Source organism: Nostoc sp. (assembly GCF_054880495.1).
Genome location: NZ_JBTYKD010000016.1, coordinates 1 through 57,671, shown reverse-complemented (window position 1 = coordinate 57,671; position 57,671 = coordinate 1). Strand labels below are relative to the sequence as shown.

Below are 57,671 nucleotides of genomic sequence, written 5' to 3'. Positions count from 1 at the left end.
TATAGAAACTGAACGGCTTTTGCGGCGGCAGAGCAGTATTCAACTTTCAATAAGTTATGCTCTGTTAATCAGTGGTTTCACACTTTCAGCTACGATCTTAGTGGTTAGCAATCATGCATGGTGGGCACTAGTCCCTGGTTTAATTGCAGCAGGGCTTTCAGTGATCCTAATCCGACTACTTTTCCGCCTCGACCGTTACGATCGTATGTATTAATTGTTACTCTCAAAAAAAAATTTATGAAACTTAATTTCACGGGTTTTAGTGATCCGGGACTTATTCGTTCTAATAATCAGGATGCTTACTATATTGACCCAGATGGGCGGTTTTTCGTTGTCGCCGATGGCATGGGTGGTCATGCCGGAGGCGAGGAGGCAAGTCGGATTGCTACTAAGGAAATTCAAGCGTATTTAGTGGCAAATTGGCAATCTCCTAAGTCTTCCCAAGAATTGCTAGAGCAGGCTTTATGGGGTGCCAACCAAGCAATTTTGCACGATCAGCAAAATCATCCCGAACGCGCCGACATGGGTACAACGGTTGTAGCGGTAATTTTTCGCTCCCCAGAGTCGCCCTGGTGCGGTCATGTTGGCGATTCGCGCCTCTATCGCTTCCGAGAGTCGCAATTAGAACAGGTAACGGAAGACCACACTTGGGTAGCACGGGCAATCAAAATCGGTGATATCACCTTAGATGAAGCACGGTTACATCCTTTTCGTCATGTATTATCTCGCTGTTTGGGGCGTGAAGACTTGCATCAGATTGATCTGCAACCACTGGATGTAAAAGTTGGCGATCGCTTATTGCTATGTAGTGATGGTCTCACGGAAGAACTTGTGGAACAGAAGATTGCTAGCTGCCTCCAAGGCACCCCTTGGGTTGATAAAGCCGCCATTTCTTTAGTTGAGGCTGCCAAAGAACACGGAGGGCACGATAACATCACAGTTGTCATCGTCTCACTCGAAGAAAATAGTCATTAGTTATTAGTCATTGGTCATTAGTCATTGCTTATTGTCCAAGGCAAAGGACAATAAGCAATGACTAATCAAGTAAATATACTCAGCAATTTGTTCAGCGTGAGCATTTTTCCTTTTTACAATTTGATACAAATACTTTTAGCATGCAAAGTGACCTAATGAGGCTAAATTTGCATAAATGGGTAAATTGACTTCTTGCACGTAATAAGGTAAAGCGGCTATAATTCACGCTTATTACCATTAATTCCCCAACCTGCTTAAAATCCGAATCCTGCGAAGTTTCATCGATATTGGGGCAGACAGCATATTAGTTTTTCTGTTTAAGAAAAACTAATCGAGGGCTAAGGATAGCATATGCTCTTCTCCTCAAAGAAGGTTATGCAAAGCAGGAAGTAGTCAAAGAGGTAGTTATACCTATCTGAGTCCAAATAGAGCCTATTTTCTGGAATATGGTTCGCCTGACTTGGGTGGTATATCAATAGGATTAGGTGCAAAATATCAGAGCAGAAAAATTCCGCATTTAGAATGTGGGCAAACCTGTCAAACAATTGTTATCTTTCTTAATACAGAGGAACAAATGTTGGACAGTTACAAGTCCAACTATTATCTCATTTGGACTTCTGTGAGCGATATCACCTTTACGCTTTGTTTTTTCGGAGTTAAGTTATGAACCAACCAATGAAACTATCCTTGGAACAGCAATTCAGTATCTGCTCGTTTTCTACTCAGGTGCAAAATATGAGTCACGATCAAGCTAAAGACTTTTTGGTGAAGCTTTATGAGCAAATGGTAGTGCGCGAGGCAACTTATCAAGAGCTTCTTAAGCACCAGTGGGGCTTAGATTCCGGTTCCACTATGGCATAGAGTCGTTCTGATGTCGCAGTGGACGACCTCCTTCTCTTGCTTGGTTCCAAAGAGGAAAAGAGCTGGGGCTGTCGGGGCGTCAACTTCGATAAACAATTCCACAAAAGCGGCGCAAAATTTCAATTACCGAAATTAACTAAGAATAAGTAAACATTGTCTACCGCACATCTGCTGAAGTCTAGACCTAAGTTTAGATTTATCGGCTAAATTTATTGTTTGCTTTAGCCAAACTTATTTTTGTTTCGTCTAGTCTGAGAATCACACCTGCGTAAATTTATAATCATCTAGAATATGTACACACGAATAGCCAGAGAGAATTTAGATAGCACTGCTTTGGCAGCTATTTATTTCGCTCTTTATACATATAACCGGAACTTACATATTTATATATATTTTGTTTATAAAAGTTTACATTCTTGGAGTGTCTACACCTTAGTTGCATCTCAAATATGTAACATTAGGAAATTATGCCTAGCTGCAAAGATCGTGTGGAGAATCTGTATCAATACCTTCCAGTTTTGCCAGAATTTGAGGCTTGATCTTTTCGTACTCGCTTTTGAGTAATCTTTTACTAAGTTGCGGGTCGGCAGAGGATATCAATGTATTGCTGATTGCGACCCACTCTTGCAGTCGTTGACACTGGGCAGAAGCAATGCTGGAAGATAAGATATGGGTACAGTGATTTGGTGCTTCTCGTCCAAAGAACAACAGGCGATAATAACCTGTATGGTGTAGTAACCGGGCAATTTCTTGACCAATACTGGTTTTGAGATCAAGGTAATAAGGTAACCATTTAGCGCCATGTTTGCGGTTGTAGATCACAGTAATCCATAGCAGCATGGGATAAGGAATAGAAATGAAAAGAAATTGGTTATAGCGGGTACAGAGTAAGCGCTTTTGAATTTCCTCTTGCGGTAGCATCACCCACAGAGCTGGTAAAACCTCCCCATTGGTATGAATGGGCTGGGGAAACACAATATCGGCAATCGGTTTATTTTCAGGCCAGGAAATAGCCCGAGCTATTTCATCGTTTGACCCGGATGCGTGCAAATCGGCTTTTGTCTTTTGTTCAACAAGCTTAGGGCTAACTGTAATAGCAGGAACTAGGGTATCGCTGTCTTGCTTAAGCATGGGTGTATGCTCAGGCTTTTCTAGAGATGCTAAAACTCCGAGGATTTCAGCGATATTCTGGGGGCGATCGCGTGGTATTTTAGCTAGACAACTCATCACCAAATTTTCGATTTCTTTTGGTAGTTCTAATCCCGGCGCAATCTCAGCAAAAGAACGTGGTTTTTGATAATGATGTATTTTATACCACGCTCCAAAAGAGTGAGTTGATGCCACCAGTGGCATTTTGCCTGTGAGCATCTCAAACATCATCACGCCCAAACTATAAATATCAGCACGGTTGTCTAATTCTTTACCCTCCATCTGTTCGGGAGAAGAATAAGCCAATGTCCCCAAATAAAATTTTGTCTGGTCGCCATCTGAGTGTAATAACTTAGCAATACCAAAATCTAGAACCTTGACCAATTCTCCGAAACTCTGATCTTGAATCACCAGTATATTACTTGGCTTGACATCACGATGGATAATTGGGCAAATTGTACCATCAACTGGGATACCATCATGAGCGCACTGTAACCCCAGGCTAAGTTGACGCGCCATACTCAGGAATCTTGGTAAAGGCACTCGTTGCTTGCGAATAATATTGTTCAGGCTTTGTCCTTGTAAGTATTCCATCACGTAGAACGGCGTATTATTGTCATCTACGCCATAGTCCATAACTCGGACAATGTGGATGCTTTTTTGCCCTAGTAAAGCACAGGTTTTTGCTTCTCGCTCAAACCGATCTTCCAATCGCAGCTTTTCATTTTGGATTGATATGGCGAGAAACTTAACGGCAACGGGTACACCTCCCAACAAAGTATCTTTAGCACGATAAACCCGACCCATTGCTCCAGTACCGATTAACTCCTGGAGTTGGTAGCGTTTGCTGAGTAAGCGACCAATGTTGGGGTCTGACATAGAGAATTTAAATCTAAAAGCAGATTGTAAGTGTTTGGGAGGAAAAGTGCATTCAAACTGATATCTGAATTATTGCGCCTATAAATAAATGACTTTTTCGGCTTGTACCGCCAGGCAGAAATGGAAGTTAAATAATTCGTAATTCGTAATTCGTAATTCGTAATGACGCTCTCTGCGAGAGGCTACGCCAACGCGGACTTGCTAACGCCACCTTCGCGGAGCGTCTCGTAGAGAAGACAGTAATTAAGTTTTGTAACGGGGATTTAGAACAAGACTTACATACTTGCCGATTATAGAACCGGGGGACTTAAACCCACGATACTCGTTAAAAAGCTTATAGGATAGGCTTTTGTGCGATTTCCAATCATTGCTCTATTTAGGCAGTGCTGTACTAGCTTTTTTCAGTCTTCTTTTAGAGGATTGAAACCATTATCTGGCAGTTTGCAACCGAGACGGTTATTACAACTGGTGCAACATCCTAGTTCAAACAAGCAGAAAGGGTAGATTTATAATGAGGCTTTGTACCATTTTGCACTTTAATTGTCGTATAGTTTTAGTCTGCCCAATTTTGACTAAATAGATAACTCTAGGATCTGCCAAAAACCCTAATTAGGTAGTACCACAGTCACTACAGAGTTCTAATAGCTGAGTAATGAGTGCGGAGTCTTGAATATCAATAAAGCCTGAGGGGGCAATATGAAGGCGTGCTGGGAAGATTTTATCAGATCCAAGCCCTCATACCTCATAAATAATCCTCTAGCTTCTTAGAATTTCTAACTGTTATTTTAGTGGTCTATGACCCACAATTAAAGTTTTGCTTGATTAGGATTTTCCTTTTACCTCCAGCAAGACTGTCCTCTGCCTTTGTTTTGTAAGTAAGGATAATCATAGATACTTATTGGCTGACTAGGTTTTTAATCTTCGGGATCATTCTGACTACGTAAGCAGGTGTTATTTCTTAATAAAACTGTGATAATACTGATTGGTCGTTTTTCGTTTTCTCTGTAGGTTATAAGACATGTCAAAAACTAATTTATTACCCATTGCATAGTATTGAATTCGACGTTGGATAATCTTGTTAAATCGGGGAATAAAATCAGAAAAAAAGTATGGATTTTTGCTCAATTCTGTGAATGCTGTTACCCATTTTCCTTGCTTTATAGGGACTACAACTTGAAAGTAAGCTAGATTTTTCTTAAAGACTGCAAGATTATAAGAGATAGCACGCATTAAAGCTGGATTTTTTTTCACAACTTCTTGTTGCATGAAAGAATTAGTCGCTATGCAGCATTGATTTAGACGTGATAATATGCCTTGATGTACAATAGAATTGGGGCGTGATCGATAGAAATAATAGGGTTTTGGCACCAGAAAAAAGCGAGCGCCATTGATTAAGCATTTCATATAAAGCCAAAAGTCCTCAGTTATTCTTATGGTTTCATCGTACTGAATGCCGTGCTTAACCAGAAATTCTCGTTTGAATATAGGCTTGCTTAAACCAAGATGCAACCCTGGTTGTCCATAGACATCAGTTTCTACAAAATTAACGATATCAATTTGGAGAACTTTATCTATCTCTACATCTTCTCCACTTTCTTGAATCAATGTACTCCAAGGAGATGTTGCACCATCTTTGATTAAATAAAGATCGTCAGCAATCATATCGGCATTTGTTTCCTCTGCCAGCACCACAAGCTTTTCTAATCTTTCAGGAGCATACCAGTCATCTGAATCAAGAACAGCAACCCATTCTCCTTGAGCTGCTGTGATGGCTCGATTACGCGCAGCAGAAACCCCAAGATTTTGTTGATTAACTATCACTTTAAGACGTTGGTCAGTAAAACTTTTAGCGACTTCTACAGTTTTATCACTTGAACCATCATCGACCATGATAACTTCAATATCAGTGAGCGTTTGCTTTAAGGCTGACTCTATTGCCTTGGCAATATAAGCTTCAGTATTGTAAGCAGGGATAATCACTGACACTTTAGGATTCATGAAACTGAACTCCAGACTACTGACTACATGGTTAGAGCAAAATGCTAGAACCCTGATGATAAGTTGAAATTTATTTTTTTACAATAAGTACGTAGATATAAATAATTCCAGGTTTGTAGTCAGGACTTTAACGCTATTTTGAGGACTGGAACCCTTTACTAAGAGTCTATTTCATGAATTTTACATTGCGTAACATAGTTTGATCTATTCTTGCCTACTTAGTTAAAACTTAGTAGTTAGGTGAGAATAAACGATTACTCGTTAAGGTGAGGCATGAGATGATTCCATAGATCACAAACTTTTCTCCAAAGGATACCTTTTGCCAGGCAGCACTTAACCCCTTAAAAGCGTCATATCAAGATAAAGCTTTTTTCGCGGAATTTTTAGAGGAGCGAGAATAATTCTTTAATCCAAAAGCGTTCGACTGAGCGCTCACGCCGAAGTCTAAAATTAAATAAGCTAATCGGCATTTAAGTTGCATAATAACAGGGCTGTTCGCGAAGCGTTCCCGTAGGGTAGCCTTTACTACAAGCGAATCATTCTGGAAAAATGAATGACGATTAGCTTAACAGAGCTAGTGACTTGATTGTTAGGGTCAATCTAAAATCCTTGCATTGTGTGACTCTAGTAATTGCCTTGCTCAATTTCGCAGTGCTGTACTAGCTACTTACTGCTTTTAGGTTGACTGACGCTCTAGGCTAGCTTCCATTGTGTTAGTTAAAAAATGACCAGCCAAGACACCACTACTGAGGTAGTATGTATCTTGCGAAATTCGGTGTAGGGTTTCAAACCCACTACGACGCTGACGATCGCCTAGTACCTGGTAATGCTGTACAATAGTATCTAGACCAATCCAGCCTTCGCCTTCAACCTGCCCCAAAAGATTATGTTGGAGTAAAAAAGTATACTGACGTTCTCCATCATGCAACCGCCCCTTGTATTGCAAAGAGATTTCCGAGCGATCGCTACCAGGAAATATTAGTTTTGTGGCCATAGTGAACCAGTTATCTCGATTCCAAGCTATTAAGGTCATACCCTTGACGCTGATTGGCATCCCATTACGTTCCAGCCAATTTCCTTGTATTGCCCAGCGTCCTGGTTCCAATAAAAAAGTATGAGCCACCTTTTATATTCCCTGCCTTGATCGAGTGCCGCCAAGACTACAGTTATAGCAGTACTGAGTAATGAAGTGAAGAATAAAAAACTCCACCCACAAGGGGATGGAGTTTTTGGGCATGGCGAAGAAGTTGCTTTCTTCCCAATGCTCTGAAAATGTATTTAATTTTGAATTGTTAATTGTTTTTCCTGTCTCAGCACGGGCTAAACCTTAGCTATCCGCTAACAGCACTCAGCACTGAATCATGACCTTGGTAAATTTCTCCTAAAAGCACTTCTTGAGGTGCCCCAGTCGCAGTAGGTAGGTTGCCAGGAATACCCCAATTTCGCCAGTAGGCTAAAACTGCGAAGGCGATCGCTTCTTTAAAATCTGCGCTCAAGCCAACTTCATCTGTAGTCCAGACTGGTATTGATGTCAACAACAACTGTAATCTTTGTTTCAAATAGAGATTGCGACTACCACCGCCACATAATAATACCCGTTGGGGCATTGACGGCAAAAAAGTGCGGTAACTATGAACAATTGAAGCAGCTGTAAGTTCGGTGAGAGTTGCCAATATGTCGGCAGGATTAAGTTGGTATGCTTGGGCATCTTTTAAACACTGATGCATATAAGTCACACCAAATAACTCTCGACCAGTGGATTTGGGCGGCGGTAGATAAAAGTAGTCTTGGTTGAGCCATTGTTCTACCAAGAGATGGCAAGGAGTACCACTCGCTGCCCAATTTCCATCTTCATCGTAAGTTTTAGCACCAGCGCTTAAATGTTCCACCGCTAGATCCAATAGACTATTTCCTGGGCCAGTATCCCAAGCGCGAATTTTTGAAAGCCAGTCGCCATGCCGAGGTGGAATATAAGTAACATTACCAATACCACCAATGTTTTGAATACAACGACCCTCCTGGGGATGACTGAGTAAATAGGCATCTACTCTCGGCACGAGGGGCGCACCATGACCACCAATAGCGATATCAGCAACGCGGAAGTTGCTCACAGTTGTAATACCCGTAAGATGGGCAATTAATGCACCGCGCCCTAGTTGCAGACTATAACCTAGTGGGGAGTGGGGAGAGACGCGATTAATCGCGTCTGTACTAGGGAGTGGGCTTGCCGTGAGCGTAGCCGAATGGGAGTGGGGAGTGGTTTTCTTCCCGATTCCCCTATTCGCAGGTGGTCGATGATAAACCGTCTGACCGTGGGAGCCAATGAGAGTGGCTGGCTGATGAGCAATTTGAATATTTTGGGCGGCTTGGGCAAACACAATGGCGATCGCATCATCTATTTCTGCCAATTCTGCCATTGAGATCGCAACGCCTGCACCAACTGCCAATATTCTTTCTCTAAGTTCGGCTGGATAGGGATATGTTACCCCAGCTAGCAACTCAACTTTCAGATCCAATTCTGTACCGGAAATTTCTACCAAGGCAGCGTCTATGCCATCTACGGATGTGCCACTAATTAAACCGATAACGCGAGTAAAGACAGCAGCTGTTTCAGTCGGATGCATTTATGCACCTTTTATAAAAAAAAGTTTGTTTACAATTTAGCACTGATAACTTTGCGCTTTCTATATAAAGCTATTGACATCAGAGAACATAATATCAGTAATTTTCCTCTAAATGAAATGTAATAAATTACATTTTTCTCTACGCGGAGTCAAATCGCAAAAGTAGTAATTATTCTGATGTTGAAATCTCGAAGCACCTCGGACAATGAGTGTTGCACGAGAAAAATTTTAAATTCGAGCAGAATTGTCAAATGAAAAGTCTTTTAATTAAGTTCGCGATCGCTTCTGGTGTCGTTTTGTCCTTAGCTACTCTTACCCGTCCTGTAATGGCTTCGTCTTTTACGGTATCAATAGAAAATGCAGGCGTACAAAATGCACAATCATCAAATCTTGTGAATTATCATGTACAAACTTTTGATGCACAAACAGCAGGTTACAGTACAGCAGGCTTTCAATCGAATGATGGAACGACAAATGTTGGTAGCTACACGAATACTCTGATCCAGAATGCAGATCAATATGGCGGTGCTGGTGGAACAGGCAAATATTTTGATGTAAACGCCAACATATCTGGTCAAACGGTTTCTACCCTAAATTTGACAACCCCAGAAAGTTACTTTGGACTTTGGTGGTCTGCGGGAGACGCTAATAACGTACTGACATTTCTTTCACAAGGTAAGGTTATAGAAACTATAACTACTGCTGATGTGGTTAATTATATCGCAGGGTTAGCAAATAAAAGCAGCTACTACGGTAATCCTAATTCGACATTCAAAAATCAGGATTCTGGAGAACCCTTTGCGTTCATCAACTTCTACGATGTTGCCGGAACTTTTGATCAGGTTCAATTCAGCAATGTTGGCGGAACTGGTTTTGAATCAGATAATCACACAGTCGCCACTGGCTACAAGAGTATTACCGGTAATATAGTTATCACAGCAGTTCCTGAGTCTTCTTCTGTATTAGGAGTTTTTGTGATTGGTTTTGTGGGTGCTACTTCAGTTCTGACTCGTCGAGTCAACAAAAAGTCAGTTTTGCAATTGTCATAAGTGGATGCCTAAGCCAGGAAGTCACCCTCCTGACTTGGGGTTGACAAACTGTGCATGAGAGGTTATAGTCTTATGTTTTATCAATGATTTTGTAAATTCTCCTGATTTTCTCTACACCCTAACCCAGGCTTCACGTTGGCGTAACGTGCCGTAAACAGGATTTCAAAACTTTCAACGACAATTCAACATTAAATACAAGTTAGGGCGAGCTTACTGACGGTAGGTTCGCCCTAATCCTTATGATCACCCTTCTCTTACACTCAAAGCATAGCAAGCTTTCAGAGTAGCAATACGTCTAAGGCGTCTTGCTGGAAGAAAGAAAAGCAGTTAAGAAAGTCTTAAAGAATACTTAAAAAAGAAATAAGTAAGTGGGCAAGAATAAATCAAACTATCTTAGGCAATATAAAATTAATGAAATTGGCTCTTACTCAGGACTTCAGCGCTATTTTCCGGGCTGAAGCCCTGACTACAAACCTTTAATTATTCACACTCACTTACTTAAAAGGAGACAGCTTACAGAAAACCCACATCTGAAGAATCGATATGATAGAAAAGTAAATAAAATTTAAAAAATATTTATCAAATGGTGGTTCAATCATCTGGCTTGTCCAAGGTCAAAGACTCATTAACACAAAAAATCTTCTTGGGTAATGAACCTAATGCAGAGTTAATTGCAATTCTCACGGTTTACTTTGTCCAAGGAATTTTAGGGTTATCGCGTCTAGCTGTTAGCTTTTTCCTCAAAGATGAACTGCTACTGAGTCCAGTTCAAGTGTCGGCGCTATTGGGAATTGTCTTTCTACCTTGGATGATCAAGCCGGTGTTTGGTTTTATCTCTGATGGCTTGCCGATATTTGGCTATCGTCGGCGTCCTTACTTGATTTTATCCGGGATACTGGGATCTGTTTCTTGGGTGAGTCTGGCGACAATAGTTCATACTACCTGGGCAGCGACGTTAGCGATCGCCCTTAGTTCTCTCTCTGTAGCCATGAGTGATGTTATAGTTGACTCGCTGGTTGTGGAACGAGCTAGAGGCGAATCACAAGCGAAAGCAGGTTCACTACAATCTCTGTGCTGGGGTGCTGCTGCGATCGGAGGTTTAATAACAGCATACTTTAGCGGTCTGCTGCTGCAATACTTTACTACCCGTACTGTCTTTGGGATTACCGCCTTATTCCCTCTGATCGTTTCAGGGGTAGCTTGGTTAATTGCTGAATCCCCCGTTAACAAAGATGCTAAAGACAGTAATCATCCTAACTCTCTATCAATCAAACATCAATTGGGGCAGCTACGCCAAGCCATTACCCAAAAATCAATTTGGCTACCAACGGCATTTATTTTCATCTGGCAAGCTACGCCAAATGCAGACTCAGCCTTTTTCTTCTTCTCTACCAACGAACTACACTTTGAACCAGAGTTTTTAGGACGGGTGCATTTGGTAACAAGTTTCGCTTCTTTAGCAGGTGTTTTGATTTTTCAACGTTACCTCAAAAGCATCCCTTTTCGCGTGATTTTTGCTTGGAGTACTGTCCTTTCCTCAATTTTGGGGATGACGATGCTGTTGTTAGTGACTCACACAAACAGGCTGTTAAATATAGATGACCACTGGTTTAGTTTGGGTGATAGTCTTATTCTCTCTGTGATGGGCAAAATTGCCTTTATGCAAGTGATGGTGTTAGCAGCAAGGCTTTGTCCCTCTGGTGTGGAAGCGACATTATTTGCTTTGTTAATGTCGGTGTTTAATTCAGCAGCAACGGTTTCCCAGGCATTGGGGGCATTAATCACCTATTGGCTGGGGATCACTGCAACAAACTTTGAGTCACTTTGGATATTGGTGGTAATTACTAATCTCAGCACACTGTTACCCCTACCATTCATCAAGTGGCTACCTGCGGCTGAGGAGCAAACTGAGATACCCAAAGATGGGGAACAATCGTTTTTGCCTGATTTGATGTCTGAATTGGTACTGAGAGAATCAGAGTCAAAAATCGTTGAATAGCGTAATAAATATTACACAAGATTGAGTAAGTGCGGTCTTCTGCCAAGGGAAAGGAGGCGCTAGCAAAGTCATAAAGAAATTCTTTTCTAGCGGCTATATATTTTCGTGCAAAGTAACAGTAAAAAAGAAAGTATATGCAGAGTTTTAAAAGTCAAGAAAGCCCAGTTACAGAAAAATCCTATACTCGTGGAGACTGGCAAGGAGGATATCAATCGCTCACGCAAGAGTTTGATTATTGGATTGATGATATAGAAGGAGAAATTCCCAGAGAATTACAAGGTACGCTGTTTAGAAATGGCCCCGGTTTGTTGGATGTGAATGGGCAACTTCTTCATCACCCATTTGATGGGGATGGGATGATTAGCAAAATTACCTTTACCAACGGCCGCGCTCATTTTCGCAACCGCTTTGTCCGCACAACTGGCTATTTGGCAGAGCAAAAAGCGGGGAAAATTCTCTATCGCGGTACTTTTGGGACTGAAAAACCCGGCGGTTGGCTAGCTAATATCTTTGACTTCAAACTCAAAAATATCGCCAATACAAATGTTATCTATTGGGGTGGTAAACTGCTAGCACTGTGGGAAGCGTCTGAAGCATATCGCCTCGATCCCTATACTCTTGAAACCTTGGGGAATGAATATTTTAATGGTGCTTTGTCAGCAGGTGAAGCTTTCGCTGCACATCCCCGCTTGGAAAAGAATTGTGATCAAGATGGCGGCGCACCTTGCCTGGTAAATTTCTCGATTAAGCCGGGATTATCTACCACAATTACTATTTTTGAGCTAAACCCAGCAGGTGAAATTGTCAGACAGCACGCTCATAAGGTTCCAGGTTTCTCTTTCATCCACGATTTTGTCATTACTCGCAATTACTGTATCTTCTTTCAAAATCCTGTCACCTTTAATCCTATACCTTTGGCCTTGGGAATACGTGCGGCGGGAGAATGTATCAAATTTCAGCCAAATCAGCCAACTCAAATTTTAATTATTCCCCGCTTCCCCAAAGAAGGGCAAGAAAAGATAAAAATTCTAGAAACTCAGTCGGGTTTCGTCTTCCATCATGTCAATGCTTTTGAGGTAGGAGACGAAGTTTTAATTGACTCCATTTCTTACCAAGATTTATCAAAAATCGAACCTAAAAGCGATTTTCGACAAGTTGATTTTGAGGCGCTCTCACCTGGGCAACTCTGGCGATTTTATTTGAATCTAAAGGATGGGACAGTACGGGGGGAATTGATTGATGGCCGTTGTTGTGAATTTCCCAGCATACATCCGGCGAATGTGGGACACCCTTATCGATATCTATATATAGGTGCGGCTCATGCAGAGACTGGTAATGCTCCCTTACAAGCATTGCTGAAAATTGATTTAGAGTCTGGTAAAAGACAACTTTGGAGTGCTGCACCCCGTGGTTTTGTGGGTGAGCCAATTTTTGTGCCGCGTCCAGGTTCCGAAAAGGAAGATGATGGTTGGGTATTAGCTTTGGTTTATGATGCTGCCCATCACCGCTCAGATTTGGTAATTTTGGATGCTAGTGATTTTTCTGCATGTGCGATGGCGCGGCTACATCTTAAACATCATATCCCCTACGGTCTGCATGGGAGCTTTACTTACGAGGTTTTTGGAGAAATTTGATCCCCTCTTTGGGTGAAACCATTTTTTCGCTAGAAATGATATGCAAATCGATATTTTTGAGCAAGCGGACTAATTTTTGCGTCAAAGATCCTTTAAGGAGCATTTGCCAGCGCGATCGCTGACTTTCACCAATTACAATTTGGGTGATCCGATATTTCTCGGCGACTTCAGCGATCGCATTGGCGACGTTACTGTTGGTAACATGAAGAAAAGTACCTTCAAATTCTTTACAAAGTTTCTCACAAGTGTCAATATGTAGGCTTTCCCCTTTGGTGAGGAAGCGTTCTGGATTGGCAACGAACAAGCTATAAAGTGGGGCGCTCATATAATTAGCCAACCTTGCACCCCGACGTAACAACTGCACTGAGTTGGGATAAGTGGATATACATACCAAAACTCGCTCGTGAATATTACAGGATTGGCTGTTACGGATAGTGGCGATCGCATCTTCTTCCACGTTGTCTGCTACTTCGCGCAAAGCCAACTCCCGCAAAGCAATCAGGTTACGGCGGTGGAAAAAATTATCCAGGGATTGTTGGATTTTGTCGGGTGCATAAATCTTCCCTTCTAATAATCGTTCTTGTAGCGTTTCGGGTGTGACATCTACTAGTACTATTTCATCTGCATCATCCAGAATCCTGTCAGGAACTCGCTCACGAACTACTACACCTGTAATTCGGGCTACTAGGTCATTGAGACTTTCCAAGTGTTGCACATTCATTGTAGAGTAGACATCAATACCTGCTGCTAAAACTACTTCTACATCTTCGTAGCGTTTTTCGTGTGGTGAACCAGGGACATTAGTATGGGCAAGTTCATCGATTAAGACTAATTGGGGCGATCGCTTTAAAATAGCATCTGTATCCATATCCGTTAGCATCAACCCATCCTGAAGATATTGCTTGCGGGGTAAAATGTCCAGTCCCTTTGCCTTCTCAGTTGTGTCCTTGCGTCCGTGGGTTTCCAAAAGCCCAACGACGACATGAATTCCTTCATGTTTGAGTGCATGTCCCTCTTCCAGCATCCGGTAAGTTTTACCTACTCCAGGAGCCATGCCAATAAAGATTTTATGCTTGCCCCGTCGTCGTGGCGGATAAAGCGAGTAACTTGCAGAATTTAAAGGAGTGCCAGCCGAACCAGTATTAGTATTATCTGACATTAGACCTGCCTTGAAAATAGGGAATGGGGAGTAGGGAAAAGAAATTTTTATGACTTTTTGTCTTGCACGAATATTTTAAAACAAAAATCTTATGGTTCACGCAGAAGCCTAGAGAGTAACGAAAAAGTGATCTATTTATTCCTAACGCCCCACTCCCCATTTCTTAATTTTGCTGACGATTAATATCTTGCAAGTCAAGAGCATAATTCAATCGGAGAACATTGACTCCCGGTTCGCCAAAAATCCCTAAAAATCTTTCATCAGTATACTTATTAATTAAAGGTAGGATCTCATTGTCTTTTATTCCCCGCGCACCAGCAACCCGCGTCAATTGCTGCCGTGCTGCTTTGAAGGAAATATGGGGGTCTAAACCGGAGCCAGAAGTATAAATTATATCAGCGATCGGGTTAAGATTTTCGTCTCGCAATTGATTTGCCTGTTCTAAAATCCGCTTTAGTAGCTCTGGATTGCTAGCAGCGAGATTGCTGGCTCCAGATATGCCAGTTGGCTTGGCTTTTTTTCCTTGGCTATATCTAACAGTACTGGGACGAGGATGGAAATATCGCTCAGATGTGAACACCTGACCAATTAAAGCCGAACCAATTGGTTGATTATTTAGATTCAGCATGATGCTGCCGTTGGCTTGATAGGGTAAAAAAACTTGACCCACTACAAGGATTATCAAAGGATAGATGATTGCAGTCAACAACCAAAGCATCAGAGTTATGAAAATTGCTCTGATGGTTTCTCGAATAATAGCCATAAAAATTTTCCAATTGCTGCTAATATTTTATTTTTAACTTAAGCCAAGCCCACAACTGTAATTAGTATATCGAGCAACTTAATGGCGATAAACGGCGCAATCATCCCACCTAAGCCATAAATTAAGAGATTGCGTTGGACTAGCTGATTAGCTGTCAGGGGTCTAAATCGCACACCCTTCAATGCCAAGGGAATCAAAGCTGGAATAATTAAAGCATTATAAATCAGCGCTGATAGTACAGCAGACTTAGGGCTAGTCAAATTCATAATATTCAGGGTTTGCAGGTTAGCAGCGACAAATATCACTGGGATAATTGCAAAGTATTTAGCAATATCATTAGCGATCGAAAATGTCGTCAATGCGCCGCGAGTAATCAACAATTGTTTGCCGATGCTAATGATCTCAAGCAGCTTTGTGGGATCGGAGTCCAAATCGACCATGTTGGCGGCTTCTTTTGCAGCTTGCGTCCCTGTATTCATGGCAATGCCGACGTTAGCTTGAGCTAAAGCTGGAGCATCGTTAGTCCCATCTCCGGTCATGGCAACCAGTTTACCTGCTACTTGTTCCTTTTTAATGACGCTGATTTTGTCTTCTGGTGTGGCTTCGGCAATGAAGTCATCCACCCCAACTTCTTTGGCAATGACAGAAGTTGTAATTCGGTTGTCTCCAGTTAGCATGATGGTACGCACTCCCATCCGTCGCAGTTGCTCAAAGCGATCACGGATACCAGGTTTGACAATATCTTTAAGATAAACAATCCCATAGATTTCGTTATCTAGGCTGACTGCTAGGGGTGTACCTCCTAGACGAGAAACTCGTTCGTAGGCAACATCCAATTCTGGGGTATCGCGTCCGTTGCGGGAACGGACAAATCCTTTAATGGCTCCTACTGCCCCCTTCCTGGCCTCATGTCCACCAGCTAAGTTTGTGCCACTCATGCGTGTTTTGGCAGAAAAATCAACTGCTTCGGCCTGAGTGGAGTCAAAATCAAACCGTGCTACTAAATTTTCTGCCAGTCTTACAATGGATTTACCTTCTGGTGTATTATCAAAGAGACTAGCGGCCCACGCAACATTAGCAATTTCCGAGATTGAATAACCGTTGATGGGAATAAACTCTTCCGCTTGGCGGTTGCCGAGGGTAATTGTACCTGTCTTGTCGAGAATTAAAGTGTTGATATCACCACAGGCTTCGACTGCTTGTCCTGAGGTGGCAATGACGTTAAATTGGGCAACTCGATCCATACCAGCAATGCCGATAGTAGTTAATAAGCCGCCAATGGTCGTCGGAATTAATGCCACTAACAGGGCAATCAAAATTGGGATGCTGACTGGACTGTTGACATAGTAAGCAAGTGCGGGTAGAGTTACCACGACAAACAAAAACATTAAGCTGAGAACTGCCAACAATACCGTTAGGGCAATTTCATTGGGTGTTTTGCTGCGTTCTGCCCCTTCTAAGGAGGCAATCATCCGGTCAATGAAACCTTTGCCTGGGTCAGATGTGATGTAGATAATTAGTTCATCTGAAATAATCCGCGTCCCCCCAGTGACAGAACTGGCAACGTCTGAGCCTGATTCTTTTAATACTGGTGCAGATTCCCCAGTAATTGCCGCTTCATCCACGGAGGCGACACCCATGATTACTTCGCCGTCGGCGGGGATGATATCGCCAGCAACGACGTAGATGGTATCGCCTTGTTTGAGGCTGGTGGAGGAAACTTCGCTAATTGTGCCGTCGGAAGCAAGTTTTTTAGCGATCGCCTCTGCCACAGTTGAACGCAAGGCATGGGCTTGGGCTTTACCCCTTCCTTGTGCCAATGCTTCAGCAAAATTGGCAAACCAAACTGTAAAGAATAAAATCCCGGACAACAAGCCGTTAAAAACTTGCGGGTTCTTTTGCAGGGCTGGGCCAAATAGATCGGGATCAATTGTTAGCAATAGGGTGATGATTGTCGCCACCCAAACCACAAACATCACTGGATTTTGAATTGCATACTTAGGGTTTAGCTTGACAAAAGCCTCTCTAATTGCCCTGAAGTACAGCCACTTATTACTTGCCCTAGCCTTTTTACGTGCTTGGCGGCGATCGCCAGGACGATAATTTGGGCGTCTAGCTTTGAAGTTAGTTGCCACTTGATTTATAAATAAAGTTAGGAGTTAGGAGAGACGCGATTAATCGCGTCTGTACAGGAGGAGAGACGCGATTAATCGCGTCTGTACAGGGGTTAGAGGCGCGATTAATCGCGTCTGTACAGGAGTTAGAGACGCGATTAATCGCGTCTGTACAGGAGTTAGGAGTTATTAGGAACTTACAATAAAAAATAGATCCAACCTGTAGGGTGCGTTACTAAGTCACCTTCATCGGATGGTGCGTTACGTGATCGTTAACATACCCTACGAAACTACGAAACCGGATAATTTATTTATTTTTTGGTATTCTCTTAATTCCAAACTCATAATTCATAACTCATAACTCATAACTTTTCTAACCGCCAGATGCTAGTTTCAAACCCTCTGCTATGGGGCCTAAAGCCAGAACGGGAAAGAAAGTCAACACTCCTAAAACCAGTGTGACTCCAGCCGTGATACTAGTAAATATCAGAGAATCAGTTCTGAGGGTACCACGGGTTTCTTGTACTTGTTGTTTGCTAGACATACCGTCAGCTAACAACAAGATGGCAATCATCGGAATGTAGCGTCCTCCTATTAAGCTAAGTAAAGTACTCAAGTTCCACCACAGGGTGTTATCCCTCAACCCCTCTAAGCCGGAGCCATTATTTGCTGCTGCTGAGGCGTATTCATAAACTACTTGCGAAACACCGTGATAGCCAGCGTTGCTAATTCCAGATAGGGAGATGGGATAAGCCAAGGCGATCGCACTGGGAATCAAAACTAGAATTGGGTGAATCAACAGCACTACGCCGATGAGGACGATTTCCCGCTTTTCAATTTTGCGTCCTAAAAACTCTGGGGTGCGTCCTGCCATTAGTCCAGTTAGGAATACTGTGAGAATTAAGTAAATAAATAAGTAAGCTGTTCCAGTTCCCTGACCACCCCAAATAACGCGGATAAACAAGTTGAATAGAGTCGAAAATATTCCTTGCGGCATCAAAGAATCGTGCATCCCATTCACAGCACCAGACATAGTAGCAGTAGTCATCACTGCCCAAAATGCCGTTTGTGCCCAGCCAAATCGAACTTCTTTACCCTCTAAATTAGGCTGTTCTAATCCCAAGGCGTTATTAACAAGGGAATTACCTTGCAGTTCTCCCACGGCTGTTACTCCCACTAGAACTACAAAAATTACAAACACCATCCAAAAAAGTAGCCAAGCTTGTTTGATATTGTTAGCAAATATACCGTAAGTGTAAATCAAGGCTGCTGGTATAGAAATCATAGCGATCATTTCTATCAAGTTAGAAGCGCCATTGGGATTTTCAAAGGGATGAGCTGAGTTTACGCCAAAAAAGCCTCCGCCGTTGTCGCCTAAAAGTTTAATCATTTCAAAGGATGCCACTGGCCCTCTGGCAAGATATTGTGTCCCGCCATCCAAGGTTTTTAAATCCAGAGTCCCAGCTAATGTTTGTGGTACACCTGCTAGAAGTAAGGCGATCGCACCAATAATCGAAATCGGCAGCAATATTCGCGTAATTCCACGGACGAGATCGACGTAAAAGTTTCCCAATCCTCTACCCGTCAACCCGCGAATAAAGGCAATTCCCACAGATAACCCCGTGGCTGCGGAGGTGAACATCAAAAAGCCTAAAGCCGCTACCTGGCTAAAATAACTTAAGGTTGTCTCACCAGCATAGTGTTGCTGATCGGTATTCGTCACAAAGGAAATAGTTGTGTGCAATAATACATCCCAGGTGGTAGCACCGAAGCCGTTAGGATTCCACGGTAAGAGTCTCTGAAAATATATCAGTAAATACACTGAAACCCCCATAAGGAAGTTGCTGCATATTACAGCCCGGATATATTGCCAACCCGTCATATCATCCTTTCTCCGAACACCCGCTAGTATGAACATACTTCGCTCTATGGGGTTCATTAAAAAATCAAGCAGTGTCTTTTCTCCCAAGAAGACACGCGCTATATATCTTCCGAATAGCGGAGTGATTGCTATGACAATACACAGCGTTAAGCCAATTTGCAAAAAACCTTGTTCCATAGATTTTGCGCTCAATTAAATTTAAGTTAAGTCCTAGCAAGCGAATTCTTAGAAATAACAGATTAACTGTTGGAGTATTTGATTTCGAGGGATTTACTATTTTCAGTTCTGACTATTTTCCAGATACTTGCTAAAGTTTTTGTTAAGAATATTTAATTTTTACTCTTAATTCATCTATTTCACTAGTTAGGATTATTTGTTTATACAATACATTTTCCAAGTTTGCAGAACTTACGCACTCAGATTCTCCATCGCATTACTCCCTGACAATATCGGCAACGCGGTTGCCGCCCCCAATACCTGATTGTCAGACACTTGCAAGTATCTCTGGAACTGCTCTAAATTCCGATGCCCTGAGATTTCCTGAATTACTCACAGTGGGATAAGCTAAACCACATCTAGTTTACATATCTAAAATTTATATAACTCTTGTGAGGTGGGCAGCGTTCGACTGACTTGTACTGAGCTTGCCCTTCGACAGGTGTTACCCTGAGCTTGTCGAAGGGTTCAGGCTAACACCTGTCGAAGGATCGAAGTAGCGCTCACGCCCAAGTCTTGCCCGCCCTAATGGGAGCAAGTTAAATGTGTAACAGCTTACCAGCGTTACTCATCTGGGTTAAGGCAGTACGCCGAAAGCTGTGGGTACTGACTCCAAAAATATTTTCATCTGAGTTGTCAAAGCCGTTAACATTATTGTCGAGGTCGTTTAGGAACGTAACTGTATTTTTGTTGAAGATAGTGCTTTGGGTGGAGTTGGCATTGAAGACATCAAAGCTGTCCGTGATGCTAGTTTGCCCATCAAACAAAATATTGCCCAAATTTACAGTAGCTCCTGTAGATTTAGTGAGGTTATCTAGGTTTTCCAAGGCAAAGTTTTGCAGGATAAGTGGGGGAGTATATACCTCTGCAAAGCTGATTTCCACATTGTTGCCATTCTAGGTCAGCAGCAGATTTCGGGCAGTCAAGCCATAACCCCGGAATATTAGGGTGTCCACTTCGGCAATGACTGCTGCTGTGGGGTTTGTACCTTTACCTACTCCACCGAAATCAGTGATAGTATCACCCTCGTCGCTGATGTATGTGGTCGTAAACAAATTTATCCTTGCCCCCTCCACCGGTCAAGGTGTCGTCGCCATCAGAAGATGTAATGGTATCATTACCCTTGGTTCCAATGATATGTGCCATTATTTTTACCTACCTTAATAAATCGATTTTTTCAGTAACTTCAGTTGTGAATTTGCTGTTTGTGCTGTTTCAAGGCACAAATAACTTGCTTCAAAATTGATATTTTCGGCAAACTTCATCCGTTCCCCTTAAGGAAAAGTAATATTTCTCGAAGATTCACCTTTGGACTGACTTCTAGGTAGCAGAGAATTTAACCTGTTAATATTTCTGTAATTTGGTTACAAAAAGTCCAACCACAAGGTTAAGTGCTGCATATTACAGCAACACATTACCATTTACTTGTTCGTGCAAGAACGCCTTTACAACAAATTTATATTTCCTCCATCGAAATAAAATATTTTAATGCGACTCAACAGAGTTCAAATTAATCTGATTAATACCTATTTATTGAGAGGTTAAGGTGATGAACATTTTGTCAATAAGCAATAGCGCTTAAAATCAAGCTGAGAATTGGGTTAGAAAACATAATTTTTCAGATGGCGATGCCTACACCGGGCTGTGCCTACGCGCCACATTTCAAACCATCATTCGTTCTTACCTCCAAATTCAATACAAAGCTTAATTAGATACTAATTAATTGACGATAATTCCAGTATGATTACTAATAGACAAAAATGATTTTGTCTTAACCGATCACGAATGCCTTAATCCCTATTTATTCAGCGTAGGCACGATCGTTTTCAGCGAAGATTAGTTATTTCAACTTTCAAAAAGCCCAAAATCTGAGCGGAGGATTCAAGATGGTAGCGCTGAAACAATGTATCTTCGTTAGTCACCTTGAAAGGGCTAGTCCTATAGTTATACAGATTTTTAGTAAATCATAAATGACGATATTAAGTCGATTAGTGACTATGAAAGAAGCTATAACTGAGCGTGGGGAGACATACGGGCTAATAGCGATCGCCTTTGCTATCGTAATCAGCTTGGAATATTTGACACCACCTGAGTACGTATTTGGCTACCTCTACACAGGGACGATTTTGTTAGCTGATTATCGATTGAATCGGGGAGCAGTATTAGGAGTCACTCTTGCAGCTACAGGATTAACATTATTGAATTTGTTTGTTCCCGGAGGAGAAATAATTCATCCCCCAACGTTAGCAAATAGGTTGATTGCAGTGTTGGCTTTGGTGGTAACGGGTTGGTTAAGCGATCGCAACCACCGCAATGAAGAAGCGATCGCTTATACGCAAGCACAATTACGCTCCCAAGAACAACTAGCTATCATGCGTGAAGATTTTGTTTCTACCCTAACGCATGATTTGAAAACACCCCTATTAGGAGCAATTGAAACGCTGAAATATTTTCAAAATGAGCAATTTGGTGAAATCACGCCAATGCAGGCAAAAGTTCTCCTAACAATGGCTCGTAGTCATCGCAGTACACTACAATTAGTCCAAACTCTTTTAGATGTATACCGCAATGATGCCGAAGGGCTGAAACTACAGATATCACCCGTTAATTTGGTGACAGTGGCGGAGGAGATCATCGCTACCCTGGCGGAACTAGCAAGAACACGTCAGGTTTATATTTCTCTACACTATGGCGAATCAGATTTTCGGAGCTTTCTCTGGGTAAATGGCGATTCTTTGCAACTTGGGCGAGTGTTCACCAATCTTTTGAGTAATGGCATTAATCATACCCCTCGTGGCGGTAAAGTGGAAGTAGTACTTGAAGGTTATTCTAGCGATCAAGTAGTAAAAATACTCGATACTGGTTCCGGTATTACCGAAGAAGAGTTACCCCACTTATTTGAAAGGTTTTATCAAGGACATAGCGATCGCCACGTCTCAGGATCTGGACTGGGGCTTTATTTGACTAGGCAAATTATTGCTGCTCATGGGGGTACAATTTGGGCAGAGAATCGCTCACCACGAGGCGCACTGTTTGGTTTCAGACTCCCTGTTTGTCCACCGCCGGGGAGTTGAGAGGGAGATAAGGGAGATAAGGGAGACAATGTAGATAAGGAATACCCTATGCCCAATGACCAATGACAAATGACCAATGACAAAAATCTTGCTGGTTGAAGATGATGAATTATTTCGGCTTGGTCTGCGGATGCGGTTGCAACAAGAAACTAGTTTGGAGATTGTCGCAGAGGCAGAAGATGGGGAACAAGCTGTAGAGTTAGCAAATCGCTATCCCCTGGATTTGGTCTTGCTGGATATAGGTTTACCGGGGATTGGCGGGATTGAGGCTTGTCGCCAAATCAAGCAAAAGCACCCAACTTTACCAATTCTGGTTTTAACGTCTCGTTCTGAAAAACCCTTGATTTCACGGTTAATTGCTGTCGGGGCGCAAGGTTACTGTCTCAAAGGTATTCCAGCTGAGTCTTTAATATTAGCAGTGCGATCGGTTGCAGCAGGCGCTTCTTGGTGGGATCAAACGGCAACAACAGAAATTAGAGCCGCTTTTGAGGGCAATCCTACTGTGTTGCTGCCTGCAAAAACTGAGGAATCCTTAGAAAATCCCTTAACGAAGCGGGAACAAGAAATTTTGGCATTGGTAGCAACTGGCAAAAGCAATCAAGAAATTGCTGAGATTCTCTACATTGCCCCTGGTACAGTGCGGGTTCATGTTCATGCTATTTTACAGAAACTAGAAGTACGCGATCGCACTCAAGCCGCAGTTTTAGCTATCCAAAAAGGATTAGTAGCACCAGAATTATTAATTAATTAGATTCATTCATATCGGGCTAAGTGCCAGAGCGATCGCATCTAAATTAGTTTAGACCAAAACCAAGGTTAAGAACCAACGAAAAAATTAGCATTTATCATTCGTGGCTAGATATAGCAGCCGCCATAACGGTTAGGACGCTAGATGTAAGATATGCTCCATCGCATCCCGTAGACACTCATATTGGTCAAGTTGCTTGCGAATGCGACTTTTAAGCCAAGACCAGCATCGCTCAATCTTATTGAGATCCGGTGAATAGGGGGGTAAGTAAAGCAGTTTACAACCTGCTTGCTGAATTAGTTGCTCAATGCGACCGCCTTTATGGAACGTGGCATTATCAATTACTACCACCTGTCCTGGTTCCAGCAAAGGGATTAAGCACGTTTCCAACCAAATCTCAAACACAATCCGGTTGCAGGAACCTTCGATTGTAAAAGGAGCCATCAGTTGGTGGTTACGCAAGGCCGCAATCATATTCACTCGCCCTTGCCTTCGTCCTGATTTGAGAGCATGAAACCTTTCTCCTTTCTCATTCCAGCCATAACCGTAGTCTTCTCGATTGTCCATACCCGCTTCATCGACATAAACAATTGTTTCATCTGCTTGGGTTGTCAACTGTTCTATGAATGCTTGCCGTTTAATTTCATCCCGCTCTTGATAGCCATAGGTCTTTTTTTTCGCGTGAACCCAATTTTCTTTAACGCTCTTGCGATTGTGCGATGGTCGCAAGCGAACCGGCGTAGCCATCGCTGATGTCGCCCTCCCACAGTTGAGCCATCTCCACCTGGGTTTTATCACCATGAGATTTAGCAAAAGCCCGAAATTGATCCCAGTCTGTGATTTTATGGTTGTTTCCAGGCGGGTGGTTGGGCAACGGCAGAACATCTCCAGTTTCGGCTTTACGCTGCAACCATAGGTTGATCGTGTTGCGGCTGATGTTGAAAAGTTCACTGGCTTCGCTTTTCTTCAATCCATCTAACTCAATGGATTGGATCACCTTCTGGCGGAAATCGTAACTGTAGGGTCTAGCCATAGCAAATCAGACGATAGCAGCTCATGATAATACTTTTAGTCTACGTCCTAATAGACTAGACGGTTGCTATATTACCAATTACTACAGAGTAAACTACAAACTAAATTCTGCTGCGCCATGCTCATCAACTTCTGCATCCTTACCCATAGCAGTAGGTTTAAATTTAGAGCCATGAATTAATTCAGCAAACGCAATTCCTGAATTTTGGTGAAGAATATTCAGCACAGTCATAAAATCTCGCACAATTTCCCCTGGTGTAAGTAATGCTTCTGCACCCAAGCGATTAATAATTTCTTGGACAAATTCCTTCAACTCACGATTTGTCAAAGTCTGTTCATATCCAAAATTGAGTGCATGAATCTCAGCTAAACGTTGCAAAAGCGTCAAGATTTCTGCTTCACTTAACGGGTTCAATCGAATTACTGGTCCCAAATACTCCTGAACGCTAGATTGTGCAACAAAACGGCTTTCTTTTGTGCGTCTTTGCCAAGCTTGGTCTGCAAAAAGTCCCCGTTTAGGGTCTTCTAAAAACTTAGTTGTTCCACCAACGACAATACCAAGATGTTCTGCTTTGCACTGCATGGTATCGTTAAACATTGCCAGGAGTCGATTATAATTCTTTTCCCGCGTAATCGTAGTAGATATTTGATATAAATGTACGGCTTCATCAACTAAAATTAACAGTCCTTTATAGCCAATGTCAGCGACAAATTTAGCAAACAGTTTGATATAGTCATACCAACTATCATCATCAATAATGACGCGCACTCCTAAAGCTGCTTTCGCTTCAACTTTAGTAGTAAATTCTCCACGTAACCAGCGCATTGCTGCACTTTTTAAATTATCATCATCCAATCGGTAGCCACGCCAATAAGCGATAATCACGCTCCCAAAATCAAAACCGTGAACTAAGTCTTCAATATATTGAACTACTTCTCTAATTTTCGATTCAACTTGGTCATCAAAACCATCCTCATTCGGACGCATTCCACTTTCTTTAACCACTTCTTGTTGAATTTTATTAATCCATCCTTCTAAAATAGAGACTAAAGCACCACCATCAGGACGAGTTTTTGTAGCTAGGTGGCTCATTAATTCTCGATAGGTGGCTACACCTTCATTGTTGCTTCCTGCTAATCGGCGTTCCGGGGAGAAATCAGCATCAGCTACTACAAAACCTTGTTCCATAGCGCGGTTGCGAATTAGTTGCAGTAAAAAACTTTTCCCGGAACCGTAGTTACCAATTATAAAGCGAAATGCTGCTACACCCTCTGCAATATCATCGAGATTTTGTAATAGGCTTTTTAGTTCTTTTTCTCGACCTACTGCTATATATTCAACTCCTACTCTTGGTACTACCCCCGCACCAAGGGAATTGATTAAAGCAGTGGAGATTTTTTTTGAGATTTTGAGCTTTGCCATGAATTACATTTGACTTTATTTTAAACGCAGAAGCACGCAGTAAGTAGGTACTTAGCCTTAGCGACTTCCAACAAATAAATTATCCAATCTTGTGGGGTGGGCGTCTCGCCCACCCGTAGACCAAGGCGGGCAAGATGCCCACCCCACAAGAAATTGTTGAATATTTTTTTATTTGGAAGTCCCTTAGCGAATAGAATTCGCGGCTATACAGACAAAACCCACCTCCGTGGGTTTCAAATTCTTAGAGTCCGCGCAGGCTGACTTTGTTTGTGTAGCCGCGATTTATAATCGCCAGCTATATTTGCAAAGGTGAGATGCTCACGTAGGTAAGGTACATATTCACCTTACTACTAATCCGACAACAGCAATAATAATTTAATTTGAGGAAGTATGTCTAGCCATGAGGTTTTCATACATTGCAATTATTTTTTTGGCATGCGTTATATGTTCCTGATAAACTTCTGGACTTTCGGAATCGGAATTAATTATTAATTCACCAATAATATCACTTGCCCGTTCATTTATAGAATCGATTAATAGATTCGGCATAGTGATATTTGCTTCAGCAATTTTTTTAATAGCAGCCTTGGGATTATCTTGTTCGACTATAGCTTTTAATACTTGTAACTCATATACTGGGAGATTTTCTAGAAATTTAGTCCATTCTTCGGGTATATTCTCTGATGTATCAACCTCCGAAGTATCGATGATTGCTGAAGATTCAATTATTTCCGAAAAAGCCAACAATTCAATATCATCTTCTTTTAAGTTCTCAGACAAAGGTTCGAGATTTAATGTTTCTATTTGTTGGAGTAATTCCCATACTTGATTTTGCAATGAGTCTCGTTCTTCTTGCAATAATGAAACTTGCCCTTGCAACTGCTGTAATTCAGCTTTTTCTTCTGCTAGTTGGATTTGTGAATAATTCAGGATAGTTTGGATATTTTCTCTTTCAGTTTTTGTCGCTACAAGCAATTGATTTTTTTGGTTGATCTCAACTTCTAGCTCTTGACTTGCAATTCGCAGTTCGTATAGTTTTTCTTCTAATTGGGGTTTGAGTCTGCCTAAAAGAGTTAAATTGCTTTCAACTTCTTGTTTCTCCTGCTGGAGTTCAGAAATTTGACTTTGCAACAGGGTGATTTCACTGCGAGATACATTACAATTCGACTCTAGACGGCGTTTCTCGGCTGTGAGGACAGAAAAAGCATTGTTCAATTCTGCTTGATTTTTCTGCAAGTTATTAATTTCAGTTTGTCGGCTGCTGATTTCGGTTTCTAACTGCTTTTTTTGTCCGGCAAATGTTCTTAATTCTCGATGTAGACTATCCCTTTGATTACGGCTTTCTGTTACTTGATTTTGCAGTTGTTGTGATTCAGCATATAATAAATTATGATGTTCTTCGATTTGATTGATTTCTCTGACAACACGAGCCTTCAATCCCTCCATATCTTTAATCCGCTTGCGGAGAGAACCTAAAACAAACATTTCATAATTTCTGCGTCGCTTATCTACAAATAATGCTGCTGCATAGATAGTAACAGCCGTAATTATACCTGTGAGAAAGGCTTTCTTAAAATCCCAGCTTGGGACAAGGCTAAGTCCAAAACTCACACTAAAGGCAACTATGCCTAAGATTAATCTATTGCTGATCATTACTGATTGCATATTGCTGGTTTTTAGCGTAGTTAAATTATCAGAATAAGTAGCTCTCATCGTAATTCGTAATTAAAATGCACATAGGAAAATACTTAATGCTAGGTGTTGGATGTGTTTTTATTGGCATGAGAAAGTGTTAAATCTGCTTTTAAAAAATCAATAAACTGCCGTGCTGTACGTCCAGAACGACCATTATGGCGAGTTGCCCACTGTAATGCTTGATATTCCAAATCTTCTTGGGTAATATTAATTTCAGCTTGTGCGGCTAGATGTTGTATAATTTTCAAGTAAGTTTTCTGATCGGCTGGTTCAAAGGTCAAGGTTAAACCAAAGCGATCGCTAAACGAAAGCTTCTCCTGCATCGTATCCCAAGCATGGATTTCTTCGTTATCCTTGGGGGTAGGTCTATCCACAAAAAACTCCCGAATTAGGTGACGGCGATTAGAAGTAGCATACACAACTACATTTTGAGGACGTGCGGTTAAATTACCTTCTAAAACTACCTTGAGGGCTTTAAAAGCATCATCATCTTCTTCAAAGGAAAGGTCATCGACAAAGATAATAAATTTTTGTGACACACCCCGTAAATGTTCCACAATTTCTGGTAAGTCTTTTAAATCAGATTTTGCCACTTCCAATAAGCGAAGACTGCGTTGGGCTTTGCCCTTGCCGGAGGCATTGCTATATTCATTCAACAAAGATTTCACTAAAGAAGATTTGCCAGAACCGCGACTACCGTAAAGTAATACATGGAGTGCCATTTCTCCTGATAATAAAAACTCTGTATTTTTTAGCAAAGCATCTCTTTGAGACTCGTAACCTACAAGCGCACTCAGCTTAATCGGGTCAGAATAGCGAATACCGATAAACTGCCCAGCTTGCCAGCGTAAAGCGCGATATTCTGCAAATAAACCAGAGCCACATTGCCGATAATAAGTTGCTAACTTTTCTACAGCATCACCCCAATTGTCTAATTCTTGTAGATATGTAGCGAATGTCTCTACTCCTACGAATTCTTGCTCTTTATACCACACTACTGGTGAAATCGGCATATCAGCTACGCCTTGTATCCACTCACTCAAACAAGCGCTGCTACATTCATAGAGACTTTGCAATACTTGTAAATCATGCTGAACTCCTGCTACTAAAGCCGAGGGTAAATCTGCAAATTCTCGCTGTTGGGCTAGCCTTGTAAAGGGATTCTCAGAAAAGAGAATCTCAGTAATTAAATAGTCTTCCCAGTTTTGATTTTTAGCAGCCAAAGCGTGGAAGTAATTACCGTAGGCTTGGAGACAACCCCGTGCATCGGCATCAGTGTAACGTATAGTTTGTAACAGTTCCATAAATGCTATCCCCACTTCGGATTGCAGAACAGATTGGTAGAGTAAAAGTGAGGCTGCTTGGCGCTGGAGATAGTGAATCTTTGTATATGAGGAAGTACTTGGCATTGGCATCGCTTGATTATCCATCAATTAACTGTGTGGTATAGCTAAATAGCTATGGTAAATTGTCTGCTGACCTGGCAGTAAAGTCAAAATCTAAATAGGTTTTAACAATGAATTTAAGTATAATTGCTGCTTTTGCCTATGGCATATTAGCGGTTGTTGGTGGCATTATTGGCTACATTCAGGCTAGAAGTAGGGTTTCACTTCTAAGTGGTAGTATTAGCGGTTTATTACTAATACTTGCGGCTTATGTTCAACTCCAAGGGCAAACCTGGGGTTCGATTTTAGCAGTGTTAGTTACTAGTGTTTTAGTAGTAGTATTTGCATTTCGACTGGCTAAAACACGTAAGTTTATGCCTGCGGGGTTAATGACGATTTTGGGTGTGCTGGCATTGGCGGTGATGGTGAAGCAAATTGTGGCGAATTGAGGGTTTAAGTTTAAACGCAGAGGGACGCAGAGGGAAGCGCAAAGGTACGCAAAGTTTGTTTGAGTTAGTCGCTACGAACTTAGGCAATGCTGTACTTAGCGCAAAATCTGGCCAATCATTCGGTTTGCTTGGGAATCATAACCGCCGCCAAATAAATTGAAGTGATTCAAAATGTGATATAGGTTATAGAGCGTTTTTCTCTGCTCATAGCCTGCATCTAAGGGAAAGGCTTCGTTATAACTTTTGTAAAACGCTGCGGGGAATCCACCAAACAATTCTGTCATGGCAATATCAACTTCGCGATCGCCAAAATAAGTTGCTGGATCAAAAATCACGGGTTCTCCTGACGCAGTACACCCAGCATTTCCGCCCCATAAATCGCCATGTACTAAGGAAGGTTGCACCTGATGCGCCAAGAGTTCCGGGATAGCTGCGAGTAATTTTTCTTGCTGGGGGAAATTTCCTCCCCGTCGCCTTGCTAACTGAAATTGATAACCCAGGCGATGTTTAATATAAAATTCTACCCAGTCTGCTGTCCAAGTATTGATTTGGGGCGTTGAACCAATGGTATTGTTAATTTTCCAACCAAAACCTTGGCTACTGCTAGCTTTATGCATTGCCGCCAACTTGCGCCCCATCTCTTCCCACGAATTACTGTTACCGCTACCAAGTTCTAACCATTCCAGCACGATGTAGCTAGAATTCTCAGCTACACCGCAACAAATAGGTTTTGGGACGCGAATACTAGCTGTTGTTAGCATTTCCTTTAAACCCAATGCCTCAGCCTCAAACATCGCAACTTGGGATACTTGGTTAATCTTGACAAAGTAGGTTATCTCAGCATTGGAAACAGCATAACCTTGGTTGATGCACCCGCCACCAACCGCTCGCCGTTGCTGACTCGTAAATTTTTCGCCCGTCACCTGGCTAATATGAGCATCAATTTGAGTCCACATGATTAAATTGGGGAGTAGGAGGTTGCCTACTGTATCAAGGGTATATTTAAAGTCAGAGAATATTGTACCCGTGACATTCTTCGTTGTCACTTGGGTTAAGCGATCGCGTGTATCATATTGCCGCGATTCAACAGAAGCACTAACAACTTTGTTTGAATGTAAATTGCCAACACCGTGATAATTATAATCTGCTAAGGTGCGATCGCCATCTTTAACAGTATCCAAGCGATTGAGCTGATCGTAACCGTAGCTAGTCGATGAATTAGGAAGCTCACACTCACCGCTTGCAGTGAGTGTGAGTAGTTCATGGCTTGACGACAACTACACCATAAGCATCTGGGGAAAGATACTCTTTGGCAGCTTGCATCAAGTCAGTTGCATCTTGGCTCTGAATAATTGCTGGGTAGTTAAAGGCGGGTTCTAAATCTCCCACTAAAGACTGATAGTAGCCATACAAATTAGCGCGATCGCTTGGTGTTTCATTACCAAAAATAAATCTGTTCGCTACTCGCCGCCCCACACGGGCAATTTCTGATTCTGTTACCAACTCGGTTTGGACTTGGCGAATGTGTTGTGCGATCGCATCCTCTACTTGTGCTAAATTTTCCACTGCACATTTAGCTGAAATATAAAATGTCCCTTGCAACTGATTGCTCATGTTGCTCACAGAAATTGAAGAAACTAATCCCCGTTCTTCTCGTAAATCCCTCACCAGTCTTGATGTTCGTCCATGTCCCAAAATTCCTGCTAAAACATCCAGTCCATAGGTGCGATCTAACTGCGTCATTCCTGGAACTCGCCAAACCATCACTAGCCTTGCTTGCTGGAGACTTTCATCTCTAAATTCTCGACGGACAATTTCTGTAAATGGTGATTCAGTGGGGAGTGGGGAGTGGGGAGTGGGGAGTGGGGAGTGGGCAGAGACGCGATTAATCGCGTCTGTACTGAGTTTTGTAAATCCTTCAGCAACGGTTGCAATTAATTCTTCTACAGGCAAATTGCCCACAGCTACAGCAGTAATTGACCGGGGTTGATACCAATTAGTATGAAAATCTCGCATCTGCTGGGGTTTAAGTTCGGCAATCACCGATTCTGGCCCCAATACTGCACGGCGATAAGGTAACTCATCAAAGGCTGTCTCCATCGCTCGTCGAAATGTCCGGCGCTGGGGATTATCTTCTGAACGTCTAATTTCTTCTAAAACTACTAATCGTTCACGTTCAAAAGCATCATCAGGAATACTAGCATTAGATACTACATCTATTTGTAGTGGAGCAAGTTCGGCAAAATCTTTGGGCGCAGTGGTTATATAGTAATGTGTATAGTCTTGGCTAGTGGCGGCATTGGTAACAGCACCCCGTTCTTCAATTCGACGTTCAAACTCGCCACTAGCCAGTCGTTCTGTTCCCTTAAAAATCATGTGCTCTAAAAAGTGAGCCATGCCGTTAATGGCATCAGATTCTACGGCTGAACCAACTTTAATCCATACGTTGAGGTTTACAGCTTCAACTGGCATCTGTTCCGCAATGATTGTCAAACCATTGGGCAAGTGATGCAGGGTTGGAGTGTTAAGACGAGGAAATTTCCGCAGGGTTGAAGTCATTGCTACTTGTGTGAGGAGCTATGTTACCGAAAAATTGGGTTTAAAGCCCCGTCGTTCTACGACGGCTTTCTTTCAATTAATTAGTGTACCAATACACTATACTAATGATAGTGGAAAGGTAATCAACCACTTAAAAAACCTAGCTGTCGAAAGACAAAGCACTGAACCTTGACAATTAAACGTCACTTGCTACAACCGGGGGAACCCCCGCAACGCAGTGTCTCATCTATGCGGTTCTACTGCATTGTTCTAGTTTCCTCCTAGCAGTAGGTAAAAGATTTATAGGAGCTAGACGACTCAAATTTTTGGAACTATTTGTTTCAAACTAAACAGGACTTGCAGAAATGCAACTAGGGTAGGGCATACCCAAAGTTAACGCCTGGGGAGAGTCCCACCTCTGGGCTAGGTAACGCAAGGAACCTAGTTTAAGTGGTCTCATTGAACCAAGAATCCCCGTCGATTTATCGCGGGGAGTGTCAATTCTTTATCTTATCTGTCACCGAAAATCATAGAGCGCAAGCCCCTGTTTTCAAGTAGCGATCGCTGTGCGCCAAAGTCGCATAAAAGCGTAGCGTTTTTAATGCAAGCTGACGCATTGGCATTGCAAGCCGACGCATTGGCATTGCAAGATATTGACCAAGATAGCCGCACTAGGCAGAGCAACTAAATTTTATTTATGGGGGCGGGTTTTACCTGTGTAGACGCGGTTTCTAACCGCTCTTTTAAATTTCTCTCTAGATCCGCATCACCCTATTTAACGAGAGTAAGGGTGATTGAAGGTTTCCCAAGCAGCGATCGCCGCCTTTTGCAGGCGAAAACTGAAGTCTACGACATCTTTCATCATTAAGTGCCAGTTTCTCTCAGCTTCGTCCTGAATTATTGCCCAAGAGTCTTCTAAGCGATCGCGTTCCATCAATTTTCTGCCTTCAATTAATTCCCGTGCTTGACGCACAGCTTTCAAATAGGTTTCACGGGTGAGAGTAGCTGCTGACTCAGCTTGAGCGCGTATTTTTAGCGCCTCAATCAGCGCTTTGGTTTCTCGCTTCACTTCATCACTTTCGCCAGCCAATTCGATTTCTACTAATTCGTCGGTTTGAGAACTAATTACGACAATTACTATTGATTTATTAGATTCAATTACTGTGGGTTTAAAGGATTCAATCTTCTTAGCAGTCATAGTTAAAACATCCTTAATTACAAAGCTTACTTTCTAGATGAAAACTGCACCCTATACTAATAATCATTAGTCATTGTTAATTTCACAAAGCACAAAGGACAAATGACTAATGACAAATTAGTAAGCTTTTGTTGGTAGTTGTTGCTCTAATTTCAGCAATGCTGCAACTCGCACTTCTGTAGCAGGGTGACTGGAGAACAAGTTACCGAGAAACTGTCCAGAGATAGAATTGATAATTAATAACGGCTCATAAGCTGGATTGGCATTTAAAGGCATCTGCTTTGCTGAGGCTTCTAACCGTTGTAGCGCCCTAGCTAAGGCGCGGGGATTACCAGTTAATCTCGCTGAACCGGCATCAGCCGAGAATTCTCGTGTGCGCGAAATTGCTAGCTGAATAATCGTCGCAGCCACCGGCGCAAGGATTACTGTTAACAAAACTCCCAAAGGATTTCCACCTCTATTGTCATCTCGTGAACCACCGCCAAACCATAGGCTGTAACTAACCATTTGCGCTAAGAATGAGATCGCACCAGCAACAGTAGCAGCAATGGCTTGTGTGAGGGTATCACGATTAATAATGTGGGTAAGTTCGTGGGCGATAACGCCTTCGAGTTCGTCCTCTGGTAATATATTCAAAATCCCTTCAGTGACAGCCACAGCAGCGTGTTCAGGATCGCGCCCTGTAGCGAAGGCGTTAGCACCTTCGCTTGGGACAATGTAAACTTTGGGCATAGGAATATTAGCGCGATCGCTCAATCTCTGCACCATTCGATAAAGTCCTGGTGCTTCCCTTTCACTCACAGGCTGGGCGCGATATACTGCCAGGGCAATCTTATCTGATTGATACCACGAAAACAGGTTTGTTATTGCTGCCAAGCCAATTCCGATTATCAACCCACTAGAACCGGCAATTATCCAGTAACTAATTGCGATTAAAAGACCACTTAGCGCCGCTAGCAAAGCAGCCGTTTTCAATTGATTTGTCATATTCTTGCTCTCCTGCTAATGCTGTGTAAATTTTTGATAAAACAGCATTACTTCAGCTACAGTTTGATTGTATCCAGCTAAATTTAGATATATGGTACAGAAAACCTATTAGATAAGTACGGTTTTCCCACTTAAGTTTTATAAACACTAACTTAGTTGTTTTTGATACTTATCTATTGCTAATCAAATTAAGTTTTATAGATCATAAAAACGCATCTATCTATAGGAATAAATTCTTTATAGCGACCTGACCCGCAACCCCTCTCTTAACTCACGAAGAGGGGAGATAAAGCACAGCTACCGATTGCTATAGGTAGAGTACGCCCAATCTTTAAGAAACAAATATTAAATTCGACCAAAAGCAAAAATGGTATGCTTGATTTAAAGTCAAATCAATGGCGATGGAGCTCGCCAAAACCGCCTTTCCAGTGCAGGTTAAATTAATAACTGGAAGGGTGATGGCTCCTACTTTCCTCGCTGACTGCGGGAGAGTAGGGCTTGGCTAAATGCATTACCTGACTCCCCTGTAGAAAGTGTAACTCTACAAATCGCACCTCCAGGAGTCATGGAATGAAACATTTTCGTCAATTTGAACCATTTATTGCATTACCTCACCTGATTAAGTGGTTGCCTATTTCCATTGTGGTTGGCATTCTTGCTGGAACAGCTTCTGCGGCTCTTTTAGCATCATTGGAATGGGCAACCGATTGGCGAGAATCGCATCGGTGGATCATCGCCTTGCTACCGCTTGGTGGCTTCTTGAGTGGTTGGATTTATCATAAATTTGGTCAGACTGTAGAAGCCGGAAATAACCTTTTACTTGAAGAAATCCATAACCCCAAAAATATTATTCCCTTGCGTATGGCTCCTCTTGTTTTACTAGGAACAGACCTCACACACTTATTTGGTGGTTCAGCCGGTCGTGAAGGTACAGCATTACAAATGGGTGCTTCTTTGGCAGACCAGTTAACTAAAATATTACATTTTCAAGGAGCTAATCGGCGGATTTTGTTAACGGCAGGTATCAGTGGGGGATTCGCTTCAGTTTTCGGTACTCCCTTAGCTGGAACCGTATTTGGTCTGGAAGTTTTAGCAATTGGTAAAATTAATTATGATGCTCTTTTTCCCTCTTTAATTGCTGCGATCGTTGGAAATCAAGTCACCTTATTATTGGGTTTGCATCATACCGCATACCGACACGCTCCGTCCATACCGACGCTGACAATTTGGGGGCTGATTTCTGCGATTATTGCAGGTGCAATCTTTGGAATAATTGCAAGATTTTTTGCTCAAGTAACTCACAAAATCAGTCACTTATTTAAAGCAAAGATATCTTATCCTCCAATGCGTCCTTTGATCGGCGGTGCGATAATAGCAGCAATTGTTGGTTTGAGTGGAACAACTAAATACATTGGGCTTGGTATCCCTACTATCGTTGATTCCTTCCACACTCAACTACCTCCTTGGGATTTTGCAGCCAAATTGGGTATGACTGCTCTAACTTTAGGCGCAGGTTTTAAAGGAGGAGAAGTAACCCCTTTGTTTTTTATTGGTGCTACTTTAGGTAATGCTTTGTCGTTGGTTTTAGCATTACCCGCACCACTGTTAGCAGAAATGGGATTTGTCGGTGTTTTTGCGGGTGCAGCAAATACACCTTTGGCATCAACCTTAATGGGAATTGAACTATTTGGTGTCGAATCAGGGGTATTTATTGCTATTGGCTGTGTAGTGAGCTATTTATTTTCAGGTCATTCGGGAATTTACACTTCACAGCGTATCGGGTTGAGTAAATACTCTGCTGTATATTTAGAAGAAGGGGTAACTTTGGCTAATTATGGACGAGCAAAAGTTGAGCCAAAAATTAATTTACCTGATGATAGCGAAGAAGCAGGAAGTAATTCTCAGGAATAATTTTTTGATGCAATTAATGGATAATTGGGAAAGCCCGTAGTTTACCGCCGTAGGTCTTACCCTGAGCCTGCGCCGTTCGCGTAGCGTCTCGTAGAGAAGGGTATCGTATAATCAGCCGGGTTTTAAAGTTATTCGCAAGTTATTAAGCGATAAAATATTTGACAAATGAAGAATCATGGATTTGGCAAACTAGTTACTTTTTTAAATCAATTAGAACAAGAGAGAATTAGTTACACTTTAGCCCATCATCGGGATCAAACCATTATGGTAAATGTGGCGGTGGCTGGGGAAGAATGGGAAGTGGAATTTTTTGAGGATGGTTCGGTTGAGGTAGAACGATTTGTTAGTAATGCAAAGATTAATGGAGAAGAGGTTTTTAGTGAGTTATTTGCTATGTATTCAGACTCAAAACGTTCTCAAAAATTTGCATATTTTCAATATTTTTCTTTAAGGTCTCAATTGTTCCCTTAAGATGTTGATCATCAAACCATTTACCAGTTGTAACATAGTACAATTTACATATGGGGTTCCTATTTTTAAAAAGATTACTTTGATTATATATCAGTCCTATTATTTCGGATTTATCTCGTACCTTATCATTTTCAGGTAATTCTGGATTTTCACTAAAAAAGTCTTGACAGCCTAATAAGAATTTAGCAATATCACCAGCGTCAAAAGTGCTACTGGTTTTGGATTGAACTAAAATAAATTCAACATCTAAATATTTATTTCTTTTCTGTAAATCTTCAAGCTCTTCTTTCGAGCTAATCAAACTACCATTAACAAGAATTGCAATACCATCTAAGGCTTTATCAGTACCACCCCCAACATGGATGTCTTCAAGTGAAAAAGTATCATTATATTCTTTAGATACTATACAATAATTAACAAAATGCTCAAAAACCTCAAATTGTGCTAAGTCTTCAGGAAGAGATTGTTCTTGTCTAAAAGCCTTTAAAAAGCCACTTGTGATCCTGTCCATAATTTCCTTATTATTTACACAGATTGAAGTATAGCAAAATACAATTCAGTGTTGAATATTTTAAGTGTAATCGTTGGAAATACAAATAAAAGGTCACTCTGCTCCCAGGTGCTAACTGCATTTGGCTAACAGGTTTGAAAACGGGGATAGCAGCAGTCATAACCAAAATATAAGTAAGCTGAATCTCAATAATTATCTATCAGGTTGCGGTGGATAATACAGCCCACCGTAACCTTTAGATTAATAGATTGAGTTTAACAAAAGCGGCTGAAAACGATCGCTTTACATTTTAAACTTCTCGGTAATCCGCTTCATCGCCTCTTCGACATTTTCCCGACTATTAAACGCTGATATGCGGAAGTAACCTTCACCCGCAGCACCAAAGCCAGAACCGGGTGTGCCGACAACGTTGACAGTTTGCAGCAGCTTATCAAAGAATTCCCAACTGGATAAGCCATTAGGCGTTTTTACCCAGACGTAAGGTGCATTCACGCCACCATAAACTGATAATCCGGCGGCTGTGAGTTTCTCGCGGATAATTTTGGCGTTTTCTAGATAGAAACTAACCAATCCTTTGATTTGTGCCTGTCCTTCTTCAGAGTAAACCGCTTCGGCTCCCCGTTGGACGATGTAAGAAACGCCATTGAATTTGGTAGTCTGGCGACGATTCCACAGTTTCCACAGTTCCACATCGGAACCATCGGCAGCTTTTGCTGTGAGTGTCTTCGGTACCACAGTTAACGCGCAACGGGTTCCTGTAAAACCTGCATTCTTAGAGAAGGAACGAAACTCGATCGCAACTTCTCTTGCACCTTCAATTTCATAAATTGAGTGGGGAATCGAGGGATCGGTAATATAAGCTTCGTAGGCTGCATCAAAGAAAATAATCGAGTTATTAGTTTTGGCATAGTCCACCCATGCTTTGAGATATTCCTTGGTAGCAGTTGCGCCAGTGGGGTTATTGGGAAAGCAGAGATAAATTAAATCGACTTTCTTTGAGGGAATCTCGGCAGTGAAGTTGTTATCAGCCGTAATTGGTAGATAAACTAAGCCCTCAAACTCACCTTTATCGTTAGCATCTCCAGTATTTCCCACCATAACGTTAGTGTCTACATACACTGGATAGACGGGATCAGTAACGGCGATGATGTTATCATGTCCAAAGATTTCCAAAATGTTGCCTGTGTCGCACTTGGAACCGTCGGAGATAAAGATTTCTGAGGCATCGATCGCAGCTCCCCGTGCTTGGAAATCTTGACTAGCAATTTTCTCCCGCAACCAAGCGTAGCCTTGCTCTGGTCCGTAGCCTTTGAAGGTGTTGCGATCGCCCATTTCTTCCACAGCTTTAATCATCGCTGTGCGGCAAGCCTCCGGCAGAGGTTCAGTAACATCGCCAATGCCCAACCGGATAATTTTAGCATTACTGTTCGCTCCTGCAAAGGCATTCACCCGCCGAGCAATTTCTGGAAACAGGTAGCCCGCTTTCAGCTTCAGGTAGTTGTCGTTAATAGTTGCCATTATGTAGATTATGAAAAACGCCCTCAAACAGCTTACTGCTAATTTATGAGGGCGGGGAGTGGGGAAGATGGGGAAGATGGGGAAGATGGGGGAGATGAGGGAGACAAGGAGAATAACCAATGCCCAATGCCCAATGCCCAATACTTCTCTACGAGAGGCTACGCCAACGGCTTCGCTACTTCGACCCTTCCACAGGCTCAGGGTAGGCAAGCTCAGTACAAGTCAGTACAAGTGCCCAATACTTCTCTACGAGAGGCTGCGCCAACGACTTCGCTACTTCGACCCTTCGACAGGCTCAGGGCAGGCAAGCTCAGTACAAGTCAGTACAAGTGCCCAATACTTCGACTTCGCTCAGTACAAGTGCCCAATTAGATATTTATCGGCTGTTTACTATCTCCTGATGTGTAATAACTGTTGCGATCGCTAATTCCTGAGTGGGTGAGGATTCTTGTCCTGTAATCAATCTGGCTCCGCGATTACGGGTGAAATAGTTCCATGCCCACTTAATCATCACTACTAATTTATTGTCAAATTCAATTAAGAAGTAGATGTGAATCAACAGCCAAAACAGCCATGCAAAGAAACCTTTCAGCTTGATAAAACCCAAATCTACCACAGCAGAATTGTGCCCAATCATCGCTAAACTACCGTTATCAACATAAGAAAAGGGTGGCAAACTATTACCTGTAAGCCGATGCTGGACTAGTTCTGCGACATATTCTCCTTGTTGTTTCGCTACAGGTGCAACACCAGCTAGCGGTTTCCCATTTTGATGAGAAAAATTTGCTAAGTCGCCAATTACAAAAATATTGGGATGTCCCTTAATACTCAAGTCAGATTCGACGATAATCCGTCCAGCGCGATCGCATTCAACACCTGTGCGTTCTGCTAGCACTTTTCCCATTGCTGAAGCTTTCACACCTGCTGCCCATAATACCGTTTTTGAGGCAATTTCTTTAACTTCATCGCCTTGTTTGAGGGTAACAAGATCATTTTCAATATTTGTTACCAGCGTTTTTGTCTGGACAATCACCCCCAACCGCGTTAAAGATGCTTCCGCTTCTTGTGATAATTCTGGTGCAAAGGGTGGCAGAATCCGATCCAGACCTTCTAATAGCAAAATCTTGGCTTGGGATGTGTCAATGTTGCGGAAATCTTCTTTGAGAGTTTGATTTGCTAATTCGGCGATCGCGCCTGCTAATTCTACACCTGTTGGACCACCACCAATAATTACAAAAGTTAACCAAGCACGGCGTTTTTCTGGATCTATTTCTTTTTCTGCGGCTTCAAAGGCCGTAAAAATCCGGCGACGCATTTCTATGGCATCTTCTACAGTTTTCAAGCCTGGGGCGAATTCTTCCCAGTTGTCTTTGCCAAAGTAGGAATGCTTGGCTCCTGTGGCGACAATTAATGTGTCGTAAGCTATTGCTTCCTCGCCGACAATCACTTGTTGCGCTTCTGGATCAATATTATTCACCTCTCCCAGCAACACTTTTGTATTCTTGCTCTTGCTGAGTACAGAACGCAACGGCGAAGAAATATCCGCAGGAGATAGCGCACCTGTAGCGACTTGATATAACAGGGGTTGAAATAAATGAAAGTTGCGTTTATCAATCAGAGTAATGTTTACTGCCGCTTTAGCAAGTGTTTTTGCCGCATAAAGTCCACCAAAACCACCGCCAACAATTAGTACTTGATGGGGTGGCTTATTGTCAAGTGAATTTACCATAAGAAATATTATCCTGTATTCTGACTATTGTAACTATTCTTAACAAATTTGTATCAAAATTGTCATCATATATTTTGTATTGCTTTTTACATTTGAAGAATGATTAAAGTAATCAGAACTACAGGATAAACAGAACTTTTCCAGATAGAGGCGCAGACAATAAGAGTTGGGAATATTTCAATCCCTCTTTGCTTGTGTAAATTTATCAAAGGTAGATGTAAAATTTATGTAAGTTCACTCAGAAGTAGTTGATTGTGGTGTTTGTGTCAAACGTGGTGAATGAGTTCGCCGCCAACGGTTAAAGCCATAGATAAGAGCAACAAAAATTAATAAATAGGGACTGTAAACAATTAACCAAATACCCAGCTTGAGTAAGCCAACAGAAAATGCACTCAAGGAGTGGGTAGAGTTGTTCCAAGTTTCCTGAACTTGCAAACTAAAGGCAGGTTGGGGACTGGTGCTAGAAACTGCTGCTTCTAGGTTCAGCGTAATAGTGGAATATGCAACTTGATTTTGTAGGCTTTTGAGTTGGGCATTAATTTGTTCTATTGTTTGGCGGACATTATTCAATTCTTGGGCAACACTAAGCACATCTCTAATAGAACCAGCCCGATCCATAATTTTTTGCAAATTGACTTCAGTTTTCTGCAAATTAGTTAATCTAGCTTGGAAATCTACTAGGCGATCGCCCACATCTTCAGCAGTGATATTACGACTCTCGACAGTGCCCAATTTAGCTATTTGTTCCAGGGTAGGTTCCAACAGATTCTCTGGTATCCGCAATTGGATTGTTGCTGTGTAACGCCGGCTGTCGTTTTTGGGTTGTTGTTCTTGCAACCCAATCAAATCCCCTTGCTGTTTATTGATAATTTGCGAAACAGCATCAATAGTCTGATCTACGGAGTTGACAGTCAAAGACATTGCTGCCTTTTTAATCAGTTGGGGACGAGAACGGGCTATTGGTGCAGCTTCCGTCTTTTGGGAAATACTGCTTTCACTAGCCGGTGCCATTCTTTTATCTGCCGCGCCATCGGCTGCAATTTGAGGTATAGCCTGATTTGCTGACTGATGGGAAGCGGCGCAACTGGTGAAAATCAACCCTCCTAATAACGTACTCACGAATAAAGCAGATGTGCGCGGCAATTTAATCGAAGTGTACATAATCTACCCCCAGATGGATGAAGTTAATCCAAGTATTGCCGATGAAAAACTTAAAGGCTGTATTGTTGCGATTTATGTAACAGGGTTAGTCATTAGTCCCCTATCTTCCCCATCTCCCTCATCTCCCCATCTACTGAGTTCAAATGGGTAAAATTCAATGGCTGAGAGTTCATCTGTGGTGACTCAATTTGAGGTAAAATCATAAGTCTGCCAATTAATGACGATGCTTGCTAACAGGAGATGCTTCTATGGCCCGGATGTATTATGACGAAGATGCCAATTTAGACCTTTTGGCTGGAAAAACTATTGCTATTATCGGCTATGGTTCCCAAGGTCATGCCCACGCTCTCAATTTAAAAGATAGTGGTTTGAATGTGATTGTGGGATTATATCCGGGTAGTAAGTCAGTCGCAAAAGCTGAAGCATCTGGGTTAACTGTGAAGAATGTTGCAGATGCTGCCAATGCTGCCGACTTCATCATGATTTTGTTACCTGATGAAGTCCAAAAAACGATTTACAAAAACGAGATTGAACCCAATCTAGAAGAAGGGAATGTGTTAGCCTTTGCCCACGGTTTCAATATTCACTTTGGGCAAGTTGTACCACCGGATAACGTGGATGTGGTGATGGTAGCACCAAAAGGTCCGGGGCATTTAGTACGGCGGACTTATGAAAGTGGGGAAGGCGTACCAGCGCTGTTTGCAGTTTATCAAGATGCCAGTGGTCAGGCACGCGATCGCGCGATGGCTTATGCTAAAGGTATCGGTGGTACTCGCGCTGGTGTTCTCGAAACTACTTTCCGCGAAGAAACCGAAACTGATTTATTTGGGGAACAGGCGGTATTGTGCGGTGGTTTGAGTGCTTTAATCAAAGCCGGATTTGAAACTTTGGTAGAAGCTGGTTATCAACCAGAATTGGCTTATTTTGAATGTCTGCATGAAGTTAAGCTGATTGTTGACTTGGTTGTGGAAGGTGGTTTAGCCAAAATGCGGGACAGCATTTCTAATACTGCTGAATATGGGGATTATACGCGTGGACCACGGATTGTTACCGAACAAACCAAAGCTGAAATGCAGAAGATTCTCGGCGAAATTCAATCTGGGCAATTTGCACGGGAATTTGTTCTGGAAAACCAAGCTGGTAAACCAGGATTTACCGCGTTGCGTCGCAAGGAAGCTGAACACAAAATTGAGGAAGTTGGTAAAGATTTACGCGCTATGTTTAGCTGGTTGAAAAAAGCTTAAGCAAAAGGGGGAGTCGAAGGAGTGACATACTCCCACACTGACGCAAGCGGACAGTGTGGGCTTCTCAGCGACTCCCGGTATCCCGTCGGACATTAACTGAGCTTTGTTTAGACTGCACGAGATGCCCCTCCGCGCAGTTGAACAATACAAAAAATGTTCAATCCTTTGTACTGTCAGAGTTTTACTTACCCACAGTGGCGACACAAAAAAGCCAGTGCGTTGGACGGGTTTCCCGACTTTAAGCACCTGGCGCGTGTCTGTTACTGGGTAGAACCCCATACTCTGAGTTGTCAAGGTACAGATTAAGATGACCAGCATTTTCGGCTTTGCCATCTAGTACCATTGTAATGGAAAAGTTACGAAATAACGTAGACGCAAACGCGAGTGCGTCTCGTAGAGAAGCGGCTAGGTGCAGAGAAATTAAAACCTTTAATTTACCACAGGTTCAAGAAATCGGTTCATAAACCATTTGGGGAATCAACACTTCGTCTTGCAATTGCCCAATACCTAAAAAGCGAGTCTCTTCATCGTAAACTCGCACTATTTCAGAAACATCGAAAGTTAGAGAAATTCGCTGACCTTGACACCATTTTTGAGCAGATGCTGCTGGTAAAGTCACAGATGATAAATGTTGTAAGGCTGCATCAGGTAGAAAAGGTTGAAATGTCTCAGCTTGGAGTTGAGTTTCTAAGTCTGTGAAAGTGAGACTATCTGTTAAATCGAAACTACTACTTTGGGTGCGGTTCAAAGCCGCAAGAGTGCCACCAGTTTCTAAGATTGCGCCTAAGTCACGAGCGATCGCTCTAATATATGTACCAGAACCACAGGCGATCGCCACATCCAATTCGGGAAAATCTCCTTCTCTCCAGTCTAAAATATCTATCTGAAAAACTTCTACTGTTCGCACTGGAACTTCTACCGTTTTCCCTTGGCGTGCTAAGTCGTAGAGACGTTTACCATCCACTTGGATTGCACTATAACTGGGTGGTATTTGCTCAATCTTGCCTTCAAATTGTGCCAGTGCAGTTTTCACTTCTGCTAAATTCAATCCTGCACAAGGTCCACAAGTGATGATTTCACCTTCTAAATCATCGGTTGTAGTACGCACACCCAGGCGAATCGTAGCCTTGTAAGCTTTGTTTTCTGGCAGATATTGTAATAATCTTGTAGCTTTACCAAGTGCGATCGGTAACACCCCAGTAGCTGCTGGATCTAAAGTTCCTGCGTGTCCCACACGTTTGAGGCGCAACAATTTTCGCACCCGTGCCACGCAGTCGTGGGAAGTCCAGTCAAATGGTTTGTTTAAGTTGAGAAAACCTTGAAATAACACAAAATCAATCGTTACAGCTTCTAAATTCTATAAAATACTCATCAATATAATGCTCAAAACATCAATATTCAGCATTTAATACTTTATAAAGCATTAATTTATACGCATTAACCAAGCTCAAGAGATACTCTCAGCGCCTTACCGAATAATACACAAAAAACGCAGATAACGCCGAGCATTTTCCGCAAATATCACGATGTCAGTTATAAGTTTAAATCCATAAAACTGTAAAAATAGATAAATATCAGAAAAAACTTAATAAAACTAATTATAACCCATACAGCATAGTCTATTTACTATTAAAGGATAATTAAGAAAAGGCTGAAATCACCTATTTTTGTTAATTCACATCACGATGAATTTGTACACTACGTAAGTTTTATCCTAAATGAGTTACGAGCAAAAAGATCCCCGACTTCTTCAAGAAGTCGGGGATCTGAGCCTCTCGGTAGAGAGCAAATCAAAATAGGATTGCTATAAGCTAAACCATATCTAGTTTGCATTTGCATAATCTAAAATTGTACATTTCTTGTGGGATGGGCGTCTCGCCCGTCCAAGATATGCAAGTTAAACATGGAACAGCTGATCATCAAAAAACTAAAATGGTATATATCTATTCCCTATTTTCCATATTCTCATTCAACTTTTGCATAAATTCTTGATGTTCAGTGGCAGCTAAACCTGCTTGTAACACAGATAACACCGTTGCCATTTCTCCTGACAGTAAGGCAGGTACCGCCAACCACAATCCCGGAAACACCTGACTGCGAATAATTCCTTGCTCATCGGTTGGTAGCGAAACATACTCGTCCGCTTGCAGCCTAAACCAATCCAACTGATTATCTAATGTTTGCCAGACAATATACTCCTGTACTCCATTCCGCCGATAAGTGCGTTTTTTATCATGTAAATCGATGGCTGCACTGCTTGCTGCCACTTCTATCACCAGTTCGGGTGCGCCTTGGATATAATCATCTTCACTAATCAATGCCTGTCTGCCCGGAATGAATAGTACCGCGTCAGGCTGTGGTTCATTATCTGGATCTAAACGCACTGTGGGTTCAATTCCCAGAACAACATCAGGTGTTGCCGTTTTATAGTTCCACAACCACCCGATCAGGTTTCCATGTGGTTCCCCATGACTTTTAATTCGGAGTGGGGATGCCATGATATAGACAACTCCTTCAACCAGTTCAGCTTTTCTTAAATGCGGCATTGCTTGATAGCGACGCTCAAATTCGCAGCGAGATAAGCGATCGCCATTTTCCAGAGGTAAAACTGAAATCACTTTTTTAGGAGTTGTAACCATCCCTTTGTCCTCTTTACCCAAATTGCCTAAACTGAATCAAAGTATTCTAATTTGGCAGTGCTGCATCCATTTTACTACCGCACATTAAAAAGCTCTTATGCAAGGAGCAGGGGTGCGATCGCCCACAAGGGACGTTAGTATTCGGCGTAACCCATTACAGATTAGTAATTATTTGGTCAAAAACTGTTTGTAATCAACCGTCCATAGAAAACATGAGATTATTTCTTAATAATGCGTCTACGTTATTCCGTAACTCATGCGTAAGTCCTAATAATCTTGAGAATAAACTTAGTTATATAACTAAAAGCCCACATTGTACCCGATGAAGGGGTCAATGTGGGTAATTTATGCGTATAACACGAATGATAATTTAGCGGAACATACTACTAACTGAAGTATCTTCATGAATCCGCCAGATAGTTTCTCCTAACAGATTAGCTACTGACAGCACCACTAGTTGGGGAAAGCGATCGCTTTCTGCTATGGGAATCGTATTTGTGACAATGACTTCCTCAAACAAGCCACTGGATAACCTCTCTATCGCTGGTGGAGAGAACACCGCATGAGTTACACAGGCGTATACCTGACGCGCTCCTTCTTCACGCAGTAATCGCGCCCCTTCCGCGATCGTGCCTCCAGTGTCGATCATGTCATCCACTAACACTGCCGTTTTGCCTTTAACATCGCCGATGATATTTAACACTTCGGCAACATTATGTGCCTGACGACGTTTGTCAATAATCGCCAGTGGAGCATCATTCAGTTTTTTCGCAAATGCCCTAGCTCGTGCTACACCGCCAACATCGGGGGAAACAACTACAAGGTCTGGCAGTTGTTTACTTGCTAGATAATCCAGCAATACTGGCGAACCGTAAACATGATCAAAGGGGATATCGAAATAGCCCTGAATCTGAGCCGAGTGTAAATCCATTGCTAGAACGCGGTTGGCACCTGCTTCGGTGATCAAGTTAGCAACCAGCTTGGCAGTTATTGACTCTCGTCCTGCCGTTTTGCGATCGGCGCGGGCATACCCATAGTAGGGAATTACTGCCGTTACCTGTCGCGCCGAAGCTCGACGACAGGCGTCAACCATAATCATTAATTCCATCAAATGATCGTTTACGGGTTGACAACATGGCTGGATTAAATAAACATCACAACCCCGAATCGATTCTTGGATTTGAACGTAAAGTTCTCCATCCGCAAATCTTTTGCGAATCATTGGCCCCAAGTCCATACCCACATAACGAGCGACTTCTTGAGACAGTTGTAGATTGGCAGAGCCAGAAAACAGCCGCAGGCGATGATTCTCGTTCAGTCCTGTTGCAGATGGTTGCACTTTGAAAGTTGCAGAACTGAGCACAGCAGATCCTCTATGTGCATTCATAGCAATATTATCATTAAAGATTTAATAGATTTAACTGAAAAATTGCCTAAAAAAACATCTGTGACTTTTGTTGAAGCTTCCATACAAAATTAAAACATTTTTCCATAAAGTTATCATTTGCTAATTGTCTCAGGTTTACAAGCTATTGATAGCTTAACGGACATCAAGACCGTCCACTAGGTCTATAGTTAAAATTTTTTGAGATGAGGTAAATAACCCAATCTCTTAAAAATTGGTGTGCTAGATAGCTTCTGCTAACTACCTCATTTATAACTTAAGTGATATTCAAGCTTGTTCTTATAAGAGTATAACACTTCTGCCTAGGTATTCAAAATGTAGCTTATTATTCTACTAATTACGCATTCACAAAAAACCATATGTCTATAGTTCTCTAGCACTGAACATAATTTACTCACGTATAATTTTTTAGATAAAGATTGAATAAAGTTTAAATAAAGATTGTATAAAAATGTATTTTTTAATATCAAAACATTACAGAACAACGGTAATATCAGCTTGGTAAAAATTTATAAGTAATTGTACTAAGATAAAGAAATTTTAAAAAACCAGGGAAAGTTGTTCAATCTAATTACTCCTGACACAGGGAGGCGACAGCATACTTATGAACTCTCGACCTACTTCAGTAGTAGAAAAGTCTTTAACTGCCATAGCAACTAGTTCCAAGAAGTCGGCGTATTGTTTAGCTGCCATGCGACCGCGACAATGGACAAAAAATCTGGTGGTGTTTGCAGCGCCGTTGTTTGCATTTAGCATCAATCTGCAATCTCTGCTAGGTAGCCTATTGGCGTTCATATTATTTTGCTGTGCATCAAGTGGCTTCTACTTAATCAATGACATCGCAGATGTTGAATCTGACCGTCAGCACCCTGTCAAGTGTAAGCGGCCAATTGCGGCCGGATTAGTCAGCATCCGTGTTGCTATTGGGATGGCATTGGCGCTATTAGGTAGTGCCCTGATTTTTGCGTGGTTGCGATCGCCCCAGTTGGGTGCAGCCATAACTGCATACGCCCTGTTGCAGATCGCCTATAATCTGCGACTAAAACGGATGGTAATTTTGGATGTAGGGGCGATCGCTACCGGATTTGTTCTCCGAGCCTATGCCGGTGCTGCTGCTACCGGCATAGTTTTATCAGCTTGGTTTTTACTTTGCACTGCGATGCTAGCGCTATTTTTGGGTATTGAAAAGCGCAAAGCAGAACTGCGATTAGTACAAATAAAAGGCAACAAACCTCGCTCTGTCCTCAAATACTATTCCTTGCCTCTGCTGGGTCGCATGGAAAATGTTGTCACCACTTGCACAGTTATTACTTATGCTCTTTGGAGTGCTGGTCCTTATCTACATGGGGCGCCCACCCGTTGGATGCTAGTGACTTTGCCGTTCGTATTCTATGGCATTTTTCGCTATCAACTGCTGAGTGATCCCCAGGAGATTACCAATTACAGCGACAACCATCCAGAGCAAGATGGACGTAGTGAGCGCCCGGAAGAAATATTATTGAAAGATTTGCCCATTCTGTTAACTGTCGTTGGTTGGGTGTTCACTTGCTTTGTGATTCTCTTACTCAAACATCAAGGGCTGATCAAATAAATCTGGTAAATGCACCAATGGCAGAATTTTCGAGACTTTGCGGATGAAAAATTTAAAACCTTTTTTGCTCAACTGGCCTAAATTGGGTATCAAAGAGAAACGCCATAGGCTTCCACGACGTATCCATACACTAGCTCAAATAAAAATTCACAAAATCAAGATTTGTGGTATTAAAGGAATCATTCTTGATTTAGATAACACTATTATTTCTGAAGATGATCGTTACCTATCCCCGAGAGCAGAAGATTGGATTACAGAAGCCAAGTTAGCCGGATTGCAATTTTTTATCCTCTCAAATGGGAAACGTCGCTATCGTGTGAAATATTGGTCTCATCGTCTTGATATTCAAGCGCTCAGTCCAGCTAAAAAACCTTTTCCCCATGCATTTCGACAGGCAATAGCCTATATGCAGTTACCAGCAAAACATATACTCGTCGTTGGTGATAGTTTACATACTGATTTTGTGGGCGCATTACTTTGTGGATGTGGCTACATCCAAGTTGCTACCCTACCACACCCGCCCCGCTGGTGGGAAAAATTTGCTGGCAAATGGGTGCAAATACCTTATGCATCTGGAGGAGAACTTTGGGATTTTGATGATGCTGCTGGCTATGAGAGTTTTTTATAAATTGCTCTTTTGATCAAAAAATATCACGTTATAAATTGAGTAAATTTTCACCATGAATAACCAGATAGTTTTTAGCTTGCTGATTTTAATCACAGTCGGATTAAATACACTGGCTCAAAATCTATTGAAACTAGGAGCGGGACAAAATCCGTTAAATATCTATTTACTAGGAGGAATTTGTACTTATGGTCTGAGTACGGTTTTTTACGTGGTAGTTTTAGGGAAACTGAATTTATCAGTTGCCTATCCAGTAGTGATCGGATTAACAATTATATTCACAATGATCACTGGTGCTGTGATTTTGCGAGAAAAAGTCTTAATTTCCCAATGGGTAGGAGCCGGTTTGATGTTGAGCGGTATCTGTGCGATCGCTTTAAGTAAACATTGATTAGTATTTCAAGAATAGTTAAGTTATCTGATTCAAAGTGCCAGGATATAAAAAACTTTATCCTAGCATCACTAATAGACTACCCTTAACTGATTACCTTGTTCGCAAGCATTTCCCTGATTCATTGTCCTGCAAGTTGGAATGAAAGAAGGTATGCCACAGTAATTCCTATGGGATCATGTAGAGGAGATTAAATTATGATAAAAATCCAAAATCAGAGATGGTCGAGATATTATCTCTCGATTTCAATAGTGATTTTTTTGAGTGTTGTTCTCCGCTTCTTTATGCTGTCAAACCAGAGTCTTTGGTATGATGAAGGTTTGAGTTTAACTAATTCTGATGTCTCGACACTTCAAGAGAGCATTGCGAAAGCAAGATACATAGGAAATAGTGATAGATTTCAACCACTGTACTTTATAGTTCTGTTTTTGTGGCGTCAGGTATTTGGTGAAAGTGAATTTGCCCTTCGCTCACTCTCTGCTATTTTAGGAATTGGCTCAACTATCGTTATATTCTTTACTGCTTTGCGGATACATGGAAAAAAGCACGCTTTATGGTCTCTGCTAATCCTTACATTTAGTTCTTTCTGTGTTTACTACAGCCAAGAGGCAAGAATTTATGCCTTAGCAATGTTTATAGCTTCACTTCAACTATATTTCTTCAGCACGGTATTAGTTAAAAATGAAGGTAATCGAGCTATTTCAATATGGCTATTTAGTATTTTTACTGCCATAGGAATTTTTAGTAATATTAACTTCTGCTTTTCCACTATAGCTCTATGTTTATCTCATATCGCCATCTATAGAAATTTAAGGCAATGGCTGCAATGGTGGCTTCCGGCAGCATTTTTATCTTTACCGCCAATTTTCTATTACCTGACTTTACCTGGAGCAACTGATCCAGAAAGCATTTCAGTTTCTCGCTTGGGATTCCCCCTAATTCAAAATATTATTTTTGTGTTAAATGGAATTTTAGTGGGGACAAGTTACGGACCTTCAGTCGAGCAGTTGCACGGCGATGATAGAGTACAGGTTTTGCTTCGTTACTGGCCTCAGATACTTTTATTGGTGATTGTTGGTACTGTAATTTTTCTGGCTTTAATAAAAGTTTTATTGAGACACAAAAAACATCACAGAGAGCAGTATGCTGATTACTTCTTTGCTTCTGTTTTTGTCATGGCATTTTTACTAGGATTGCTCTTAGCTATAGTGACCAAATTTAATTGGGTGCCGCGTCACTCTTATTATCTTTGGTTACCACTTGCCATGCTTATACCATCAGCTTTGAGTCAAAGACCTGGTATTAGCTCAAAGCGCTATGGATTATCTCAGTTTCCTAAAATCGCTGTCATATCTCTGATAGTTCTGAATATTTATTCTCTTTTTAACTACTACTTCGATGATCACTATCAGAAAGATGACTACCGATCTGCGACCCACTATATTTTAAAAAACCGTTCTTCTTCTACACAATCTGTATTTTTATTTGGCAATCCCAGATTATTTAGATACTACGGTGACACTCTAAGTCTGGATGGAAGGAAGTTAGGTGATAAGTTAAAAAAGGGGATTACGAATGAAAATTTTGCAGGAGAAATTCAAAAATTAACAAATAATGCGGATACAGTTTTGATCGTAGTTAATCGTGATTATCTATTTCCCAAAGGAGTGATTGAAAAAGGGATGAGTGATTTATATAAGCTGGATTATGAAGTTAGTTTTGCATATTTCAAAATCTATCGTTTTCCCAAGAAGAGAAATTGAACTGGGGATTGAGGACTCTGGGAGCATCTCACTTTGTAAAAAGCCTTGTAAAATCTCACCCCAACCCTCTCCTTACCAAGGAGAGGGAGCAAGAATCTTCTTTCTCATCTGATATATTTGCTTTCACTAAGATGCTCCCAGGACTTTTAAGTTATACAGTACAAAAGAACCTTGCTCTGGTGGGGATGTACCCGTTGGGTATAGTAGAATATTGCCGTAGGTAACTGTCCGTCGCCTCTTGGACTTAATCTTTGTGGGTGACTTCCTCCTCAGTCGCTACTACACTCAATCAATCGCTCATGCAACCACCGATTACAGTTGGCACTGTCTTGCAAAACCGTTACCGGATAATTCAAATTCTCGGACAAGGAGGATTTGGTAGAACCTATCTGGCAGAAGACCAGAGGCGCTTTAACGAACTTTGCGCGATCAAGGAATTGATTTCAACAGCAAGGTCGGCTTTGGCTTGGGAGAGGGCACAAGAGCTTTTTCACCGGGAAGGTGGCATTTTGTATCAAATACAACACCCACAAGTACCTAAATTCCGGGAAAGATTTGAGCAAGACCAAGGTTTATTTTTGGTGGAGGACTACGTTGCAGGTCAGACGTACCGAACTCTGCTGGCTGAACGTCAAGCTGTGGGTCAAACTTTCACAGAGGCTGAAGTCTTGCAGCTGATAGAGTTGTTGTTGCCTGTTTTAGAGCATATTCACAGTCGAGGGATTATTCACCGGGATATATCGCCAGAAAATATTATTTTGCGAGATAGTGACGCTAAACCTGTGTTAATTGATTTTGGGGTGGTTAAGGAACTAGCAACACGTTTACGATCGCCAGAGAGTGCAATGCCAGAAACCACTGTGGGAAAATTAGGCTACTCTCCTAGTGAACAAATGCAAACAGGGGGAGCTTATCCTAGTAGTGATTTGTATGCTTTAGCGGTGAGTGCAATTGTTTTGCTGACTGGTAAAGAACCCAGGGAGCTATTTGACGAAAACCAACTAACTTGGAATTGGCAGCGATGGGTAAAAGTTAATCCACGATTTGCCTTGGTTTTGAATCGAATGTTGAATCATCTACCGAGCGATCGCTACCAAAGTGCTGCTAATGTATCCCAAGCACTGCAATCGCTGTCTCAACCCAGTGTTTCTACCCCCGATGTATCAAACTTGCAAACAATGGCTGTTGGTCGCCGTCCTGACCTCGTACCACCAGCAGTTTCCCCCAAAAGACCTGCTCCTGTGATTCCACCAAGTAACACTAGCTCAATCTTGGATAATCCTTTAGCGATCGCCGCAATTGGCAGCGCTGTAGTGATCATAGCGGGATTCGGTTCTTGGGCGCTGGTAAGTTCCATTCGCAGTCAGCCGAAAACACCACCAACTGAGACGCTTCCACAAAATTTCCCTTCACCAGTGATTTCTGGTGGTACTACATTCCCATCCACACCTACACCCACCAACGATCAACCTGTTGTATCTACTAAGCGCCTCAATCTGGGAGCATCTAATAACACAGCCACGGTTCAAGATACTCTCAAAACAAATCAAATAATCCGGTACACTTTTTTTGGGACTGAAGGTGACAAGTTAACTGCGTTTATTGACCCAGGAAGCAGCATTTTACTCACAGTCTTAAGTCCCAATCAACAACCAATTAATCCTAATGCCCAGCAAGTAAAATCCTATGAAAGCCCATTGCTGGTTACTGGTAGATATACTATTGAGTTAACACTGGTTTCAGGAGTTGCCGAAAGCAATTACAATCTCAATGTTGTATTAGAAAAACCAGTCAAACCAACACCTACAGAAACACCGATCGCAATTCCGACAGAAACACCGATCGCAATTCCTACAGAGACACCGATTCCAATTCCTACAGAAACACCGATCGCAATTCCGACAGAAACACCGATTCCAATTCCGACAGAAACACCGATTCCAATTCCTATACAAACACCCTTCCCAATTCCTCAGAGTGGTGAAATGCCAACTTTCCCGCCGGCTGATGGAACACAACCATTTTCTGGCCAAAGAAATTAATGTTAAACACACTACTGATTACTGGAACTGATACCGAAGCTGGTAAAACTGTTTTAACAACAGCGTTAGCAGCCTATTGGCAAAAATATTATCCGCAGCGTAGCTGGGGAATCATGAAACCGATTCAATCAGGAATTGGCGATCGCGAGTGGTATCAAAAGCTATTTACACTAGAACAATCCCCAGAAGAAATTACACCTTTATACTTTCAAGCACCTTTAGCGCCTCCGATAGCAGCAGCACGGGAAAATCGCCGAGTAGATTTGGCAGTAGTTTGGCAAGCTTTATCTAAGTTGCGATCGCATCGTGATTTTGTGCTTGTAGAAGCCTTGGGAGGGTTAGGTTCGCCAGTAACTGAGGAATTAACGGTAGCCGATTTAGCAGGAGAATGGCGTTTACCAACGGTATTGGTAGTACCAGTTAGATTAGGTGCGATCGCTCAAGCAGTGGCGAATGTAGCATTAGCTAGACAATCGCGCGTCAATCTCAAAGGCATTGTTCTAAACTGCGTACAACCCCGAACAGATGCAGAAATAGCCGACTGGACACCACACCAATTGATTCAATCACTCACTAACACACCAGTTTTAGGCTGCTTGCCCTATTTAGATAACCTGACTGATTTAGATAAACTTGCTCAAATAGCATCAGATTTAGATTGGGAAACACTGATATTTTAGAATTGGGCATTGGACACTTGTACTGACTTGTACTGAGCAGCGTCGTTGGCGCAGCCTCTCGTAGAGAAGTATTGGGCATGATTATTAGCGTAGGCGTAGCCCAACCTAGGCATCGCTCTTTGGAGAAAAACTTTTTGATTTATTCAGATAAGACTTGAGCAACTGATGGTAGCGATCGCCTAAGCCAGTCACAATTCTGACACAACTCGGTAACAGCTTTGTCAATAAGACGTGCAATGGTGAGGAAGGATGAAATTAACCTAACTCTAGTGACACACAAGGCAGGATTTACCTGCCTTCTTTCATCTTTGGGACTAAAAAATGCGCTACCCCCCACTCGTACATAATTCCCAACTGAATTCTGACTCGTGACTCCTGAATTCTGATTGTTAAATGTCATTCAAGTGCCATATCTTAGTCACAGAAACGTCACGGGCATAAGTTAATTTGTCGGTATTTGATTAACAGTAAATTAGTTTCGCCTGATATCATGATGCTTTCTTTTGCAGTGGCGAGTGCAGTCTGTAGCAATGGTAGCGAAGTAAATCTAGACTTTGCTAACTTTAGCTGGATTGACGTGATTATTTTAGGCATCGTTCAGGGAATTACAGAACTACTACCAATTAGTAGTACTGCTCATTTGCGGATAGTGCCAACTTTACTAGGACTGAAAGATCCGGGGTCTGCTTTTTCCGCAGCAATGCAGTTAGCTAGCTTGACTGCTGTTTTAGTCTATTTTTGGCAGGACTTAAAAAAATTAACCGGGGAGACAGTTAGAGCAATTAGCAGACAAGACTATCAATCTAGTTCTTTGCAACTAATGTTAGGTTTATTGATAGGAACTTTGCCCATTGCTGTGGCTGGTGTGCTACTCAAACCAATTCTGAACGCCTGCAACTCACCAATCCGAGGGTTAGTAGTTATTGGTGCGGCTTCAATTATTATGTCAGGATTGCTGGCGATCGCTGAAAAACGCGGAGGGCGCGATCGCACTTTCGACAACCTCACCCTCTGGGATGGCATTTGGGTAGGAGTTGCTCAAGCTTTTGCCCTCATCCCTGGCGTTTCTCGCTCTGGTTCCACCCTCACCGCCGGGTTATTTTTGGGCATGAAACGGGAGACATCAGCCCGATTTTCTTTTTTGTTGGGCTTACCAGCCGTGATTTTGGCAGGTGCTGTAGAACTCCACACACTTACGAAAGCCGGACTGAGTGCGGCTGGTTGGTTGACTTTGTTGGTGGGCTTAATCTCCGCCAGCATTTCCGCTTTTCTCGCAATTTGGGGACTCCTACGCTACCTGGAAAAACACAGTACCTTGATTTTTATTTTCTACCGCTTGGCAATGGGTGTATTTTTGATAGTTGCCGTCATGGCTGGTTGGTTGCAGAATTGATTTTAACTGATAATGGGGTATTAGTAATATCGGAACAGAAAACTACGAGCATCGGTATTAAGCTGTTGGACATTTAACTTGTATATCATCTGGAAGTAAAACTCTTGTGGGGTGGGCCGGAAAGCCATTGGTGTCAACTTCAGAAAAAATCTGCTTTGAGAAGACGTTTTGCCCTCATCTCCTCTCCCAAAATTGGGAGAGGGGCTGGGGGTAAAACCTCGAAAGCATGCCTTGCCTAACTTCTACGTTAAGTTGACACCAATGGCATCTTGCCCGCCCTAGTTATGCAAAATAATACAAAAGTTTTTTGGCACTGAAACCGTTGTTTTATCTTTAAGTGAAATGGACATAAACCCGATTGACCTACTTGAGCCGGAAAACGATGAACCCGAAACATCAGCTAACCGCGAAAAACGCAAAAGTCGTTTAAATAGTGCTGTTGCAATTGCAGTTGCATTGATTGCAACCTTTATCGGTATCTGCAAAATCAAAGATGATAATCTGGTTCAGGCAATGCAGCAAGCTCAAGCAAATAAAGTTGACGATTGGGCGTTATATCAGGCTCGTAATATTCGTGAAGAAATAGCCAAATCAAATATAACGCAACTGAAATTGCAATCTGTTTCTCAATCTTCTGCTGTCAGGGCTGACTATGAAAAACAGATTGCGGCTTATCAAGTAATTGCTGATAAAGAAGACCAGAAAAAGCAGGAACAGAAGCTAGTTGCCGAAAAAGACCAAACAACCTATGACCAGCTTAATTACCATGACGACCAGTTTGACCTAGCTGATGCTTCCTTATCGCTCTCTGTCTCGCTATTTGCCATCACATCTCTATCTCAGAAAAAATGGTTGTTCTACCTCGCCTTGGTTCCAACTATATTTGGCTTGGTCATGGGGTTATCTGGATTATTAAACTGGCAACTACACCCCGATGCTTTGACTAAATTACTATCCGAAAACTTCTTAGAAAAGCCAGCCGAAAAAAAAATACTGCTTTCCACTCGCACTTCCCCAAATCCCAAAGTCTTGTGAATTGATTGATTAGGAATAAGAATTAAATAACATACAATTTATGTCCCTGGCTTACCTCACCCTCAATCCCTCTCCTTATAAAGGAGAGGGAAGCTAGAGATAGAATGAAGTTTTGCATTTTATTTAATCCACTTTTCTTAACAAGATTCTGATTCATCCCCACTAGTCCCTATTCCCTACGATAAACTAGGAAAATAAACTTGCATTAGCTGTACTTAAACTAGTTTGTCTTCATAATGGTTTCCACCTTTCCCAATCCCGCTTCTGTTGACCTATCTCGTATCCGACTGGCAATCCGTTCATTGCAACCGCAATTAGTAGAGTGGCGGCGGCGATTGCATCAACAACCAGAGTTGGGTTTTCAAGAAAAACTGACGTCTGAGTTTGTATCACAAAAGCTGCAAGAATGGGGAATTGACCATCAAACTGCCATTGCTCACACTGGCATTGTTGCCACCATCAAAGGTAACAAACTCCCCACTCCCATTCGGCTACGCTCACAGCAAGCCGCCTCCCATTCGGCTACGCTCACGGCAAGCCCACTTCCGACTCCCCAAGTTTTAGCGATTCGCGCGGATATGGATGCTTTGCCAATCCAAGAACTCAACGAAGTGCCCTACAAATCGCAGCATGATGGAGTGATGCACGCTTGTGGACATGATGGACATACTGCGATCGCTTTAGGTACAGCTTATTATCTCCAAGAGCATCGCCAAGACTTCTCCGGTACCGTGAAAATTATCTTCCAGCCAGCAGAAGAATCACCAGGAGGCGCAAAGCCGATGATTGAAGCTGGGGTTCTCAAAAATCCTGATGTTGACGCGATTATTGGTTTGCACTTGTGGAATAATTTGCCCTTGGGAACGGTGGGTGTACGGGCTGGGGCATTGATGGCAGCTGTGGAGTGCTTTAACTGCACAATTTTGGGCAAAGGTGGACACGGCGCACTACCTCATCAAACTGTTGACTCTGTTGTAGTTGCTGCCCAAATTGTAAATGCTTTGCAAACTATTGTCGCTCGGAATGTTAATCCCATTGATTCAGCAGTGGTGACAGTGGGCGAACTTCATGCTGGAACCAAGCGGAATGTGATTGCTGATACAGCGAGAATGAGTGCCACTGTCAGGTATTTTAATCCTAGTTTTAAAGGCTTTTTTCATCAGCGCGTCGAGCAGATTATTGCTGGAATTTGTCAAAGTCAGGGTGCGAATTATGACTTAGAATATTGGTCACTTTATCCACCAGTCATTAATGATATTAAGATAGCAGAATTGGTGCGAACTGTAGCAGAAGAAGTGGTAGAAACCCCGATGGGTATTGTGCCAGAATGCCAAACTATGGCTGCTGAAGATATGTCATTTTTCTTGCAAGAGGTTCCTGGTTGCTATTTCTTTTTAGGTTCTGCTAACCCCGCGAAAGACTTAGCATATCCTCATCATCATCCCCGGTTTGATTTTGACGAAACCGCCTTGGGAATGGGTGTAGAAATGTTTGTGAGATGTGTGGAGAAGTTTTTTAGTTGAGTGGGTGTAAATTAGATGTTTTTAATCAAGTTAAGTTTACTTGAATTTTTATGAAAAATAACTAAATAACTTTTGTCCAGAGAGCCAAGTCATTGGTTGATTATCTGAGAGATTTTTATTAATTTTTGCATATAGCAATTCTCCTGTGGATTTAATACACTTTCTTCTGCAAATCTTCTGTAGCTTGTACCCTGCCATCTAATAGTGA

50 protein-coding genes and 1 riboswitch (1 of these 51 running past the window's edge) are annotated in these 57,671 nt (G+C 42.0%); of the genes, 22 read left to right on the top strand and 28 right to left on the bottom strand.

What is annotated here, in order from left to right:
• From ACYTXL_RS01840 to ACYTXL_RS01830, 3 genes are all read left to right on the top strand, one after another.
• Positions 1-214 carry the 3' end of an ABC1 kinase family protein gene (locus ACYTXL_RS01840; protein ID WP_461923243.1) on the top strand. Its footprint begins 1,472 nt before the window's first position, so only the last 214 of its 1,686 coding nucleotides appear in the window; the start codon falls outside the window, past its left edge; it ends in the stop codon at positions 212-214.
• A 23-nt stretch (positions 215-237) separates the two neighbouring features.
• Positions 238-975, top strand: a complete 738-nt coding sequence (locus tag ACYTXL_RS01835) for a PP2C family protein-serine/threonine phosphatase (RefSeq protein ID WP_461923242.1) — start codon at positions 238-240, stop codon at positions 973-975.
• Between the two features lie 663 nt (positions 976-1,638).
• On the top strand, positions 1,639-1,836 hold the full coding sequence (locus tag ACYTXL_RS01830) for an NblA/ycf18 family protein (protein WP_104908243.1): 198 nt from the start codon (positions 1,639-1,641) through the stop codon (positions 1,834-1,836).
• A 471-nt stretch (positions 1,837-2,307) separates the two neighbouring features.
• Here the strand turns inward: ACYTXL_RS01830 and ACYTXL_RS01825 are convergent, their stop codons facing one another.
• From ACYTXL_RS01825 to ACYTXL_RS01810, 4 genes are all read right to left on the bottom strand, one after another.
• Positions 2,308-3,864 (bottom strand): serine/threonine protein kinase, encoded by a 1,557-nt coding sequence (locus ACYTXL_RS01825; protein ID WP_461923241.1) that lies wholly within the window; start codon positions 3,862-3,864, stop codon positions 2,308-2,310.
• Between the two features lie 951 nt (positions 3,865-4,815).
• Positions 4,816-5,862, bottom strand: a complete 1,047-nt coding sequence (locus tag ACYTXL_RS01820) for a glycosyltransferase family 2 protein (protein WP_461923240.1) — start codon at positions 5,860-5,862, stop codon at positions 4,816-4,818.
• A gap of 676 nt (positions 5,863-6,538) precedes the next feature.
• Positions 6,539-6,985, bottom strand: coding sequence for a hypothetical protein (locus ACYTXL_RS01815; RefSeq protein ID WP_461923239.1), 447 nt, complete (start codon positions 6,983-6,985; stop codon positions 6,539-6,541).
• Between the two features lie 208 nt (positions 6,986-7,193).
• Positions 7,194-8,486: an anhydro-N-acetylmuramic acid kinase gene (locus ACYTXL_RS01810; protein WP_461923238.1), complete on the bottom strand. Its 1,293-nt coding sequence runs from the start codon at positions 8,484-8,486 to the stop codon at positions 7,194-7,196.
• Positions 8,487-8,737: 251 nt separating this feature from the next.
• Between ACYTXL_RS01810 and ACYTXL_RS01805 the strand changes: the two genes are divergently transcribed.
• The 3 genes from ACYTXL_RS01805 (at position 8,738) to ACYTXL_RS01795 (ending at position 13,168) form a co-directional block, all read left to right on the top strand.
• Complete coding sequence (locus ACYTXL_RS01805; RefSeq protein ID WP_461923237.1) at positions 8,738-9,535, top strand: Npun_F0296 family exosortase-dependent surface protein; 798 nt, start codon at positions 8,738-8,740, stop codon at positions 9,533-9,535.
• Positions 9,536-10,118: 583 nt separating this feature from the next.
• Positions 10,119-11,534 (top strand): folate/biopterin family MFS transporter, encoded by a 1,416-nt coding sequence (locus tag ACYTXL_RS01800; RefSeq protein WP_461923236.1) that lies wholly within the window; start codon positions 10,119-10,121, stop codon positions 11,532-11,534.
• A gap of 134 nt (positions 11,535-11,668) precedes the next feature.
• Entirely contained in the window at positions 11,669-13,168 is a 1,500-nt protein-coding gene (locus ACYTXL_RS01795; protein ID WP_461923235.1) for a carotenoid oxygenase family protein, read from the top strand.
• Here the strand turns inward: ACYTXL_RS01795 and ACYTXL_RS01790 are convergent.
• From ACYTXL_RS01790 to ACYTXL_RS01760, 7 genes are all read right to left on the bottom strand, one after another.
• Positions 13,140-14,327: a universal stress protein gene (locus ACYTXL_RS01790; protein ID WP_461923234.1), complete on the bottom strand. Its 1,188-nt coding sequence runs from the start codon at positions 14,325-14,327 to the stop codon at positions 13,140-13,142. The genes ACYTXL_RS01795 and ACYTXL_RS01790 overlap by 29 nt on opposite strands.
• A 163-nt stretch (positions 14,328-14,490) precedes the next feature.
• Positions 14,491-15,090, bottom strand: coding sequence for a K(+)-transporting ATPase subunit C (gene kdpC / locus ACYTXL_RS01785; protein ID WP_461923233.1), 600 nt, complete (start codon positions 15,088-15,090; stop codon positions 14,491-14,493).
• A 38-nt stretch (positions 15,091-15,128) separates the two neighbouring features.
• Complete coding sequence (gene kdpB / locus ACYTXL_RS01780; protein ID WP_461923265.1) at positions 15,129-17,234, bottom strand: potassium-transporting ATPase subunit KdpB; 2,106 nt, start codon at positions 17,232-17,234, stop codon at positions 15,129-15,131.
• 343 nt (positions 17,235-17,577) lie between these two features.
• Positions 17,578-19,263, bottom strand: a complete 1,686-nt coding sequence (gene kdpA / locus ACYTXL_RS01775; RefSeq protein ID WP_461923232.1) for a potassium-transporting ATPase subunit KdpA — start codon at positions 19,261-19,263, stop codon at positions 17,578-17,580.
• A 578-nt stretch (positions 19,264-19,841) separates the two neighbouring features.
• Positions 19,842-20,186 carry a hypothetical protein gene (locus ACYTXL_RS01770; protein ID WP_461923231.1) on the bottom strand — a complete coding sequence of 115 codons (345 nt, stop codon included), beginning with the start codon at positions 20,184-20,186 and terminating at the stop codon, positions 19,842-19,844.
• 12 nt (positions 20,187-20,198) lie between these two features.
• Complete coding sequence (locus ACYTXL_RS01765; protein ID WP_461923230.1) at positions 20,199-20,357, bottom strand: hypothetical protein; 159 nt, start codon at positions 20,355-20,357, stop codon at positions 20,199-20,201.
• The gene (locus ACYTXL_RS01760; protein ID WP_461923229.1) at positions 20,323-20,448 is read right to left on the bottom strand and encodes a hypothetical protein; all 126 of its coding nucleotides are present in this window, start codon (positions 20,446-20,448) and stop codon (positions 20,323-20,325) included. The genes ACYTXL_RS01765 and ACYTXL_RS01760 overlap by 35 nt, the downstream gene beginning before the upstream one ends.
• 851 nt (positions 20,449-21,299) lie before the next feature.
• Between ACYTXL_RS01760 and ACYTXL_RS01755 the strand changes: the two genes are divergently transcribed.
• Together ACYTXL_RS01755 and ACYTXL_RS01750 are read left to right on the top strand one after the other, a co-directional pair.
• Positions 21,300-22,376 carry a sensor histidine kinase gene (locus ACYTXL_RS01755; protein WP_461923228.1) on the top strand — a complete coding sequence of 359 codons (1,077 nt, stop codon included), beginning with the start codon at positions 21,300-21,302 and terminating at the stop codon, positions 22,374-22,376.
• A gap of 76 nt (positions 22,377-22,452) precedes the next feature.
• Positions 22,453-23,127 (top strand): response regulator transcription factor, encoded by a 675-nt coding sequence (locus tag ACYTXL_RS01750; protein WP_334790676.1) that lies wholly within the window; start codon positions 22,453-22,455, stop codon positions 23,125-23,127.
• A gap of 129 nt (positions 23,128-23,256) precedes the next feature.
• Here ACYTXL_RS01750 and ACYTXL_RS01745 read toward each other — a convergent pair whose 3' ends face one another.
• The 5 genes from ACYTXL_RS01745 to ACYTXL_RS01725 form a co-directional block, all read right to left on the bottom strand.
• Complete coding sequence (locus tag ACYTXL_RS01745; protein WP_461923227.1) at positions 23,257-23,871, bottom strand: IS630 family transposase; 615 nt, start codon at positions 23,869-23,871, stop codon at positions 23,257-23,259.
• Positions 23,822-24,157, bottom strand: a complete 336-nt coding sequence (locus tag ACYTXL_RS01740; protein ID WP_461923226.1) for an IS630 transposase-related protein — start codon at positions 24,155-24,157, stop codon at positions 23,822-23,824. The genes ACYTXL_RS01745 and ACYTXL_RS01740 overlap by 50 nt, the downstream gene beginning before the upstream one ends.
• Positions 24,158-24,250: 93 nt before the next feature.
• Complete coding sequence (locus tag ACYTXL_RS01735) at positions 24,251-25,579, bottom strand: ATP-binding protein (protein ID WP_461923225.1); 1,329 nt, start codon at positions 25,577-25,579, stop codon at positions 24,251-24,253.
• Positions 25,580-25,954: 375 nt separating this feature from the next.
• Positions 25,955-27,292, bottom strand: a complete 1,338-nt coding sequence (locus tag ACYTXL_RS01730) for a tellurite resistance TerB C-terminal domain-containing protein (protein WP_461923224.1) — start codon at positions 27,290-27,292, stop codon at positions 25,955-25,957.
• A 41-nt stretch (positions 27,293-27,333) separates the two neighbouring features.
• Complete coding sequence (locus ACYTXL_RS01725; protein WP_461923223.1) at positions 27,334-28,704, bottom strand: ATP-binding protein; 1,371 nt, start codon at positions 28,702-28,704, stop codon at positions 27,334-27,336.
• A gap of 86 nt (positions 28,705-28,790) precedes the next feature.
• On the opposite strand from ACYTXL_RS01725, the gene ACYTXL_RS01720 reads away from it, so the two are divergent.
• A complete protein-coding gene (locus ACYTXL_RS01720) occupies positions 28,791-29,108 on the top strand; it encodes a TMEM14 family protein (RefSeq protein ID WP_461923222.1) in 318 nt (105 codons plus the stop codon).
• Positions 29,109-29,203: 95 nt separating this feature from the next.
• On the opposite strand, the gene ACYTXL_RS01715 is transcribed toward ACYTXL_RS01720, so the two are convergent.
• The 4 genes from ACYTXL_RS01715 to ACYTXL_RS01700 form a co-directional block, all read right to left on the bottom strand.
• Positions 29,204-30,064: a fructosamine kinase family protein gene (locus ACYTXL_RS01715; RefSeq protein WP_461923264.1), complete on the bottom strand. Its 861-nt coding sequence runs from the start codon at positions 30,062-30,064 to the stop codon at positions 29,204-29,206.
• A gap of 304 nt (positions 30,065-30,368) precedes the next feature.
• Complete coding sequence (locus ACYTXL_RS01710; protein ID WP_461923221.1) at positions 30,369-31,667, bottom strand: M16 family metallopeptidase; 1,299 nt, start codon at positions 31,665-31,667, stop codon at positions 30,369-30,371.
• Positions 31,668-32,421: 754 nt separating this feature from the next.
• Entirely contained in the window at positions 32,422-32,844 is a 423-nt protein-coding gene (locus ACYTXL_RS01705; protein ID WP_461923220.1) for a hypothetical protein, read from the bottom strand.
• 117 nt (positions 32,845-32,961) lie between these two features.
• Positions 32,962-33,831, bottom strand: a complete 870-nt coding sequence (locus ACYTXL_RS01700) for a zinc metalloprotease HtpX (protein WP_461923219.1) — start codon at positions 33,829-33,831, stop codon at positions 32,962-32,964.
• Positions 33,832-34,219: 388 nt separating this feature from the next.
• Positions 34,220-34,306: riboswitch (Fluoride riboswitch) on the top strand.
• A 95-nt stretch (positions 34,307-34,401) separates the two neighbouring features.
• Here ACYTXL_RS01700 and ACYTXL_RS01695 point away from each other — a divergent pair.
• Positions 34,402-35,742 carry a voltage-gated chloride channel family protein gene (locus ACYTXL_RS01695; protein ID WP_461923218.1) on the top strand — a complete coding sequence of 447 codons (1,341 nt, stop codon included), beginning with the start codon at positions 34,402-34,404 and terminating at the stop codon, positions 35,740-35,742.
• Between the two features lie 391 nt (positions 35,743-36,133).
• On the opposite strand, the gene ACYTXL_RS01690 is transcribed toward ACYTXL_RS01695, so the two are convergent.
• Entirely contained in the window at positions 36,134-36,724 is a 591-nt protein-coding gene (locus ACYTXL_RS01690) for a hypothetical protein (protein WP_461923217.1), read from the bottom strand.
• Positions 36,725-37,006: 282 nt separating this feature from the next.
• Positions 37,007-38,242, bottom strand: coding sequence for an LL-diaminopimelate aminotransferase (locus ACYTXL_RS01685; RefSeq protein WP_461923216.1), 1,236 nt, complete (start codon positions 38,240-38,242; stop codon positions 37,007-37,009).
• 45 nt (positions 38,243-38,287) lie between these two features.
• On the opposite strand from ACYTXL_RS01685, the gene ACYTXL_RS01680 reads away from it, so the two are divergent.
• Positions 38,288-38,614, top strand: coding sequence for a hypothetical protein (locus tag ACYTXL_RS01680; protein WP_461923215.1), 327 nt, complete (start codon positions 38,288-38,290; stop codon positions 38,612-38,614).
• 4 nt (positions 38,615-38,618) lie between these two features.
• On the opposite strand, the gene ACYTXL_RS01675 is transcribed toward ACYTXL_RS01680, so the two are convergent.
• Both ACYTXL_RS01675 and ACYTXL_RS01670 read right to left on the bottom strand, forming a co-directional pair.
• A complete protein-coding gene (locus ACYTXL_RS01675) occupies positions 38,619-39,971 on the bottom strand; it encodes an NAD(P)/FAD-dependent oxidoreductase (protein ID WP_461923214.1) in 1,353 nt (450 codons plus the stop codon).
• 234 nt (positions 39,972-40,205) lie between these two features.
• The gene (locus tag ACYTXL_RS01670) at positions 40,206-41,132 is read right to left on the bottom strand and encodes a DUF4349 domain-containing protein (RefSeq protein WP_461923213.1); all 927 of its coding nucleotides are present in this window, start codon (positions 41,130-41,132) and stop codon (positions 40,206-40,208) included.
• A 248-nt stretch (positions 41,133-41,380) separates the two neighbouring features.
• On the opposite strand from ACYTXL_RS01670, the gene ilvC reads away from it, so the two are divergent.
• Complete coding sequence (gene ilvC, locus ACYTXL_RS01665; protein ID WP_461923212.1) at positions 41,381-42,376, top strand: ketol-acid reductoisomerase; 996 nt, start codon at positions 41,381-41,383, stop codon at positions 42,374-42,376.
• 153 nt (positions 42,377-42,529) lie between these two features.
• Positions 42,530-42,682 (top strand): hypothetical protein, encoded by a 153-nt coding sequence (locus ACYTXL_RS01660; RefSeq protein ID WP_461923211.1) that lies wholly within the window; start codon positions 42,530-42,532, stop codon positions 42,680-42,682.
• Between the two features lie 139 nt (positions 42,683-42,821).
• Here the strand turns inward: ACYTXL_RS01660 and truB are convergent, their stop codons facing one another.
• From truB to ACYTXL_RS01645, 3 genes are all read right to left on the bottom strand, one after another.
• The gene (gene truB / locus ACYTXL_RS01655) at positions 42,822-43,706 is read right to left on the bottom strand and encodes a tRNA pseudouridine(55) synthase TruB (RefSeq protein ID WP_461923210.1); all 885 of its coding nucleotides are present in this window, start codon (positions 43,704-43,706) and stop codon (positions 42,822-42,824) included.
• A 613-nt stretch (positions 43,707-44,319) separates the two neighbouring features.
• Positions 44,320-45,015 carry a Uma2 family endonuclease gene (locus tag ACYTXL_RS01650; protein ID WP_461923209.1) on the bottom strand — a complete coding sequence of 232 codons (696 nt, stop codon included), beginning with the start codon at positions 45,013-45,015 and terminating at the stop codon, positions 44,320-44,322.
• A 370-nt stretch (positions 45,016-45,385) separates the two neighbouring features.
• Entirely contained in the window at positions 45,386-46,402 is a 1,017-nt protein-coding gene (locus ACYTXL_RS01645) for a ribose-phosphate pyrophosphokinase (protein ID WP_461923208.1), read from the bottom strand.
• Positions 46,403-47,024: 622 nt separating this feature from the next.
• On the opposite strand from ACYTXL_RS01645, the gene ACYTXL_RS01640 reads away from it, so the two are divergent.
• The 6 genes from ACYTXL_RS01640 to bioD all read left to right on the top strand — a co-directional run bounded on the left by ACYTXL_RS01640 (position 47,025) and on the right by bioD (position 53,512).
• Positions 47,025-48,011 (top strand): decaprenyl-phosphate phosphoribosyltransferase, encoded by a 987-nt coding sequence (locus tag ACYTXL_RS01640; protein WP_461923207.1) that lies wholly within the window; start codon positions 47,025-47,027, stop codon positions 48,009-48,011.
• 43 nt (positions 48,012-48,054) lie between these two features.
• Complete coding sequence (locus tag ACYTXL_RS01635) at positions 48,055-48,639, top strand: YqeG family HAD IIIA-type phosphatase (protein ID WP_461923206.1); 585 nt, start codon at positions 48,055-48,057, stop codon at positions 48,637-48,639.
• A 52-nt stretch (positions 48,640-48,691) separates the two neighbouring features.
• On the top strand, positions 48,692-49,027 hold the full coding sequence (locus ACYTXL_RS01630) for an SMR family transporter (protein ID WP_461923205.1): 336 nt from the start codon (positions 48,692-48,694) through the stop codon (positions 49,025-49,027).
• A gap of 197 nt (positions 49,028-49,224) precedes the next feature.
• Positions 49,225-50,790, top strand: coding sequence for a glycosyltransferase family 39 protein (locus ACYTXL_RS01625; RefSeq protein WP_461923204.1), 1,566 nt, complete (start codon positions 49,225-49,227; stop codon positions 50,788-50,790).
• Positions 50,791-51,089: 299 nt separating this feature from the next.
• The gene (locus ACYTXL_RS01620; protein WP_461923263.1) at positions 51,090-52,832 is read left to right on the top strand and encodes a protein kinase domain-containing protein; all 1,743 of its coding nucleotides are present in this window, start codon (positions 51,090-51,092) and stop codon (positions 52,830-52,832) included.
• Complete coding sequence (gene bioD / locus ACYTXL_RS01615; protein WP_461923203.1) at positions 52,832-53,512, top strand: dethiobiotin synthase; 681 nt, start codon at positions 52,832-52,834, stop codon at positions 53,510-53,512. The genes ACYTXL_RS01620 and bioD overlap by 1 nt, the downstream gene beginning before the upstream one ends.
• Positions 53,513-53,651: 139 nt before the next feature.
• Here the strand turns inward: bioD and ACYTXL_RS01610 are convergent, their stop codons facing one another.
• Positions 53,652-53,912: a hypothetical protein gene (locus ACYTXL_RS01610; protein WP_461923202.1), complete on the bottom strand. Its 261-nt coding sequence runs from the start codon at positions 53,910-53,912 to the stop codon at positions 53,652-53,654.
• A gap of 57 nt (positions 53,913-53,969) precedes the next feature.
• Here ACYTXL_RS01610 and ACYTXL_RS01605 point away from each other — a divergent pair, with 57 nt between their 5' ends.
• From ACYTXL_RS01605 to ACYTXL_RS01595, 3 genes are all read left to right on the top strand, one after another.
• Positions 53,970-54,905 (top strand): undecaprenyl-diphosphate phosphatase, encoded by a 936-nt coding sequence (locus tag ACYTXL_RS01605; RefSeq protein ID WP_461923201.1) that lies wholly within the window; start codon positions 53,970-53,972, stop codon positions 54,903-54,905.
• 342 nt (positions 54,906-55,247) lie between these two features.
• Positions 55,248-55,940 carry a DUF4337 domain-containing protein gene (locus tag ACYTXL_RS01600; protein ID WP_461923200.1) on the top strand — a complete coding sequence of 231 codons (693 nt, stop codon included), beginning with the start codon at positions 55,248-55,250 and terminating at the stop codon, positions 55,938-55,940.
• Positions 55,941-56,176: 236 nt separating this feature from the next.
• Positions 56,177-57,463, top strand: a complete 1,287-nt coding sequence (locus tag ACYTXL_RS01595) for a M20 family metallopeptidase (protein ID WP_461923199.1) — start codon at positions 56,177-56,179, stop codon at positions 57,461-57,463.
• The last annotated feature ends 208 nt before the right edge of the window (positions 57,464-57,671 follow it).

What these genes read in the sequence shown, in the direction of transcription:
- ACYTXL_RS01835 (WP_461923242.1), top strand. Translation starts at nt 238, where the DNA reads ATGAAACTTAATTTCACGGGTTTTAGTGATCCGGGACTTATTCGTTCT.
- ACYTXL_RS01830 (WP_104908243.1), top strand. Translation starts at nt 1,639, where the DNA reads ATGAACCAACCAATGAAACTATCCTTGGAACAGCAATTCAGTATCTGC.
- ACYTXL_RS01825 (WP_461923241.1), bottom strand. Translation starts at nt 3,864, where the DNA reads ATGTCAGACCCCAACATTGGTCGCTTACTCAGCAAACGCTACCAACTC.
- ACYTXL_RS01820 (WP_461923240.1), bottom strand. Translation starts at nt 5,862, where the DNA reads ATGAATCCTAAAGTGTCAGTGATTATCCCTGCTTACAATACTGAAGCT.
- ACYTXL_RS01810 (WP_461923238.1), bottom strand. Translation starts at nt 8,486, where the DNA reads ATGCATCCGACTGAAACAGCTGCTGTCTTTACTCGCGTTATCGGTTTA.
- ACYTXL_RS01805 (WP_461923237.1), top strand. Translation starts at nt 8,738, where the DNA reads ATGAAAAGTCTTTTAATTAAGTTCGCGATCGCTTCTGGTGTCGTTTTG.
- ACYTXL_RS01800 (WP_461923236.1), top strand. Translation starts at nt 10,119, where the DNA reads ATGGTGGTTCAATCATCTGGCTTGTCCAAGGTCAAAGACTCATTAACA.
- ACYTXL_RS01795 (WP_461923235.1), top strand. Translation starts at nt 11,669, where the DNA reads ATGCAGAGTTTTAAAAGTCAAGAAAGCCCAGTTACAGAAAAATCCTAT.
- ACYTXL_RS01790 (WP_461923234.1), bottom strand. Translation starts at nt 14,327, where the DNA reads ATGTCAGATAATACTAATACTGGTTCGGCTGGCACTCCTTTAAATTCT.
- kdpC (WP_461923233.1), bottom strand. Translation starts at nt 15,090, where the DNA reads ATGGCTATTATTCGAGAAACCATCAGAGCAATTTTCATAACTCTGATG.
- kdpA (WP_461923232.1), bottom strand. Translation starts at nt 19,263, where the DNA reads ATGGAACAAGGTTTTTTGCAAATTGGCTTAACGCTGTGTATTGTCATA.
- ACYTXL_RS01760 (WP_461923229.1), bottom strand. Translation starts at nt 20,448, where the DNA reads ATGGCACATATCATTGGAACCAAGGGTAATGATACCATTACATCTTCT.
- ACYTXL_RS01755 (WP_461923228.1), top strand. Translation starts at nt 21,300, where the DNA reads ATGAAAGAAGCTATAACTGAGCGTGGGGAGACATACGGGCTAATAGCG.
- ACYTXL_RS01750 (WP_334790676.1), top strand. Translation starts at nt 22,453, where the DNA reads ATGACAAAAATCTTGCTGGTTGAAGATGATGAATTATTTCGGCTTGGT.
- ACYTXL_RS01745 (WP_461923227.1), bottom strand. Translation starts at nt 23,871, where the DNA reads ATGGCTACGCCGGTTCGCTTGCGACCATCGCACAATCGCAAGAGCGTT.
- ACYTXL_RS01740 (WP_461923226.1), bottom strand. Translation starts at nt 24,157, where the DNA reads ATGGCTAGACCCTACAGTTACGATTTCCGCCAGAAGGTGATCCAATCC.
- ACYTXL_RS01735 (WP_461923225.1), bottom strand. Translation starts at nt 25,579, where the DNA reads ATGGCAAAGCTCAAAATCTCAAAAAAAATCTCCACTGCTTTAATCAAT.
- ACYTXL_RS01730 (WP_461923224.1), bottom strand. Translation starts at nt 27,292, where the DNA reads ATGAGAGCTACTTATTCTGATAATTTAACTACGCTAAAAACCAGCAAT.
- ACYTXL_RS01725 (WP_461923223.1), bottom strand. Translation starts at nt 28,704, where the DNA reads ATGGATAATCAAGCGATGCCAATGCCAAGTACTTCCTCATATACAAAG.
- ACYTXL_RS01720 (WP_461923222.1), top strand. Translation starts at nt 28,791, where the DNA reads ATGAATTTAAGTATAATTGCTGCTTTTGCCTATGGCATATTAGCGGTT.
- ACYTXL_RS01715 (WP_461923264.1), bottom strand. Translation starts at nt 30,064, where the DNA reads ATGTGGACTCAAATTGATGCTCATATTAGCCAGGTGACGGGCGAAAAA.
- ACYTXL_RS01710 (WP_461923221.1), bottom strand. Translation starts at nt 31,667, where the DNA reads ATGACTTCAACCCTGCGGAAATTTCCTCGTCTTAACACTCCAACCCTG.
- ACYTXL_RS01705 (WP_461923220.1), bottom strand. Translation starts at nt 32,844, where the DNA reads ATGACTGCTAAGAAGATTGAATCCTTTAAACCCACAGTAATTGAATCT.
- ACYTXL_RS01700 (WP_461923219.1), bottom strand. Translation starts at nt 33,831, where the DNA reads ATGACAAATCAATTGAAAACGGCTGCTTTGCTAGCGGCGCTAAGTGGT.
- ACYTXL_RS01695 (WP_461923218.1), top strand. Translation starts at nt 34,402, where the DNA reads ATGAAACATTTTCGTCAATTTGAACCATTTATTGCATTACCTCACCTG.
- ACYTXL_RS01690 (WP_461923217.1), bottom strand. Translation starts at nt 36,724, where the DNA reads ATGGACAGGATCACAAGTGGCTTTTTAAAGGCTTTTAGACAAGAACAA.
- ACYTXL_RS01685 (WP_461923216.1), bottom strand. Translation starts at nt 38,242, where the DNA reads ATGGCAACTATTAACGACAACTACCTGAAGCTGAAAGCGGGCTACCTG.
- ACYTXL_RS01680 (WP_461923215.1), top strand. Translation starts at nt 38,288, where the DNA reads ATGAGGGCGGGGAGTGGGGAAGATGGGGAAGATGGGGAAGATGGGGGA.
- ACYTXL_RS01675 (WP_461923214.1), bottom strand. Translation starts at nt 39,971, where the DNA reads ATGGTAAATTCACTTGACAATAAGCCACCCCATCAAGTACTAATTGTT.
- ACYTXL_RS01670 (WP_461923213.1), bottom strand. Translation starts at nt 41,132, where the DNA reads ATGTACACTTCGATTAAATTGCCGCGCACATCTGCTTTATTCGTGAGT.
- ilvC (WP_461923212.1), top strand. Translation starts at nt 41,381, where the DNA reads ATGGCCCGGATGTATTATGACGAAGATGCCAATTTAGACCTTTTGGCT.
- ACYTXL_RS01660 (WP_461923211.1), top strand. Translation starts at nt 42,530, where the DNA reads ATGTTCAATCCTTTGTACTGTCAGAGTTTTACTTACCCACAGTGGCGA.
- ACYTXL_RS01650 (WP_461923209.1), bottom strand. Translation starts at nt 45,015, where the DNA reads ATGGTTACAACTCCTAAAAAAGTGATTTCAGTTTTACCTCTGGAAAAT.
- ACYTXL_RS01645 (WP_461923208.1), bottom strand. Translation starts at nt 46,402, where the DNA reads ATGAATGCACATAGAGGATCTGCTGTGCTCAGTTCTGCAACTTTCAAA.
- ACYTXL_RS01640 (WP_461923207.1), top strand. Translation starts at nt 47,025, where the DNA reads ATGAACTCTCGACCTACTTCAGTAGTAGAAAAGTCTTTAACTGCCATA.
- ACYTXL_RS01635 (WP_461923206.1), top strand. Translation starts at nt 48,055, where the DNA reads ATGAAAAATTTAAAACCTTTTTTGCTCAACTGGCCTAAATTGGGTATC.
- ACYTXL_RS01630 (WP_461923205.1), top strand. Translation starts at nt 48,692, where the DNA reads ATGAATAACCAGATAGTTTTTAGCTTGCTGATTTTAATCACAGTCGGA.
- ACYTXL_RS01625 (WP_461923204.1), top strand. Translation starts at nt 49,225, where the DNA reads ATGATAAAAATCCAAAATCAGAGATGGTCGAGATATTATCTCTCGATT.
- ACYTXL_RS01620 (WP_461923263.1), top strand. Translation starts at nt 51,090, where the DNA reads ATGCAACCACCGATTACAGTTGGCACTGTCTTGCAAAACCGTTACCGG.
- bioD (WP_461923203.1), top strand. Translation starts at nt 52,832, where the DNA reads ATGTTAAACACACTACTGATTACTGGAACTGATACCGAAGCTGGTAAA.
- ACYTXL_RS01610 (WP_461923202.1), bottom strand. Translation starts at nt 53,912, where the DNA reads ATGACATTTAACAATCAGAATTCAGGAGTCACGAGTCAGAATTCAGTT.
- ACYTXL_RS01600 (WP_461923200.1), top strand. Translation starts at nt 55,248, where the DNA reads ATGGACATAAACCCGATTGACCTACTTGAGCCGGAAAACGATGAACCC.
- ACYTXL_RS01595 (WP_461923199.1), top strand. Translation starts at nt 56,177, where the DNA reads ATGGTTTCCACCTTTCCCAATCCCGCTTCTGTTGACCTATCTCGTATC.